Raw genomic sequence first — 53532 nt, forward strand, 5'->3', positions numbered from 1 at the left:
CCACCGGTTGTCTGGTCCGCTCTCCGGTCGGGGCTGCGCCCCTCCCTACGATCAGACCAGACAACCGATCCTACCGGCCATCATAGTCGCCGCTCAACCGGCCATCGTAGTTGTCGCCGCGCAGGAAGACCTGGCCGCACCGGCAGGAAGTGGCGATGAGCTTTGCCCATCCCGTGCTGGGGCATGCCTTTGCGACGGGCGCGTTCTCGCAGATGCAGAAGCCGTGGCCCTGAACCGGCATCGTGCCGGCCTGCGCGGCTTGTTCAACGCCCGGTTAGCTTGGCGAGGACAGCCTGGGCCGCACGGTGGAACGCTGCGCGGTCATCGTCCGGCATTCCGCCGAACAGGCTGGCGCCCACCTTTGCCAGTGCGGGTGCCGTATGGCGGAAGATGTCGGCCCCGTGCTCGGTGAGCCGGAACGGCTTGCGCCGCCGGTTGGCCGGGTCGGCACCGGGTTCCACCAGCCCACGGTCAAGAAGGCTGGCAAGCGCGCGGCTGACGTTCATGGGGGGAACTCCCATGATCTCGGAAAGATCGTGCCCCGCGAGTTCGCCTTCGCCGCCGAGGGCCAGAATAACCCGCAGGTCCGTGGGTGTGAGGCCGAGCGGTTCGGCAACGCTTTCCCGCATCGGCGCGCCGATGAACGTGGCGAGCTTCAGGAGATCGACCAGCAACGTCGCGTCGGCGTCGAAATCGACGGGTACGCGACCAGGTTGCGCCTGTGGCGCTTCGGCAATGCCAGTGGACGTAGACCCGTTTCCCATCGTTCATGAATATGAACAACCGCGCCCGAAGGGGCAAGAGGCGCGCGCCCGATGTGGTGCATTTGCATCAATTGTTAGTTTTTCCGACGCAGCGCGCGGAGAGGCTTGCCACGACGAAATTAGTATGCCTTACTAACAAACAGTGAGGCGGTCCCGGAGAGGACCCAGAAGGAGAGGGGATATGGCCATGGCCATTCTTAAAACGCAATACCTGCGTCTTTTCACTGCCGGCAGCGCATCAGCGCTTGCGCTCGGCCTTTCCATGACGGCTTTTGCACAGGAAGCTGCGCAGCAGAGTTCCGACAATTCAGCCTCGCCCCCAGAGATCGTGGTGACGGCCCAGTTCCGTGAACAGAAGCTGCAGGATACGCCTATCGCGATTACTGCCGTGACTGGGGAAATGATCGAACAGCGCAGCGCAAGCGCATTGGCGGACATCGCCAATACCGCGCCCAGCGTGGTTTTGCGGCCGGCATCGGCGGCATTCGGCAATTCGATCACTGCCAGCATCCGCGGCTTTGGCCAGATCGACTTCAACCCGGCCTATGAACCCGGGGTCGGCCTCTACATCGACGATGTCTATTACCCCCGCCTTACGGGCGCGAACTTTGACCTGATGGACGTGGAGCGCGTGGAAGTGCTGCGCGGTCCGCAGGGCACGCTGACGGGCCGCAACTCCGAAGGTGGCGCGATCAAGTTCGTTTCGCGCAAGCCGACTGGCAATGGCGGCGGCTATGTTTCGGCCACTTACGGCATCCGCAACCGCATCAACCTGCGCGCCAGCGCGGACTTCACCATCGCCAAGGACCTGTTCGCCCGCGTTTCAGGCGCGTTCGCGGACCAGGAAGGCTATGTGAATGTCATCGACTACGGCTGCGCCAAACCGGCAAGCGGCCTGCCATCCACCACCGGCGGCACCAAGTGCACCAAGTACAAGCTGGGCGATGTGGGGTACAAGGCGGTTCGCGGCATCCTGCGCTATAACCCGTCCGACCGCGTCGATGTGATGATCAGTGCTGACTACACCAAGGACAACCATAACAACGGCGCCGAGGTTCTGCTCTATGCCAACAACCCCAATCCGAACGTGCAGACAGTCAATGGATTGCCGTATGACTCGCGCTTCATTTGCGGGCGCTGGTGCAACTACACCTCCACCGGGCAGGAAGCCGGGGCGTTTGTTGCCGGGCTGATCCCGCCGCTCAACGGTTTTCCCCTTGCCGCCACCACTGGCCAGCAATCGTCCGATTATGAAGGCTGGGGCGTCTCCGGCAACATCGATCTGGGGCTGAGCGATTCGTTCAAGCTGACATCGATCACCGCCTATCGTGGCTGGAACTCCAGCTTCTCGATCGACAACGACCTTTCGCCGGCACGGGTCGGGTTCGGCAACAACCAGCTGACCCACTGGTTCTGGAGCCAGGAACTGCGCCTGAACGCCAAGCTGGGCGAGATGGCGGATGCCACCGTGGGCGGCTATTACTCGGACGAGAAGACGACCTACTACACGCTGCAGGACATCCGTTATGTTGCGGCGAATATCCCCGGTGTCGGGCTGCTGCCGATCTTCCCGCTGCAGTTCATCGGCAACGATCCGGTTCGCACCAAGTCCAAGGCCGTGTTCGGTACGGTGATCGTGCGCCCGATGGAGGCGATGACCATCACGGCAGGCGTGCGCTATACCAAGGACGAGAAGGCCTATACCTTCTACCGCTACAATCTCGACGGGACGACCATCAATCCGTTCCTCGATCCGATCGGCGCCGCCAATGGCGCGGGATACGATGGGCCGAACGGCACCGCCCTGACCGGTCGCACCGCCAAGTTCAGCGGTGACCGCGTCGACTATCGCATCTCGCTGGACTACCGCTTTTCGCCCGAGGTGCTGGCCTTTGCAACGGTAGCCACCGGCTACAAGGCAGGGGGAGTCGGTCCGCGTCCGTTCAACGCTGCCCAGGCGCGTGGCTTCGGGCCCGAAACGCTGACGTCGTATGAAATCGGCATCAAGACTGACCTGCTTGACCGCAAGGTGCGGCTGAACCTTGCCGGCTTCTACAACGATTTCAAGGACGCCCAGCTCACCCTGCTGTCCTGTCCGCAGTTTGGTGGTCCAGGCCCCTGCGCCCTGCCACAGAATGCCGGCAACGCGAAGGTCAAGGGGTTCGAGGCTGAGCTCTCGGCACGCCCGGTCAATGGCCTTCAGATCGATGGCTCGTTCAGTTATGTCGACTGGAAGTGGAAGTGTGTGAACCCGGCAGTGGTCGGCCAGGCGTCGGGCCCCTGCAATTCCGATCCGGCGATCGTGGGCCTTCTTTCCAAGAACCCGCGTGGCCTGATCAAGACCAAGTGGAGCTTCGGCATCCAGTATGACGCCGAACTGGGCAATGCCGGTTCGCTGACGCCGCGCTTCGACATCGCCTACCAGTCGGGCTTGGCAGGTGGCGACGTGGCACCTGTACCAGGTTCGCCGTCAGCGACCTTCGGCCAGGTGCCGGGCTTCACGCTCAGCAATGCACGACTGACCTGGCAGAACGAGGCGAAGGATGTGTCTGTTGCCCTTGAAGTGACGAACCTGTTCGACAAGTACTACTTCGTCAGCAAGTTCGACCTGACCGGCGCCGGCGCTGGTGCGATCACCGGACAGGTCGGCCGTCCGCGCGAATGGGCGGTCACGCTGAAGAAGAAGTTCTGACAATTCTCATTCCCGAGAAATGGAAGAGGCGGTCGGCAACGGCCGCCTCTTCTCATTTCTCCGACCTTGCATAAACGATAACAAATGTTAGAAATGCCCTGCGAGCCGAATCCGGCCGCGTCGGGAGAGATTCAGGCGATGCTCGATCGGGCCGGCTATGATCGCTATGTGGCCGCGTTCAACGCAAAGGACTATGATGCGGTGGCTGACTTCTATGTCGATCCGCCGCAGATGACGTTCTTTGGCGCAGAGATTCGCTCGCGCCAGGCGCTCAAGGATTTTTACAGCTTCCTCCACGCCCATGTGGCAGAAAGCGTGCGGGTGCTGAACTTCGCCTGTTCGGAAACACTCACCGCCATCGATGCGGTCGTGCGGGTGGAGGCCTTTGCCGACCTGTCGCGCGAGGCGCTCGATGCGCGGGGACTGCATGGCTTCTTCCCCATTCGCGCCGGCGAAGTCCAGGAGATGCGGCAGTTCATCTTCTACACCATGGCACAAGGCAAAATTGCCCGCGTAGAGTGCGCGCTGGCGCAGCCCTGAAAGGATTATTCCATGCTCCTTCCTGCAGGCGTGAACGTCCTACACCCGGACAAGCTGTTCATTGGCGGCCAGTGGGTGTCTGCGCACAGCGGTCGCACGATCGAGATCGTCTCACCCGACACGGAACAGGTGGTGGCTGCCGTTGCCGAGGCCGACGAAGTGGACATGGATGCCGCAGTCGCCGCCGCGCGCGAGGCTTTCGACCGTGGTCCGTGGCCGACCATGCCGCCGGCGGAAAGGATCGCTGCCTTCCGTCGCATGATCGCGCACTTGCGCGGCCGGCAGGACGAGCTGGCACGGGCATGGACGGCGCAGATCGGCGGGCTGGCCAGCTTTGCCGGGCCGATGCATGGCGGGGCGGTGATGACGCTGGAGGGCATCGCCGGCTTTGCCGAGAACTTCCGCTTTGTGGAACAGCGGCCCACCATCGGGGCGGCAGTGGGGCTGCTGGTTCACGAGCCGGTGGGCGTGGTGGCGGCGATCGCACCGTGGAACGGGCCGTTCGGCATCATGGCGAACAAGGTCGCCTACGCCCTCCTTACGGGATGCGCGGTGGTGATGAAGCCATCGCCCGAAACGCCGCTGGAAGCCTATATCATTGCCGAGGCGGCCGAGGCGGCGGGCCTGCCGCCGGGCGTGGTCAACCTGGTGACGGGGCACCGCGAGGCCAGCGATCACCTTGTCTGCAATCCCGGCGTGGACAAGGTGAGCTTCACCGGATCGACCGTGGCCGGCAAGCGCATCGCCAGCGTCTGCGGCGCCCGCATCGCGCGCTGCACGCTGGAACTCGGCGGCAAGAGCGCGGCGATCATCCGCGACGATTTCCCAACCGAGGCGGCGGCCAAGCTGCTGACCGGCACGATCACGGTGATGAGCGGGCAGGTCTGCGCCATGCTGAGCCGCGCGATCGTGCCCCGCAAACGGCACGACGAGCTGGCGGAGGCCATCGCGGCGGAGATGCGGACCGTTGTCATCGGACACAGCGACGATCCGGCGACGCAGCTTGGCCCGGTGGCGATGAAGCGCCAGCTTGAACGGATCGAGGGCTATATCGAGGAGGGGCGGCGCACGGCGGACCTGATTACCGGGGGCGGGCGCCCCAGCCACATCAACCGCGGGTACTTCATCGAGCCGACGCTGTTCGCCAATGTCGACAACACCAGCCGCATTGCGCAGGAGGAGATTTTCGGCCCCGTGCTCAGCCTGATACCGGCAGAGGACGAGGAAGACGCCATCCGCATCGCCAACGAAAGCGCCTTTGGCCTGAACGGTTCGGTTCTTACGCACGATGCGGAGGCGGCCTATCGCATCGGACGGCGCATCCGCACGGGCGGCTTCGGGCAGAATGGCCTGCGGATGGACTTCGGCCTGCCCTTTGGCGGGTTCAAGCAATCGGGCATCGGACGCGAAGGCGGACCGGAGGGGCTCTCGCCCTATCTGGAAGTGAAGACCATGCTGCTCGACGCGATGCCGGGCACGCCCTGACGCTAACGGGGCGAGAGCAGGAAGTTCATCCAGCAACTCGCCACCGGCTTCTGCGGATCGGATTGCCAGGCTTCCACCCGCACGTTGGCCAGGCGCCGACCGGCCCGCAACACGGTGCCGCGCGCAAAGGTGCGTTCCGCCTGCCCGCCACGCAGGAATTCGATCGACACGTTGACCGGCTTGATCCGGAGATCCAGCTCGCGCTGGGAAAGGTGCGCCCGCAGCGCGGCAAACGCCGCCATTTCCAGCATGCCTCCGATGGCGCCACCGTGCAGATATCCCGGCCTGCCGCCGACCGTAGCCGAATAGTCCATGGCGAGTACGGGGCAACCATCGTCGATGTGGTCAACGACCATGCCGAGGGCACGGGCATAGGGAGGAAGCGCGTCAATGGGCGCTGCGACGCTCACTTTTCCTCTGCCCTGATGGCCCGGTCCCTGCCGTCAGCGGCCCATTCGTCACCGTGCACGAGCATGAAGATGCCTGTCGCGTGCGCGACCGGATCGGACGGGTCGCCGTCATGCGCAAGACCGCGGACAAAGGCCATGGTCCGGCGCAGCCTGTAGCATTCGCCGCGAGCGACGATCGCCTTGCCGCGCGCTGCGGCGCGCAGATAGTCTATGCGCAGGTCCAACGTGACCTGTGGGCGGAATTCCCCCTGTGACACCCAGGCCGCCATCGAGGTTGCGTTGTCGAGCAGGCTGATGATCGGGCCCGAAGCCAGCACGCCCGTTTCGGGATCACCAACCAGATCTTCCCGCCAGGGAAGCCCGAGTTCGACCCAGTCCGGCCCGTGATCGCGATAGCTCATGCCGATGAAGCCGCTGTGGCCGTTGCTGTTCAGCAACTTGCCGAGCTTGGCCGGATCAAAGGGTACTCCGGCTCTAACCAGTCCTGTCCGGGGCAGCTGATCCGTGTCTTTTTCCACGGTGAAATCCTGCAGGCAGGCGTTGCGGAATACAATCCTTTAATTCCGGCTTTCCGCTGTCCGAAGTGCGGGCCGATGACGGTTAGAATGCCGCGCCTGCCAAGGCGTCGATGGCGCCCTGGAGAATCAGGGCAGCGGCGTGGGAATCGATCCGCTCTGCCCGCTTTGCGCGGCTGAAGTCCTGTTCGATCATGGCGCGTTCGGCAGCCTGCGTGGTCCAGCGTTCGTCCCACATCAGGATGGGCAGGGCCAGATCCTCCAGATTGCGGGCCATGGCCCGTGCGGCCTGGCTGCGCGGGCTTTCACTGCCATCCATGTTCAGCGGCAGGCCGATCACCAGCGCCTTCACGCCACGTTCGGCAATGATCGCGGCGATCTGCGCCTTGTCCTGCGCGAACTTGCGGCGCGCAATCGTCTTGCCTGCGGTGGCGAAACGCCAGCCGGCATCGCACAGCGCAATCCCGATCGTCTTGGTACCCGTGTCCAGTCCCATCAGGACGCCACCGTTGGGGACGGCGCTTCGCAGCTCCGCTGCGGAAAGGGTGATCACTTCCCGCGCGCCTTGAACCATCCCGCCTCACGCCGCGCCACGTCGGCCCGCAAGGCCTTCCAGAACAGGGGATAGTCATAAACGTGGTAGTTGTTGCCGGGCAGCACGAAGGGGCCGACATCGGGCGGGCTGCCGATCATGAGCAATCCCGTTCCGGCGTCGCAACGCGCGGGAACGGCGCCGTTCAGCATCTCTTCGTCCTTTGTGTCGGACTTCGGAACCAGCGTGCCCGGGTTGGCCTTGGCCGGGGCATCGGCTGACGCGCCTCCGGTCAGCGGGTTTGTGCAGAGCCACGGCTCGGCACCCTTGCGCTGGCCGTCGAGCCCGGGCGCGGCACGGTAGGCATCGATCATCATGCTGGCGTCCGGCGGATCGGCAAAGCTCAGATAGCTGACCACACAGCCTGCCTGATCCGGCGCGGCACAGCGGGCAAGGCCTGTTTCCGGCAGGTCATGCTGGACCGAAACCGGCCAACCGATCAGATAGGCCGCGACGATGCGATTTTGCACCGGGGCTCCCTTCACCCGCTCCTGCAACAGATGCAGAAGATGGAGCGAGCCCTGGCTGTGGCCGGCGAGCACGATGGGGGCATCCGCAGGGACCTGCTTCAGGAACGCATCGAACGCAGCCAGAACGTCTCCGTGGGCAAGCGCGATGGCCGAGCGTGATTCGGGTTGATTGACGAGGAAGCTGCCGAATGCGGCCTGCCGGTAACGCGGTGCAAAGACCGCAGCCTCGCCGTTGAACACGCTGGCCATGCCCTGCACGAACATGGCGGCGCGACGGCTGGAATCTGTATCGTTGATGGCGCCGTTCCACCGTTCGCGGGCGAGGTAGCTGGTCGGGTGGACGAAGAAGACCCAGGCCTTGCCCTGCGGTCCGCGCGCAAACCCCTTGGGCAGGTATTGTGCCGGATCATTCGGCGTACCCGGACGGGAAATCCACATCTTCGAGTCGGCGTATGCACCTGGCTGCAGGGCCGGCAACTGTTCGAAGGCGGTGCGGGGCACGAACGCGAAGCGGGTCAGCTCCTTTGACCAGATGCGCATCACCAGCAGTGCGACGAGCACCAGGACGATCAGCACGACAATGAAATACAGGAACTTGCGCGCCATGTGTCAGGCCGTCGTCTCTATTGCTTCAGAAGCTTCGGCGGCCTCGGTGGCGGCGCGGTCGTTGCGTTCGGCCTGCCGTTCCAGCGCGATCTTGAGCATCGCCACGATCGGGTCGGCCAGTGCCAGGCCGAGGATGCCGAACATCACGCCCATGATCAGCTGCGCGCCCAGCACCAACGCCGGGGCAAGGTCGGCAGTGCGCTTGGCCACCATCGGCACGATGATGTTGCCATCCACCGTCTGCACCACCAGGTACACGACCATGCAGTAGATGCCCATGTTGGTGCCGCCCGAGAAGCCGACCAGCACCATCAGGGCGCCGGAGATCGGGGCGCCGATATTGGGCAGGAACGCCAGCAGCCCCGTGAGCAGGCCGAGCAGCGCCGCCATGGGCACGCCATAGACGGCCAGCAGCGCCCAGGTGGCGATCCCTTCCACCGCCATGCCGATCAGCCGCCCGAACAGCAGCATGCGCAGGGCACGGCCCATGCGGTGTGCGGTGCCATGCCAATGCGCACGGCTCGCTTCGGGCAGCATCCAGGCCAGTCCGCGCTGGTACAGGTCCGGCTCAAGCACGAAGTAGATGCCGAGGATCATGATGAGGAAAGCGGTGGTGAAGCCGCCGAAGATGCCGCCCAGCGCCTTGGTGACCGGGCCGACGCCGCCGATCAGCTGTTCCGCCACGCGCGAGAAATCGGCCTGCTGAACGGTGATGCCACGGCTGTTGGCCCATTCGAGCAGCCGCGCGGCCTGGGTGTTGATGATGGCGGGAAGTTCAGCCGCCTGCGCCGCGATCTGGTTTCCGGCAAAGAACACCAGCCATACGAGGAAGGCGACCGCGGCCATCAGCACGATGGCGATGCGCAATCCGCGCGGGATCGGCGCGACACGTGCAAGAAGCCGCTGGCCGCCGTCGATCATGGCGGCAAAGACGATGCCGCCGAAGATCACCAGCAGGGGCTGGGCCAGGAACACGGCCAAGGCCACCAGCGCGGCGGTGCCGATCCAGACGGCCGCCTTCTTGGCTTCGGAGCGGACGACGTCGTCCTGGATGTCGGTAGGACCGGCCATCAGCGTGCCTGCACGCTGGAGGGCGGATCGGGCAAAGGCTTTGCGATCATGGGGCGCAATCTGGTCCACGCGCGCCCCGGGCGCAAGGAGTTCCACCAGTTGAGCGGATTGAGCGAGGACGATCCGTCGAGCGAGAAGGTGACGAATTCGGCGCGGCCGCCGACGCTGGAAAGCGGCACCGGCCCGCCCAGCCCCTTTTCCTCGATAGGGGCGCGGCTGTCCGCGGAATGGTCGCGGTTGTCACCCATCAGGAAGACGTGGCCCGGTGGGACGGTGACCTGCGCATAGTTGTCCAGCGGTTGAGCGGTGTGATCAATGATCCGGTAGGTGGCGCCGTTCGGCAGCGTTTCGCGGAACACGGGCAGTTCGCAATACATCTTCCCGTCCGGCGCGCGGAAGCGCAGGCCGGGAAACTCCTCGGGCTCGCACGGCTGGTTGGCATCGACCGGCAAATCGATTGGCGATTCGGAGACCTGCGGAACCGGCTTGCCGTTCAGGATGATCTGGCCGCCCACCACTGAAATGCGATCACCCGGCAGCGCCACGACGCGCTTGATGTAGTCGTCGTCGCTGTTGGGCGGCACGACGATGACGATATCGCCATATTCCGGCGTGCGCGGCAGGATCCGCGTCTGGCTGCGCGGCAGGACGTGGAACGAGGCGGAGACCCACGACCAGCCATAGGGATACTTGCTGACCACCAGCCGATCCCCAACCAGCAGGTTGGGCATCATCGAGATGCTGGGAATGTAGAACGGCTTGGCCACCAGGCTGTGAAAGCCGATCACCGCCAGCAGCATCAACGCCAGCCCCCGCAGCTCGACCCACCAGTTCGTGCCGCTGTCCTGTTCGGTTGCGGGCGATTCGGCAGGTGCCTGTTCGCCTTCGGTGTCGCTCATGCAGCCACGCCCGGCAGCGGCCGTGCTTCGATCACCACGAAGGCCTGCGCCCATGGGTGGTCATCGGTCAATGTCAGGTGGACGACTGCCTCGTGCCCTTCTGGCGTGATCGCGGCGAGTCTGGCGGCCGCGCCTCCGGTCAGCGCAAGGGTTGGCGCGCCACTGCGGGCATTGACCACGCCGATGTCCTTCATGAACACGCCGGCCTTGAACCCGGTGCCGACCGCCTTCGAAAAGGCCTCCTTGGCGGCGAAGCGCTTGGCGAGGGTGCCGGCCTTGGTGAACGGGCGGCGCTCAGCCTTGGCGCGTTCGATCTCGGTAAAGACGCGCTGTTCGAATCGCTCACCGAAACGCGCCAGCGAGTTCTGGATGCGCTCGATGTTGCACAGGTCCGAACCCATCCCGATGATCATGAAGCAGCCTTCGCCTTGCGGCTCACCGCGCCGCGTCCATCAGTTCGCGCATCCGGCGCACGCTCTGTTCAAGCCCGCAGAAGATCGCCTCGCCGATCAGGTAGTGGCCGATGTTCAGTTCGGCCAGCTGCGGAATGGCGGCAATCGGCTGGACGTTGTCATAGGTGAGGCCGTGGCCCGCATGCGGTTCGATGCCGTTGCGCGCGGCGAGTGCGGCCATGTCGGCGATTCGCTTCAGTTCGACAGCGCGCGCATCCCCTTCGGCATGGGCATATTCACCGGTGTGCAGTTCCACCACCGGCGCACCCAGCTTCATCGCCGCTTCGATCTGGCGTGGTTCCGGCGCGATGAACAGGCTGACGCGAATGCCCACGTCGGTCAGGCGCGCGACGATGGGCGCGAGCCGGTTGTGCTGGCCCGCGGCGTCGAGGCCGCCTTCGGTCGTACGCTCCTCGCGCCGTTCGGGCACGATGCAGGCGGCGTGCGGCCTGTGCCGCAGGGCGATGGCCAGCATCTCGTCGGTTGCGGCCATCTCTAGGTTAAGCGGCAGGTCCGTGGCGGCCTGGATGCGGGCAAGGTCTTCGTCACGGATGTGGCGGCGGTCCTCGCGCAGGTGCGCGGTGATGCCGTCTCCACCAACACTGGCGACGATCTCTGCCGCGCGCACGGGATCGGGATGTTCCCCACCGCGCGCGTTGCGGATGGTCGCGACATGGTCGATGTTGACGCCCAGCCGGAGCCGGCCCGGAGCCAGCACGTTCCGGGGGCTGCCCGCCGGGGGCATCATGCCTGTGCCCGGCTGCCCGGCTTGATCGCCGGCGTGGCTGCGAGTTCGGGCGGAAGCTCGTCGGGCGCGTAAGTCGGGAAATTCAGCTGCACCAGCGGGTAGAACGGCACCCCGAGGTCAACCGCGCCGGCCGAACGGTCGACCAGCGCCGCTCCCGCGATGACCTCGCCGCCCGCTTCCTCGATCGCCTTGATCGCCTCGCGGCTGGAAAGGCCGGTGGTGACGACGTCTTCTACCATCAGCACCTTCTCGCCCTGCGCCAGGGAGAATCCGCGGCGAAGCTCGAATGTGCCGGTGGGCCGTTCGACAAACAGGGCTTCCACGCCCAGTGCGCGGCCCATCTCATGGCCGATGATCACGCCGCCCATGGCGGGCGAGACGACCTTCTGTATCTGCTGGCGCACATCGCGCGGCAGCTTGGCCGCCAGCGCCGCGGCAAGGCGGGACGCGCGCATGGGGTCCATAAGGACTCGCGCGCATTGAAGGTAGTGCGCGCTGTGGCGGCCGGAGGAGAGCAGGAAGTGCCCTTCCAGCAGGGCTTGGCTCGCCCGGAATTCGGAAAGGATTTCGTCGTCCTGCATCGCGCCTGTCGTCCATCGTGGCCGGGCAATCCGGCCTTATATATACAGGCGCGCCAAATGGCCTCTGCCACGGTGCTCTGCAAGCCTTTTCGGCAGGTGGCGCAAGTGCCCGAAGGTGGCTTAAAAAATCCCCTCAGGGCGCTTGAGGACAAGGACAACCGCGCGTATAGGCCGGTCCAATCGAGGGTATTAGAGGGGTTTGCGTGCGCCGTTCGGGCGTGGCGCATACAGGGAAAGCGGAACTTTTGACGATGAGTCTTGCCGATACCGCCCGCGTCATGGGCAAAGCGATCCGGACCGTCGGCCTTGCGGCCGCGCTGGCGATCGCCCCGCAGGCCGCCATGGCCGCTCCGGCAGCCGCGCCTGCGGCAGAAGCAGCCGCTCCGGTTGCCGCCGCCGCCGCTCCGGCTGCCGAGGCGGCCGCCGCGCCTGCGGCTGACAAGTATGTTCCGATGAAGCCCGTTGCGGGCAAGGGGCAGCCGGTCGAAGGTCGCATCGGTTTCCAGGACCAGTATTCGCCCACGGGCAAGGAAGCGCTGGTCATGCACGATTACGTGCTGATGCCGATCATCACCGTGATCTCGCTGTTCGTCCTGTTTCTCCTGCTGGTCGTGATGGCGCGCTTCAACCGCCGCGCCAACCCGGTGGCGTCGAAGACCAGCCACAACACCCTGATCGAAGTGGTGTGGACGCTGGTCCCCGTGCTGATCCTGGTGGTGATCGCGGTGCCTTCGATCCGCCTGATCGCCCACCAGTACAAGCCGGCGCCCAAGGGCGCGCTGACGGTGAAGGTCACCGGTTACCAGTGGTACTGGGGCTATAGCTATCCGGACAACGGCGGGTTCGAAGTGATCTCGAACATGCTGCCCGACGAAGAGGCCCTGAAGCGTGGCGAGCAGCCGCAGCTTGGCGCCGATGCCCGCATGGTCGTTCCGGCCGGCGAGGACATCCGCATCCAGACCACCGGCGCTGACGTGATCCACGCCTTCGCCGTGCCTTCGCTGTGGTTCAAGCTCGATGCCGTTCCGGGCCGGATCAACGAGAAGGTGATCCACATCGACGAGCCCGGCGTGTACTATGGCCAGTGCTCTGAACTGTGCGGCGTCCGTCATGGCTACATGCCGATCGTGGTCGAAGCGCTGCCCCGGCCGAAGTTCGAAGCCTGGGTGAAGGAACAGGGCGGCACCGTTGGTGGCGCTGCAGCAGCCGCGCCCGCCGCGGTCACCCCGGCGGCAGCCGCCGCTCCCGCCCCGGCTCCTGCGGCAGACGCTTCTGCCGCGCCCGCCGCGTAAGAATTCCAAGGACAAGGTTCGCACGAGATGGCCACCATACCAGCCGAAGGCTTCGATGCGCACGACCATGCGCACGACCATGATCATGATCACAAGCCGGCGTTCTTCGCTCGCTGGTTCATGTCCACCAACCACAAGGACATCGGCACGATGTACCTTATCTTCGCGATCTTCGCGGGGGTCATCGGTGGCGCCGTGTCAGGCATGATGCGCGCGGAACTGGCGCAGCCGGGCATCCAGTACCTTGGCATGTTTGCCAAGTTCCTGGGCGAATCGAGCCCGAGCTTCGACCAGCAGCTTCACCTGTGGAACGTGCTGATCACCGCCCACGGCCTGATCATGGTGTTCTTCATGGTCATGCCCGCGATCATCGGCGGCTTCGGCAACTGGTTCGTGCCTCTCATGATCGGTGCGCCTGACATGGCGTTCCCGCGCATGAACAACATCTCGTTCTGGCTGACCGTCTCGGGCTTCCTGTCGCTGATGTTCTCGGCCTTCGTGCCGGGTGGCGTCGGCAATGGCGCCGGCACCGGCTGGACTGTCTATGCCCCGCTGTCCACCACCGGCTCGGTCGGTCCGGCAGTCGACTTCGCGATCTTCTCGCTCCACCTTGCGGGTGCGGGCTCGATCCTGGGTGCGATCAACTTCATCACCACCATCTTCAACATGCGCGCGCCGGGGATGACCCTGCACAAGATGCCGCTGTTCGTGTGGTCGGTGCTGGTCACCGCGTTCCTGCTGCTGCTGTCGCTGCCGGTCCTTGCCGCCGCAATCACCATGCTGCTGACCGACCGCAACTTCGGCACCACGTTCTTCGATCCCGCCGGCGGCGGCGATCCGGTCCTTTACCAGCACCTGTTCTGGTTCTTCGGCCACCCCGAAGTGTACATCATGATCCTGCCCGGCTTCGGCATGATCAGCCAGATCATCTCCACCTTCAGCCGCAAGCCGGTGTTCGGTTATCTCGGCATGGCCTACGCCATGGTGGCGATCGGTGTCGTAGGGTTCATCGTGTGGGCCCACCACATGTACACGACCGGCCTCGACGTGAACACGAAGATGTACTTCACGGCGGCGACCATGGTCATCGCGGTGCCGACCGGCATCAAGATCTTCTCGTGGATCGCCACGATGTGGGGTGGCTCGATCGAGTTCAAGTCGCCGATGGTCTGGGCGATCGGCTTCATCTTCCTGTTCACCGTGGGCGGCGTTACCGGCGTGGTGCTTTCCAACGGCGGCATCGACGACAACCTGCAGGACACCTACTACGTGGTGGCACACTTCCACTATGTGCTGTCGCTGGGTGCAGTGACCTCGCTCTTCGCCGGATTCTTCTACTGGTTCCCGAAGATGAGCGGCCGGATGCACAGCGAGTTCCTCTCGCACCTGCAGTTCTGGGTGTTCTTCGTGGGCGTGAACACGATCTTCTTCCCGATGCACTTCCTGGGCACCCAGGGCATGCCGCGCCGGTATCCGGACTATGCCCCCGCGTTTGAATACTGGAACAAGATCGCTTCGATCGGCTACGAGATCATGGCCGTGTCGATCGTGATCTTCTTCATCAACATCGCCTACGCGTTCCTTGCCGGCAAGAAGGCCGCGCCGAACTACTGGGGCGAAGGTGCGACGACGCTGGAGTGGACGCTGTCCTCGCCCCCGCCGTTCCACCAGTTCGAAACGCTGCCGGTCATCGACGATACCGCGCACGCGCACTGATCCCGACTGGCGACAGTTGGATCAAAGAAAGAGGGCCCCGGGAGACCGGGGCCCTTTTCGTTTGTCAGTCTGTCCAGCGCATTGCATGTAGACGTTCCAATCGCTGGCGTCTCGCCGCGCCAATTCGCTGGCCCGGCGAGACAGCGTATCGGCTACACCGCATCCGCTCCTTCGATCGCTTCGTCCCTGCGCATCTGCATCAGCTTGCGGCGCGCGCGGATGGCTGCCGCGTCAGAGGGCATGATCACCGGCCGCATTTCCCAGAAGTCCCGCCCCTTCATCGCCTCTTGCTGGGCGCGGATCATGGGTTCGTCTTCTTCAAGGAACACACGCCGAGCCATGGCAGCGGCCTCCTCGCCATGCCCGCGCGTGAAGAAATAGTGCGTCTCTGTAGCGGTCTTGGGCGTCAGGATATGCGGGTTGGCCATCGGCGGAACCACCAGGTCGTTCCTGTCGGTGCCGGTGCGCGCCATGCCGATGTACAGCGCCAGCGAGGCGGGCGCATGCCAGCGGATGTGAAGCCATTGGTCCACCGGGACTCCAGGCCCCACGATCGGTTCCGCCCAGACCGGCGCGCGCGAACCGACCATGTCCCACTTGTTCCAGAGGCCTCCCGAAGCATCGGTCTCGACCGTCTGCTTGCCACACTCGAACAGCGAGCCGTTCACGCCGAAGGTCTCCACGTGAAGGAATTCCGCGTGGCTGAGGTCCAGCAGATTGTCCGAGATCAGCTCGTAGTTGACGTCCATGACAAGGTGGTCGCGCGCGTCGCTGGCGTCATCGATGAACGAAAAATCGGGGATCAGGGCAGGATCGGCCCGGTCCGGGGCACCCGGCCAGAACCAAAGCGCGCCATCCTTTTCGACGATCGGGCGTGCAGCAACTTTCGTTTCAGGTGGCACTTCGCGACCGAAGGGATTGAATACGCAGGCGCCATCGGTGTCGAAGGTCAGCCCGTGATACCCGCAAGCCACGGTGTCACCTTTGCGCTTGCCCCTGCTCAAAGGGACAAACCGGTGCGGGCATCGGTCTGCCATCATCGCCCAAGAGCCATCGGACTTGCGCAGGATGAGCCAGGGCTCGTCAAGAAAGGTGCGGGCCAGGAAGCCGTCTTCGGGCACTTCGTTGGCCCAGGCCGCCATGTACCAGGTGTTGCGTACGAACTCCGACATTCATCTCTCCGTCTTCACGGGGAGCGGGCACAGCCGGTATCGTTTTGAATCTCGCATGCCCGCACCCACACGCGGGATCGTCCCGCATCAAAGTTGTGGGGCCTGCAGCTGGCGCCATGCGCCATCCCAAACCGGCGAACGCCGGTAACCAGGCTTTCCCTGCCAAGCAGGTCTCACCCCCATAAATTAGAATGTGGGTTCAAGTCAAGCTTTGTCCGGTATCGAATCACTCGGGCTTAACGATGACACCTCCTTTCATCACCATCCGTACCTTCCTCAGGGCGGCGATATTGGTGGAGGGATCGCCTTCAACGGCAATCAGGTCGGCCAGCATGCCCGGCTTCACGCTGCCCAGTCGGTCACCAATTCCGAACAGTCCTGCATTGCCAGAAGTGGCCGCCAGCAGCACCTTGCCGGCTGTCATGCCTGCCTGCTGCATCAACTCCATCTCGCGCACGTTGTCTCCGTGTGCAAACACGCCGACGTCGCCTCCCATGCAGATCGGTGTTCCAGCGGCCAGCGCAAGCCGAAACGCGCGTCGGCTGTCGGTTACCATCGCCGGTCCGGGCTCTCTGCCATTCCAGCCGCGATAACGCGCGATCGCATCGCCGGCGGCAAGCGTGGGACAGTAACCGATGCCCTTGTCCCGCATCGCCTTGAATAACGCCGGAGTGCCTTCGTCGCCGTGTTCGATTGTATCGGCACCTGCAGCAATGGCCCGTGCCATGCCCTCGGCAGTGTTGGCATGCACCGCCACGGGACGGCCCGCATCATGCGCTGTCTTGACGGCTGCGCCGATCTCGTCCGCTGACAACGTTGGCCGGCTGTTTTCGCCGCCTTGGTAATGATAGTCGGCGTAGAGCTTGATCAGGTCTGCCCCCGCAGCAATCTGCTGGCGAACGGCGCGGACCATTCCCTCTATCCCGCTGGCCTCCTGTGCGCCTTGCGGAACCGCAATGCCTGGCTCGAAGCCCTTGGGGCCATAGGCGCCCTCGGCAACAATGGCCTTTGTCGCGACGAGCATGCGCGGGCCGGGCACGATTCCCTGGGCAATCGCATCGCGCAGGCCGACATCGGCAAATCCTGCCCCCTCGGTGCCGAGGTCGCGCTCGGTTGTGAACCCTGCCATCAGAGTGGCGCGCGCCTGCGCCGTCGCCCGCGCAGTCCGCAGCGCAAGCGATTCATGCAGGACCTGGTCGTTCCAACTCGTCTCATTGTAGGGATGCAGGAAAAGGTGGCCGTGGCCCTCGATCATGCCGGGCATCAGCGTCTGCCGCGGCAGCTCGATCACCTGCGCATCGGCAGGGGCGGTCAGTGCTGGTCCCACGGCAATGATTTTCTCGCCCTCAATCAGCACCTGCCAGCCCGCATGCGTGGTTTCCCCAAGGCCATCGAACACGGCTGCCGGCCTCAACAGGATCGGAGCGGCCAGAGACGGGCTGGCAGCCGCGCCGGCCAGAAGCATCGCCAGCGCGTTACGGGTGTGCAGCAGCTTCATTTCGCTGGCCACTGCGCAAGCCAGTCTGCCAAACCCTGTGGCGACATGCTGCGGGCATCGGCCAGCGCCGTCACGCGCCCGGCATTGACCAGCTTGCCGGTGCGGGGATTGACGATCAGGAGAGCTGGCACGCCTTCCAGTCTATCGGTGATGCCATAGCGCGCGGGCACCTGCAGGTTCTTGTTGAACCGGCCCACATCGACGGTCACGATCTCGTATCGCGCGGCAACCCACTGGCGCAGTGGGGCGGTTTCCATCACGCCCGCAAGAATGCGGCAATCCAGGCACCAGTTGCCGCCCAGATCAACCAGCAGCAGCTTGCCGGCCTTCTTCGCGCGCGCCCTGGCCGCAGCGACGGCGGCATCGGTGGCTTTTGCATCGGCCGCCTCGTCATAAGGCTTGGGCAGCGGCTGGGCGAGATCGTTGAACCTGGCGATCGGCATGTGCGGGGCCTTGGCCGCCAGCGCGGGCGTCGCGGTCAGTGTGGCCAGGATGGCAAGGGAAAGCAGATGGAACTTGCGCATGTGGGCTCCGAAATGGGGCGAAAGGTTGGCAGTCTGCCGGATTGCGCGGGGAAGGCAAATGCCTTGTCTCAAAGGGAATCAAGGCGGGAACACGGCCCACCCCGTTTCGCTTTCTTTGGCGGGAAAGCGCGCGTATAGGCCCCCGATCATGCAGGCAGCCCAGACTCCTTCGACCACTGCGGTTCCGCTTCCGGCGGAATGGCGCGATTTCTTCGCCCTCACCAAGCCGCGGGTAATGACCTTGGTCATCTTCTCCGGCCTGTGCGGCCTGCTCGCCGCGCCGGGATCGCTGCATCCGGTGCTGGCCTTCACCGCCATCCTGTGCATCGCGGTGGGTGCTGGTGGCGCCGCGGCGCTGAACATGTGGTGGGAGGCTGACCTCGACGCCGGGATGAAGCGCACCGCCAAGCGGCCGCTACCCTCGGGCCGGGTCGATCGCACCTCGGCCCGCGATTTCGGCGTGGCGCTGTCGGTCGGATCTGTGCTGGTGATGGGGATCGCCATCGGCTGGCTGGCCGCAGGCATTCTCGCGTTCTCGATCTTCTATTACGCGTGGATCTACACCGTGTGGCTGAAGCCGCGCACGCCGCAGAACATCGTGATCGGTGGGGGCGCCGGCGCCTTTCCGCCGCTGATCGGCTGGGTTGCGGTGACCGGGGACATCACGCTGATGCCGGTGCTGCTGTTCCTGATCATCTTCATGTGGACGCCGCCGCACTTCTGGGCACTCGCCCTGTTCGTCCAGATCGACTACGCCAAGGTCGGAATCCCGATGATGCCCGTGGTTGCCGGAGAACGATCCACCCGCCTGCAGATCCTGGCCTATGCCGCGGTGCTGCTGCCGGTGGCGATGGCGCCCTGGTTCATCGGCGGCACGGGCATGGTCTATGGCCTTTCGGCGCTCGTGCTGGGGACGATATTCCTGGTTCTTTCGATCAAGGTTGGCCTGCGCAGGGCGGGGCCGGACGATGCAATGAAGCCGGAAAAGAGGCTGTTCGGATTCTCGATCCTGTATCTTTTCCTTCTTTTCGGAATGCTGGTGGCAGACCGCGTCGCCACCCTTCAAGGTTGGCAGGCATGATGGATGAAGAACAGACCCGCGCCTTCCGCGCGCGGCAGAAGAGCCGGTCGCGCGTGCTGGGCCTCGTGCTCGGCGCTATGGCGGTGCTCTTCTTTGCCATCTCGATCGTGAAGATCGCCAAGCAGGCGGAAAACCGCCACCCGGTCGAACGTCTTTCCCCGATCAAGCAGTCATGACCATGTCCGCCGCCGTGCAGCCCGATTCGCGCCGCAACCGCAAGGTGGCGATCATGGTCGGCTCGATCGCGCTGGCGATGCTCGGCCTTGGCTACGCCTCGGTACCGCTGTACCGCATGTTCTGCCAGGCGACCGGTTTCAACGGCACCACGCAACGCGCCACCGCGGCGCAGGCGGCGGGCGTGAAAGCCACGGCACGGCCGATCACCATCCGCTTCGACGCCAACGTGGCCCCCGGTCTGGCGTGGAAGTTCGCGCCGGAACAGGTGACGCAGGACGGCCGGATCGGCGAGCGCAAGATGGCGTTCTTCACCGCAAAGAACACCTCGAACCGCCCGATCATCGGCCGCGCCGTGTTCAACGTGACGCCCGAACAGACCGGGGCCTATTTCCACAAGATCCAGTGCTTCTGTTTCAACGAACAGAAGCTGATGCCGGGTCAGGAAGTGCGCATGCCGGTGATCTACTATGTCGATCCGGCAATGCTGCAGGACGATAACGCCAAGGACATTGGCGAAATCACGCTGTCCTACACCTTCCTTGAAGCGGCGGGCACCAGCGCGGCAGGGGCCGGGGCGCAGCCCCCGGCACAAAAGCCAGCAGAGCCGCGCGCAAAGTGACTGGACCACGCGGCCTGCTCTCGATAAAGGCCGCTGTTGAAACGCGCCCGGGGCAGCCTGGGTGCCCGGATTGACCCTGGGGGAACTGACGACCATGGCCGGCGCCAAGAACCACGATTACCACATCCTGCCGCCCGATGTGTGGCCGCTCGTCGGCGCGATGTCGGCGCTCACGATGACCAGCGGCGGCGTGCTTTACATGCACAAGCTGGCCGGTGGCCACGCGGTGTTCTTTGCGGGCCTGCTGGGCGTGATCCTCACGTTCTTCTCGTGGTTCGGGAAGATCATCAAGGAAGCGCACGCGGGCGATCACACCCCGGTGGTGCAGCTGCACCAGCGCTATGGCATGATCCTGTTCATCGCTTCGGAAGTGATGTTCTTCGTCGGCTGGTTCTGGGCCTTCTTCGATTTCTCGCTGTTCCCGTCGACGTTGAACACCGACGTGATCGGCGGCGTGTGGCCGCCCAAGGCGATCGAAGCGGTGATGGACGCGTTCGACCTGCCGCTGCTCAACACGCTGATCCTGCTCTGCTCGGGCTGCACTCTCACCTGGGCGCACCACGCCCTGATCGAAGGTGACCGTGACGGGTTGAAGAAGGGCCTTTGGGCCACCGTTCTGCTCGGCCTGCTGTTCAGCTCGATCCAGGCTTACGAATACGCGCATGCGCCGTTCGCCTTCGGCAAGAACACCTATGGCTCGGCCTTCTATATGGCCACCGGGTTCCACGGCTTCCACGTGATCGTCGGCACGATCTTCCTGATCGTGAACCTGATCCGCGCCTACAAGGGCGAGTTCACCCCGCGCCAGCACTTCGGCTTCGAAGCGGCTGCGTGGTACTGGCACTTCGTCGACGTGGTGTGGCTGTTCCTGTTCGTCGCCATCTACGTGTGGGGCAACTGGGGCGCCGTGATCGAGTGATCGATCCGGCGGACCAGAGCCACAACGGAAAGGGGCAGCCCGGGGTAACCCAGGCTGCCCTTTTCGGTATGTGCCCGTGTTGCGGAACGAAAGGGCTGTGGGCGGCACCCGGGCAGTTCACGCAGAGCTGCAAGGGCTGTGGCTTGGACTTTCGCAGGCACGAACTGAAAGGGCGGGGCGCCTACATGGTGGTCTTCCCGCTCACCCTGGTGCTGATCCTTGCGGCGCTGAAACTGGACGAGGCCGTGCGCCTGCCTGCGCTGGCGCTGGTCACGATCTGGCCGCTGCTGGTGGCAGGCACGATCGTTACCGCGCTGCGCTGGGCGAAGGCTGCGGTGCTGGTGGCGCGGGTGCGGGATTGAGGACGTTCTGATGAAGCGCATTCCGATCCCGCCAACGCTGCTGGTGCTTCTCGCCGTTGGGGTGATGGTGCGGCTGGGGTTCTGGCAGCTGGACCGGCTGGCGCAGAAGGAAGCCATGCTGGCTGACTATGCGTATGCCAATCAATCAGCGGTTCTGATTGACTATGCCCATTGGATGTCTCCAGACAATCCCACGAGCTATCACCAGGTCCGCATAGTCTGCTCGGATGTTGGGCCTGACTCACCCGTTGCGGGACGAAGCTCGACGGGCGCATCTGGCTGGGCGCATCAGTTCAGTTGCCAATTCCCGATCTGGAATCGCGGCAATGCCCGAGCTGACGTTGTGATCGGCTGGTCTGACAGCCCTGCTGCAGTCCGATGGGGTGGCGGGGAGGTCATTGGCCGCGAAGTGCCCAGCAAAGGGGCGCTGCACCGGGTCATCGCCGATCCCCCGCTCGCAGGCCTCCAGCCCAACGCAAGGCCCGATCCGCGCGACATTCCCAACAACCACCTCGCCTATGCGGTGCAGTGGTTTCTGTTCGCGGGTGTGGCGCTGGTGATCTATGCGCTGGCGCTGCGCAAGCGGATGCGGGAACGCGGCTGAAGCAGGGCGCCAGTCAAGGTATTGGTGCCATTGCATAACGTGACGGTGGATTCGGACGAATCTGCGCCTTTCAGAAGCCCGAACACTCGGAATACGACCATTTCGGGTATTCCCCCTACCCGGGATCTCCGTCATGGGTCTGATACATAGTTAAAAAAGACCGGTGTTCGCGGAGCTTGAAAGATGAACGAAACTGAGGCCCTTCATGTGGCCCATGCGCTCAACCATTTGCAGGAAGCTGCGAAGCTTGCTGCAGAGCCCAACGATCAGGCCATGTTGCTCATGATGATCGAGGGGCTTGAGAGGATCCTCCAGTCGGAAGCTGCGCTGATCATTTGAGGGCGGTGTCTGCAGACGGGAAAGGGATTCTGCCAGAATCCTTGCCACGCTGCGCCGTGCCCGCTAACCGCCCGAACCCATGAAGTACGTCAGCACCCGGGGGCAGGCACCCTCGCTCGATTTCCAGGGCGTCACGCTCGCCGGCCTTGCCAGCGATGGTGGGCTTTACGTGCCCGAAGTGTGGCCCGGCTTTACGACAGACGAGATCGCGGCGATGGCGGGGCTGCCCTATGCGCAGCTGGCGCAGCGCGTGATGCAGCCTTTCGTCGGTGACTGCCTGACGCCAGAACGCCTGCTGCAGCTGTGCGAGCAGGCCTATGGGCGGTTTGCCCATGCCGCGGTCACGCCCCTGAAGCAGCTTGACGAGCAGCAGTGGGTGCTTGAGCTGTTCCACGGGCCCACGCTGGCGTTCAAGGATGTGGCGCTGCAGCTGCTGGGTCTGCTGTTCGAGGAATTCCTTGCCCGCGGCGACGATCACCTGACCATCGTGGGCGCGACCAGCGGCGATACCGGATCGGCCGCGATCGATGCGGTGGCGGGCCGAGCCAAGGTGGACATCTTCATGCTCCACCCGCACGGTCGCGTGTCCGACGTGCAGCGCCGGCAGATGACCACGGTGCTGGCGCCCAACGTTCACAACATCGCCATCGATGGCAGCTTCGATGATGCCCAGGCGATGGTGAAGCGCATGTTCAACGATGCGGCGATGACCGGCCGGTTCGGCATTGCGGCCGTCAATTCAATCAACTGGGCGCGCCTGATGGCGCAGGTGGTCTATTACTTCGCCGCCGCGCTGCAGCTTGGCGCCCCGCAGCGCAAGGTGGCGTTCAGCGTGCCGACCGGCAACTTCGGCGATGTCTTCGCCGGCTATGTCGCGGCCAAGATGGGCCTGCCGATCGAACGGCTGATCGTGGCGACCAATGTCAACGACATCCTGCACCGCGCACTGTCCACCGGCGATTATTCCGCTGGCACGGTCACGCCCACTGCGGCACCTTCCATGGACATCCAGGTCTCGTCCAACTTCGAACGCCTGCTGTTCGATTGCGGCGGACGCGATGGTGCCGCGATGGCGGCGCAGATGCAGCAGTTTGATGCGACCAAGGCGCTGCAATTGACCAACGCCCAGCGTGAGAGCGCGGCAGCACTGTTCACCAGCGCGCGCGCCGATGCCGATGACATGGCCAATGCCATGCGCTGGGCCCACGAAGCCTGCGGAGAGGTGCTTGATCCGCACACCGCCATCGGCCTCCATGCCGCGCGCTCGGTTGTGGGCATCTCCGCCGACGTGCCGGTCGTGACGCTGGCGACCGCGCACCCGGCCAAGTTCCGCGATGCAGTGGAACGCGCCACCGGCGTTCGGCCTTCGCTGCCGGCGCGGGTGGGTGATCTGTTCACGCGCGAAGAAGCCTGCACCCGTCTGCCGGGCACGTATGATGCGGTGGCCGCCTTCGTGGCTGGTCGGGCGACGCCTCGGAACGCCCTGGGGAACGGCTGAGGGCATGGCTGACCTCGACCTCCAGCCCAAGCTGATGATCGGCGAAGGCTGGGGTGATTTTGCGCTGATCGATTCGGGCCATGGTCGCAAGCTGGAGCGCTATGGCGACTACCGCTTCATCAGGCCCGAACCACAGGCGATGTGGGCGCCCCGGCAGGATGACTGGCATGCCCATGCCGAGTTCGTTCCCGGATCTGACGAGGACGGCGGTGGGCGTTGGGCGTTTGACCGGCCAGTCCCGCGCGAAGGGTGGACCCTGGCGCGCGGTGACGTGCGCTTCACCGCAAGTTGCACGCCGTTTCGGCACCTGGGCTTCTTCCCCGACATGGCCCCCGTGTGGGACTGGATGGGAGAACAGCTGCAGCGGCACGTTGGCCCGCCTGCAGACGCCGGCGCGGGTGGAAGGTCCATCCCCCACGTCGGGCGATCGTCCGCCGCCCCGCGGCCAGAGCCCATGGCGCAGGATGAAGGTGCCTCGACCATGAACCTGTTCGGGTACACGGGCGTGGGCACCCTGTCGCTCTCGGCCTATGGGCCGGTCACGCATGTCGATGCGTCAAAGAAATCGGTGGCGCAGGCGCGCGCCAATGCTTCGCTTTCGGGCATGGAAGGCCGCCCGGTTCGCTGGATCGTCGACGATGCGGCCAAGTTCACCGCACGCGAGGTGCGGCGCGGCAGGCGCTATGACGGCATCATTCTCGATCCCCCGAAGTTCGGCCGCGGGCCAGAGGGCGAAGTGTGGCGGCTGGAAGAGAGCCTGCCCGGCCTGATCGGCGATTGCGCGCAGTTGCTTGATGCGGACAGCCGCTTCCTGTTCCTGACCGTCTATGCCGTGCGCATGTCGTCGCTCGCCATTGCGGGGCTGCTGGCCGAAGCGCTGGGCCATCTGCCGGGCACGATCGAGCACGGCGATCTGGGCCTGCGCGAGGAAGGCCCGGGCGGGCGTGTGTTGCCCACCGCGATTTTCGCACGGTGGCGCGCCGCTTGATCGCGGTGGACTCGCGGCCTGCTTGCTGGCAAGGGCCGCGTCGTGTCTGACAGCCTCATCCTTGAAGTCGCCGATATCGAAACCGACGTGCTCACCGGGATCTATTCCGAGGAGACCGGGCGACCGCAGCCGCTGCGAATCTCGATCACTGCGGCGCTGGAGCCGCAGGCCTTCTACACGCCCGACTGCCCGCTGACTGCCAGCAAGAACTACATGGACCTCAAGCAGGCCGCCACCGAGGGGCTGCCCAAGGACGTGCACTTCAAGCTGATCGAATCCGTGGCCGACCATATCTGCGAGACGCTGTTCCTGCAGGATGCGCGCGTGAAGCAGGTGACCGTGAAGATCGTGAAGCTGGCGATCAGCGAGAACGGCGAGCATATCGGCATGACGCTCACGCGCGGGCGACGCGATTGATGCCGGGGGCAAGGCCCCTTGCGTTGGTAACCGGGGGCTGGCGCCGCATTGGCGGGGCCATTGCGCGCAAGCTGGCCAGCGAAGGCTGGGACCTGGCGCTGCATGCGCATCACCCGCGGTCCTTCGATGCGGAATTCACCGGTCAGCTGCAATGGCTGGGTGCCGAAGTGCTGCCGCTGGCGGGTGATCTTGATGATCCCGCCGTGCCTGCCCGGCTTCTGGCCGAAGTGGGGGAGAAGGCCGGGCGCTCGCCCATCCTGCTGGTCAATTCGGCGTCGGCTTTCAACGACGACACCATTGCCTCGATCACGCCCGAAGCGCTTGAGCATCATTTTCGCGTCAACCTGTTCGCACCATTGCTGCTGACCCGCGCCTTTGCCGAGGCGGTGGCGGCCGAAGCGGAAGACGGCGTGGCCAGCGTGGTCAACATCGTGGACCAGCGCGTGGTCAATCCGGTGCCGGACCAGTTCAGCTATACCCTGTCGAAGCAGGCGCTGCACGCATCCGTGCGAACGCTGGCGCGGGCGCTGGCCCCGCGCGTTCGGGTCAATGCCGTCGCGCCGGGGCTCACCCTGCCGACGCAGGACTACGATGCCGAACAATGGCAGCGGCTGGAGTCGGTCATGCCGCTCAAGCGGTTGGCCGGTGCCGATGAAATTGCCGACGCAGTGCATTACCTTTCATCTGCCAGATCGGTCAGCGGGCAGACTTTGTTCGTGGATGCGGGCGCAAACCTTGAATCCTACGCCCGAGACTTCGTATATCTGGGCAAGTGAGCAGCCCGGCACCCCTGATCGACCGCTTCGCGCGGCACATCACCTACCTCCGCATGTCGGTGACCGATCGCTGCGACCTGCGCTGCGCCTATTGCATGCCCGAACGAATGGAGTTCCTGCCGCGGGCCGAAGTCCTGACGCTTGAGGAATTGCACAAGCTTGCGCTGGCGTTCATCGCGCGCGGCGTGCGCAAGCTGCGGCTGACCGGTGGCGAACCGCTGGTGCGGCGCGACATGATCGAGCTTGTCCGCGCCATCGGGCGTGAACTTGGCCATGGTCTCGATGAGCTGACCATGACAACCAATGGCACCCGGCTGGCCGAGTTTGCCGATGATCTGGCCGCAGCCGGTGTCCGCCGTATCAACGTCTCGCTCGACACGCGCGACCGGCAGGGCTTTGCCCGGCTCGCGCGGCGGGACTGCCTGCCGCAGGTGCTTGAAGGCATCGCCGCGGCAAAGGCCGCAGGCCTGAAGGTCAAGATCAACACCGTAGCGCTCAAGGGCGTGAACGAGGCCGAGATCCCGGACCTGATCGCCTGGGCCCACGCCGAAGGGCACGAACTGACCCTGATCGAGGTGATGCCGCTGGGCGAGGTGGAGGGTGACCGCTTCGATCACTACCTGCCGCTCGACGCGGTCCGTCGTGATCTCGAATCGCGCTGGACCCTGACGCCAAGCGACGCGCGCAGCGGCGGCCCCGCGCGTTATGTCGATATTGCCGAAACGGGCGGACGGCTCGGCCTGATCACGCCGCTCACCGGCAACTTCTGCGAAGGCTGCAATCGCGTGCGTGTGACAGCGACCGGGCAGTTGTTCATGTGCCTGGGCGGGGAAGGCAAGGTGGACTTGCGCGCTGCCCTGCGCAGCGACGATGCCGATAGCGCCCTGGCCAATGCTTTCGCCCGCGCCATGGGGGAAAAGCCGGAGCGCCACGGCTTCGTGATCGACCGGCCGGGGGCGGCCCCGGCGCTGGCCCGCCACATGTCGATGACCGGCGGCTGAGCCATGGCGGCACGGCTGGTGTTTCTCGGGCGGCTGGAAGATGCCGCCGGCATGCCCGAAATGGCGATCGAACCCGGCGCTTTGGAGCAGGTCCTGGCGCGACTCGATCCCGCGCTTGCTGTCGAACTGCTGGGCGAGCGTGTCCGGCTTGCGCTGAACGGCGCGCTGCTGCCCGAAACAGGCGGCGTGATTCTGGCGGATGGCGACGAGCTCGCCTTCCTGCCCCCGGTGAGTGGCGGTTGATGCCCCCTGCAGACGTCAGGCTGCTCGGCGATCCGTTCGATCCCGCTGCGGAACTGGCCGCCTTCACGGCGCGGCATCCGCAGGCGGGGGGAGTCGTCAGCTTCCTCGGCCAGGTTCGTGAAGGCGATGGTGTGGAGGCCCTGGAACTGCGCCAGTATGGTCCGCTGACCCTGCCCGGCATGCAGCGACTGGCCGAAGCGACGCTGGCCCGCTGGGCACTGGAAGGGCTGATGATCCTGCATCGCCACGGCAGGATGCATCCGGCCGATCCGATCGTGCTTGTCGCGGCGTCGGCCCGCCATCGCCGCGATGCCTTTGCCGCGGCCGATTTCGCGATGGATCACCTCAAGAGCGATTCGTGGTTCTGGAAGCGCGAGAAGGCCGATGGCCAGTGGCGCTGGATCGAGCCGCGCGAACAGGACTACGCCGACCGCGCCCGCTGGTAGGCCTCAGCCCGCGACCTGGCCACGCAGCGCGGCGATGGCCGCGTCCTCGTCGGCAATCTGGCTGTTCACGTCTGCCTGCGCCGCCTGCACCAGCCTGAGGTCCGAATCGGAACCCTCCACCGCCGCCTGCGCCGACACCACCAGCAAGCGATCAAGGTCCGCCATCGCCAACATCGCCTGGCTGCGCGCCGAATCGAGCTTGGCCAGCGCCACCTGCGCCACCGACCAGGCCTCGCTGCCCGGCGCCGCACCGCGCGCTGCCGCGGCCAGGCGCGCTGCTTGGGGGCGGGCGGCATCGAACGTGCGGCGCGCATCGGCTGCCTGATCCTTCAGCGCGGCAACGCGTTGCACCACGCTCGCCGAGGCGGGCAGGGGCTGCGCCGCATCGGGCACTGGCGCCGCATCCGCAGGCTGCGCACTGCCGAACGCGCGTTCCGCCGGGCGCACTGCCAGCGATGGAAAGCGATCGCGCCCGCCCGCGCAACCGGCAAGAAGAAGCGCGGCCAGCAAGGCGGCGCAGCGGGGGGATTGGTTGGACAGGAATGCCATGCCCGCGCCATAGCACGGGATGCGCCCCGTGCCAGTGCCGCTGGGCGTCATGACCGGCGGAGCCCGCAATTTCCGCGCCCCCGGCGTTGACACGCAGGCCCTGTTCGACTATCCGCGCCCCTCTCTCCGGGGCTCCGCAATCCAGCGGGGAACCGGCTTTTGCCCGCTGTCCGCGATTCGCTCTCTGCGAATCAAGGTGCTTGGTGGGCCAGGCATTTGAAACGGATAGCAGATACCATGTTCGCAATCGTGCGCACGGGCGGCAAGCAGTACCGGGTTGCCGCCGGAGACAAGATCGCGGTCGAGAAGCTGGCTGGTGAAGCCGGTGAAACGATCACCCTCGGTGACGTCCTGCTCGCGGGCAACGACGGCGAACTGGCCGACGCCTCGAAGGTCACGGTCTCGGCCGAGATCATCGCCCAGGCAAAGTCGGAGAAGGTCGTGGTGTTCAAGAAGCGCCGCCGCCACAATTATCGCCGCAAGAACGGCCACCGCCAGCAGATGACCCTGCTGCGCATCGTGTCGGTCGCCTGAGCGCAGAATCGGAGTAGTCTGAGATGGCACACAAGAAAGCAGGCGGCTCGTCGCGCAACGGTCGTGATTCGGCCGGTCGTCGCCTTGGCGTGAAGAAGTTCGGCGGTCAGGAAGTGATCGGCGGCAACATTATCATCCGCCAGCGCGGTACCCGCGTGTACCCCGGCGCCAACGTCGGCATGGGCAAGGATCACACCCTGTTCGCGCTCGCCGAAGGTCGCGTACGCTTCCATGCTGGCAAGCTTGGCCGCAAGTACGTTTCGGTCGACGCCATGGCGGAAGCCGCCGAGTAAATCGGATGGTCGATAACGGGCCGTCCTGACGGGATGGCCCCGCCGGTCTTGAAAGACCGGCTGACAGAGGGAGAGGGCCCCGCCCGTCTCCCTCTTTTCGTGTCTCCCTCACCCGCCATTGCACTTGGCTACGCCCCGGAACCACTCGCCGCAAAGCGCAGTGCTTCCGCGCACAGCCGAAATATCCCTGTCATGCCAAACGCCTAGAGGCGCCAAGGCAAGCGGGGCGGATGAGGAGAGAACCGATGTTCATTCGCAGTGAAAGGCTGTTCCTGCGGCCGGGCTGGCCCGAGGACTGGGCCGAACTGCTGGCGCTGATCGACGACGAACAGGTCGTGCGCAATCTGGTGCAGGCGCCCTGGCCCTATCGCCCTGAGGACGCGCGCGCCTTCGCCGGGCGTGCCCAGGCGGACCGGCATCCGCATTTCTTCATCACGCTGCCCGGCGCGCATGGGTCGAAGCTGATCGGCACGGTCGCTCTGGCGCAGTTTGATGGCGAGACCGAGCTTGGCTTCTGGATCGCACGCAGCCAGTGGAACCGTGGTTATGCCACCGAGGCGGCACGCGCTGTCCTCGCCTTGGCGCGTACGCTGGGCCACCGTCGCATCGCCGGCTGCCACTTCATCGACAATCCCGCCTGCGCACGGGTGTTCGCAAAGCTGGGTTTCGAGCCCACCGGCGAGACGCGCCCCCGGCACAGCCCCGCGCGGACAGGCGCGGAACCGGCCCTGATCTATGCGCTCGACGTGGCGGCTGCGGGCAATTGCACGCTGGCCGGTGGCGATGACGATGAAACGGTGATGCGCGCGGCCTGATCCGTCGGGTCAGGCCGCCAGCCTCAATCTTCCGTGCCCAGCCGCGCTTCCGCCTCGGCGATCAGGGCGCGATCATCATGGTTCCAGGGGTGGAAGCCCGGCAGGAAATAGCCCACCCACAGCGGGAAGATGCGGCTGACCAAGCCGGGTCGGACGAGCAGGAAGGCGGCCAGTCGCGCCTTTACCCGCCAACCCGTCAGCCCATCCTGCGCCAGCAGTTCCAGCGTGTCTTTCCATCGTTCGCCGATGAATTCACGCGTCACCAGCAGCATCAGCAGCGATTTGACCTTCCAGCGTTCCCACCGGCTCCAGTCTCGCGTGGCGTGAAGCCAGGTGTCATAGGCGACGCCCTTGTGCTCGATCTCCTCGATCGAATGCCAGCGCCACAGGTTCGCGGTCTGCTCTTCCCCGTCCTTCAGGTGCGCCGGCGTGCGCAGCAGTTCCAGCGCCAGGATTGCGGTGAAATGCTCCAGCGCCATCGTCGCGGCCAGGTTGGCGATGGGCGGGCGATCCTTTGTCTCTTCCAGATCCGCCGCCAGCCGCGCATCGATGGCTGCCGTGTGATAGCCCAGCTCTTCGGCCGCGCGGTTGAAGGCGAGGTGCTCGCGCGTGTGATTGATTTCCTGCTTGATGAAGTCGCGGATCTCCGCCTCCAGCCGAGGCGGCACACCTTCGCGGAAGGCCTTCACCGATTCGATGAAGAACGTTTCGCCGCGCGGGAAGGTCAGCGAAAGGGCGTTGTACCAGTTGCTCGCCACCGGATCGCCCGCCAGCCACCACCGGCCCGGCTTGCGGTTGCGGCCAAAGCGGCGGTCGCGCACTGTCAGCGTCAAATCGGCCGGGGTCGCGGTGCGCGCCTTGCCCAGCGCTCCTTGCAGGTCTACGTCTCGCGATTGAACTGCAGCGGTCATCGGGATCTCCACCGTTGCTGACATGAATGTTAGTAGTGCTAGAGATAGAGTAGTTTACATTGATGTCAACACGGAAGAGGTTGCCGCCCGAGGAGAGCCGCATTGCCGCGCTTGAAGCGGCACGGGCCCTGCTGATCGAGGCTGGTCCGCAGGCGGTCACGCTGAAGGCCGTGGCGGGGCGAATCGGCCGCACCCACGCGAACCTGCTTCACCATTTCGGCTCGGCCGCCGGCCTGCAGAAGGAACTGGCACGCCATCTCGCTGAAACGATCTGTGCCACCATCCACGATGCGGTGATCGCCAGCCGCTCCGGCATCGGATCCCCGCGCGACGTGGTGGACTTGACGTTCGACGCCTTCGACCGCGAAGGGGCAGGGGCCCTGGCATCGTGGATGCTGCTTTCCGGCAACGAGGATGCGCTCGATCCCATCGTTGACCGCATTCACGATCTGGTGGTCGAACTGGGTGAATACGAATCGCAGGCGGAGCGGTCGACCACGCTGGCGCTGGTGCTGATGGCGCTGGGCGATGCGCTGATGGGCGGGCCGCTCAGCATTGCGCTGGAACTGCCCCGTACCGCCGCGCGAGACCGCGCGGAACAGATGCTGGTAGACAACCTGAGCCTTGCCCGACCGGCCCAGCACTGCTGACCGGCCGCGCTGCGGGGATCACTCCTCGGCGCGTTCACCCTGCGGCATCCAGTCGGGCGCCAGGTCCGCAGGAATGTCGTCGACCCGAAGATGGTCAACCGCCAAGCCCAGTTCCGGATAGGCCGCGCGCTGCCGGTCGGGGTTCGATCGCTCGATGGGCACCACCACCAGCCGCCGGTTCACCTTCTGCCGCCAGTTCATCCGCGCGGTGTTTTCCTGCCCGACATAGCACCCCTTGGTGAAGCTCACGCCGTTCAGCTCCACCGCGTTCGCTTCCAGCCACAGTGTCTTGTCGCTGCCCAGTTCAGCCTGCCCTTCGGCCACGCCCAGTTTCAGCCGGTGCGCCAGCCATTCGGCGTCCACGGCCACATCGTCTGCGGCCACCGGTCCGGTCCATCGCTGGCCCAGCGCGCGCAGCCGGGGATCGTCGGCCCCGCCATCGCCCGGATGCCCTTCCCAGAACACGCCCAGCCCATCGGCCCGCTCGATGCGGATCTTGCGACGCAGGCGGTAAAGCGAAAGCCGCTTGGCCAGTGCCTCAGCCGCCGCCGCCTCGCAGTCCAGCAGCAAGCCGTTCGCGCCTTCGGGCCAGACGATGAAATCGAACAGCACCTTGCCCTGCGCCGTCAGCAGCGCCGCCCAGGCAGGCAGCGCACCCTTCACATCGTTGGTCACCAACCCTTGCAGAAATCCGGCAACGTCCTCGGCCGGATCATCGGCAGCAAGGCGGACAAGGGCGCGATCGAACAAGCGTGGATTGGGCATGGGTGACAGATAGGCACCATGGCGACTAAGGGGAAGGGCATGACGACGACTCTCACGATCCGCCGCCCCGACGACTGGCACGTTCACCTGCGCGATGGCGCCATGCTGAAGGGCGTTGCGCCCTACACCGCGCGCCAGTTCGCCCGCGCGATCGTGATGCCCAACCTCTCGCCGCCGATGACCGACACGGCCGGCGTCGCCGCCTATCGGGATCGCATCCTCGCCGCCCTGCCGGAAGGCAGCGATTTCACCCCGTTGATGACGCTCTATCTCACCGACCATACCGACCCTGACGAGGTCGCGCGCGGCCACGGCGAAGGCGTGTTCGTCGCGGCCAAGCTCTATCCGGCGCATGCCACCACCGGCAGCGCCCACGGCGTGACCGACATCGCCAACATCATGCCCGTGCTCGAACGGATGGAGCGGATCGGCATGCCGCTGCTGATCCATGGTGAAGTGACCGATGCCCACGTCGATATCTTTGATCGCGAGGCGGTGTTCATCGAACGCACGCTGACCCCGCTGGTAAAGGCGCTGCCGGGCCTGCGGATCGTGTTCGAACACATCACGACCGAGGATGCGGCCCAGTTCGTGGGTGAGGCGGGCGAGAACATCGCCGCCACGATCACGCCGCAGCACCTGCACATCAACCGCAACGCCATGCTGGTGGGTGGCATCCGCCCCCACGCCTATTGCCTGCCCGTGGCCAAGCGCGAAAAGCACCGGCTGGCGCTGCGCAAGGCGGCAACGTCGGGCAGCCCCAAGTTCTTCCTCGGCACGGACACGGCCCCTCATGCCCAGCACCTGAAGGAGGCGGCCTGTGGCTGCGCCGGCATCTTCAACGCGCCCTATGCGCTGGAAAGCTATGTCACCGTGTTCGACGATGAAGGCGCGCTCGATCGGTTCGAGGCCTTCGCCTCGCTCAATGGCCCTGCGTTCTATCGGCTGCCGGTGAACGAAGGCACGGTCTCGCTGGAAAAGGCACCCGTGCTGGTCCCGGATTCGGTCGATGCCAACGGCACCACCGTGGTCCCCTTTCACGCCGGAGAAACGCTGCGCTGGCGCCTGCGAGGTTGATTGCTAACCAAGGTTGTGAACCTGGATAGCCTTGGGTCTGTTTCGTCCTGACCTTCGATAAATAGGATTCGGTCAGGCAAACCGCCACTCTCGCGCCTCTCATCGATGGCGCCAAGGGGCGGGGTTTGCAGCGGGGCACGGGCATTCGCGAAGACGGTTACGTCTGGATGGACGCGCTGCGCCTCGTGGCCGCGCTCCAGGTCGTGCTGTATCACGTGGTCCACTGCGGGCTTCGCGAAGGCGGTCTTGCCGTCTCCAGTCCGATCCTGCGCGCCGTCCTGTTTCACCTAACCGCCTATGGCGAACAGGCGGTAATGGTCTTCTTCGTGCTTTCCGGCTTCTGGATTGCGTCTACGGTAGACCGGCTCAAGCACAGCGATCGCTTCTGGCCCCAATACCTGGCCCGCCGCCTGTCGCGCCTGCTGGCGGTGCTGGTGCCGGCGCTGCTGATCGGTGGCGCGTTCGATCTGATCGGTGCGCAAGTTCTCCATGCGCCGGTCTATGCCAGCGCCAGCGCGGCCGCATGGGGCGCATGGCCGCAGATGGGGGAGACGCTCAAGCCCACGGTTCTCGTCGCCAACCTGCTGTTCCTGCAGGATATCGTCGCTCCGCCGCTCGGCTCGAATGCCGCGCTCTGGAGCCTGTCCTGCGAATTCTGGTACTACCTCGCCTGGCCCGCGCTGGTCCTGCTCGCGCATCGCAGGCCCGGCCTTGCGCTCGGTGCGGTTCTCCTGCTCGCCGCGCAACCTGCTCTGCTGGAAACATTTCCGGTCTGGCTCATCGGCGTGGCGCTGTTCCATGGCGAGCGTCGCCTGTCCTCATCCTGGACGCCACCCCGCTGGCTGCTGCCCTTGGCACTGATAGCGCTGGCCGGTGCGCTGGCGCTTGCCCGCTTCGCTCCGGTCGATCCGCTGGCGGGCCAAGGGCTGCTCGGTCTCGCCACAGCGCTCCTGCTTTTCGCCCTGCTGCGCGCCGCGCCGCGCCCCGGCATGCTTGCCCGCCGGCTTGCCGCCATGGGCTCGGCAGGCTCCTATTCGCTTTACCTTGCGCACATGCCGTTGGCGGTGCTGCTCGGTGCGCTGGCATGGAGCCAGGGCGTTGCTGACTCACTCCTCCTTCGCCTCGGCATCGTGCCGGTGGTGCTGGCGTGGGGCTGGCTCATCGCCCGCCTGTTCGAATCGCGCACCCAGTTCCTGCGCCGGCTGGCGCTCAGCGTGGGGGCCGCCGGCGCAACATATCGCCGGTGAACAGCGCGATCGCCACCCAGATCAGCACGAAGCACACCAGCTTCACCGGGGCCAATGGTTCGTCAAACGCCAGCAGCCCCAGCACGAAGGCAATCGTCGGGCTCATGAACTGGACAAAGCCCAGCGTCGAAAGGTCCAGCCGCCGTGCCGCCACCGCAAACATCAGCAACGGCACCGCTGTCAGCACCCCGCTTCCCACCAGCAGCAGCGCGGTTCCGATCCCGTGCATCAGCGCAGATCCCGCGGGCGCGGCGCCATACCACGCAGCCACCGCGCCCGCTGCCGGCAGCAGCAGGATCGTCTCGGTTGCCAGTCCCGGCACCGCACCCACCGGCGTCAGCTTGCGCACCAGGCCATAGAGCGCGAAACTCACCGCCAGCGTCAACGCCAGCGCCAGCATCTCCACCGCGCCCCACAGCAGCAGGGCAATGCCGCATGCCGCTATCGCCACCGCCGCCCAGCGCGCGCGGTTCAGCCGCTCGCTCAGGAATACTGTGCCCAGCAGGATGTTGAGCAGCGGGTTGATGTAGTAGCCGAGGCTCGCCGCGAGCACGTGGCCCTGTTGCACCGCCGCCACATAGATGACCCAGTTGGCCGCAACCAGCACGGCGCTCAGCGCCAGCCTCGCCAGCGTGCGGGGCGACGTGAAGATCGCGCGCATCTCTGGCCATTGCCCGCGCATGGTCACGATGGCCAGGCACAATGGCAGCGTGAACAGCACGCGCCATGCCACCACTTCAAGCGGCGGCACATCGTGCAGCAGCTTGAAGTACAGTGGCAGGAAGCCCCAGATCAGATAGGCACCCAGCGCAAAGGGCATGCCCCCGCGCTGCGCTTCGCCTTGGTTGGTGCCAGACATGTGACGTTCCTTGGCAGGGTGGCGGCGGCTGCGTAACCCCCCAATGCCAACCTTTTCACCGCGATGCGCCATCGCCTCGTCGCATTCCGCAAATCTGACAGCGGCGTTGCATCGGGTTCAGATTCCGCAGGTTAGCGTGTTTCCAAGATACGAGAACAGGAGACCTGCGATGAACCCGTTCAAGACCGCCGCCCTTTCGCTCGCTGCCGCCGGCACCCTCGCCGGGGCGGCAACGCCCGCTCTCGCGCTGTCGGCCCTGCATCCCGCCCCGGCAAGCGCCACGGTTGCCCATGATGCCGATGATGGCTGGAACCATGGCCGCGATCATTGGCGCGATCGCCGCTATCGTGGCGATTACGGCCGCCGCTATTATGCCGACGACTATCGTCGTGATTACTACCGCGGTCCGTCATGGCGCGGTCGCGACGGTCGGTATTACTGCAAGCGGTCTGATGGCACCACCGGCCTGCTCATCGGCGGCGCCGCCGGCGCGCTGATCGGCCACGGCATTGCCGGCGATCGCACGCTTGGCGCCATCCTCGGCGGTGCAGGCGGCGCGCTGCTGGGTCGCGAGATCGAGCGCAGCGGTTCGCGCTGCCGCTAAGTCACCCAGCCCTACGGCTCGTACCAAGGGCATCGGCAGGGGCGCCGTGGCATCGGGCCGCAGCGCCCCTTCGCTTACCCCGCCTTAACCACGCCGGGCGCATGGGCGTTGCTCGATGTCGCGCGCCCGCCACCTTGCCCTGCTGCTCGTCCTTCCGCTCTGCGCCTGCGGATCGGAAACGCAGCGCGCCGTCGTCACCAACGATGATCCGGTCATGGCAGAAGCGCTGGAAGGCCAATTGATGGTCGATCCGGACCTGTCTCAGCAGAACATGCGCAATTATGCCGTCGTGCCATCCGGCCCGGCCGATCACGCGCTGCCCGTGCCCGACAGCGTGCCCGGCAAGTAACCCTCAGGTGTCGCGCAGGCCCACGCCGATGCTGGCGCGCGGCTGCTCCATCTCGGTCGAGGCGACCGGATAGGCGCAGTAATCCGCCGCGTAATAGGCGCTGGGGCGATGGTTGCCGGAAAGGCCCACGCCGCCAAACGGCGCGGCGCTCGATGCGCCATTGGTCGGGCGGTTCCAGTTGACCACCCCTGCGCGGATGTTGGCCCAGAACCGGTTGTATTCCTGGGGGCTGCCGCCCACCAGCGAGGCAGAAAGGCCAAAACGCGTGTTGTTCGCCTCGGCAATCGCCTCGTCGAACTCGCCTACCTTCACCACCTGCAGCAGCGGGCCGAACAGCTCCACGTCGGGCCGCTCCTTCATCGCGGTCACGTCGATGATCGCGGGCGAAAGGAAGGGCAGGTCCTCGCGCAGGCGGATCATGTGCTTGATCGGCCGCCCGCCGTTGGACAGCAGGTAGACGAAGCTCTCGGTCAGGCCATCCGCCGTGCGATTGTCGATCACCGGGCCCATGAACGGCGCCGGCTCGTCAAACGGCGCGCCCACGATGATCCGGTCGGCCAGCCGCTTCACCTCGTCCAGCAGCGCGTCATACATCGTGTCCTTCACGATCAGCCGCCGCCCGGCGGTGCAGCGCTGGCCCGCGCTGGTAAAGGCGGATTGCACCACCAGGATCGCCGCGTCGCTGATCTTGGGCGTGTCCCACACCACGATCGGGTTGTTACCGCCCATTTCCAGCGCCACGATCTTGCCGGGGTTCGGGGCCAGCTTGCGGTTGATGGCGATGCCGGCATGGGCCGATCCGGTGAACAGCACGCCGTCGATGCCGTCATGCGCCACCAGCGCCTGCCCCTCTTCCGGCCCGCCGATCAGCACCTGCACCACCGCGGCGGAAATGCCTGCGCGGTGGAAGCACTGCGCCAGCGCCTCGCCCACCGCGGGCGTCTTCTCGCTCGGCTTGAACACCACCACGTTGCCCGCGATCAGCGCGGGCACGATGTGGCCGTTGGGCAGGTGCGCGGGGAAGTTGTAGGGGCCCAGCACCGCCAGCACGCCGTGCGGCTTGTGCCGCAGCGCGGCCGTGCCCTGCAGCGCGTTGTCCAGCTTGCGCTGGCTGGTCCGCTCGGCATAGGCGCGGACCGAAATCTCCACCTTGTTGATCACCGATTCCACTTCGGTGCGCGCTTCCCACAGCGGTTTTCCGGTTTCGCGGGCGATCAGCTCGGCCAGCTTGTCGGAATCCTTGCGCACTTCGTTGGCAAAGCGGCGGACCAGTTCGATGCGGGTGGACAGCGGCTGCGCGGCCCAGGCCGGCCAGGCGCGGCGGGCGCGGCCGACAACATCGTCGACGTCGCCCACGCGTCCGCGCCACATCTCCACACCGGTTGCAGGCTCGAACGAAACGATTTCGCGGGCTGACACGATCCCTCAGTCCATTTCAATTGCGGGCGTTGCGCCAACGCCATCCTGTCGACAAGCCTGTTAACTGGTAACGAAAGAAACGCAATCAAGCCAGCAACAATGCTGCGCGGTTCAGGCCGCTTCCTCGGCGGCTGCGCGGTGCCCTGCCGCCACGGGCGCGGCCCCATGCGCCTCGCCCATCCGGCGCAGCGCCGCCACCTTGGCGTGGAACGCGCTCCAGTCGTCATCGTCGGCAATCGGGCTCCAGATCGCCTCCACTTCCTCGATCAGCATCGCCTGTGGTGCGGCGTCCAACCAATAGGGATGATCGGATGCGGTTGCGGCATAGGGCCTCAGCGCCTCAGTCAGCGGACCTTGGGCATTCGCACCGCCGCGATGGCGGAAGAAGAAGGCGTCGGGGCCGATGCCTTCGTCCACCATCGCCTGCTCGCACAGCGCGATCATCGCCGAATCCTCTTCCACCCCGCGCGGGCTCACGCCCAGCCGCCAGCACCAGCGCCGCGCCATCGCCTCGCGATAGAGGTCGGGAAAGCGGTTCAGCGCCTCGATCAGCGGCGGCGCTTCTTCCAGCAGGCGCAGCGCCACGGCCAGCTGGCCGCAGTTCCAGTGCAGCGCCTCGGGCTGGCGGCCAAAGGCATAAAGGCCGGAATGGTCGAAGTAGGCTGCGGTAAAGCCGCCATCCCAGCGCGGCAGCCAGCGCCACGGGCCGTAATCGAAGCTTTCGCCCGTGATGTTCATGTTGTCGGTGTTCAGCACGCCGTGGACAAAGCCCGCCACCATCCAGCTCGCGGCCAGGTCGGCCAGCCGCTCCACCACCTGGTGCATCAGCCGCGCTGCCGGGCTCGCGCCTTCCGGGCCCGCCGCTCCGGGATAGTTGGCCAGGCAATAGGCCACCAGCTGCGCCATCTCGTCCGGCTTGTCGAGCGCCAGCAGCCGCTGGAACGTGCCGATGCGGATATGCCCGTGGCTCAGCCGCACCAGCACCGCCGCGCGCGTCGGGCTGGGCTCGTCGTCGCGCCACAGCCGCTCGCCGGTTTCCACCACGCTGAAGGTGCGGCTGGTGTTCACGCCCAGCGCCTCCAGCATTTCGGTGGCCAGCACCTCGCGCACCGCGCCTTTCAGCGTCAGCCGCCCGTCGCCGCGCCGGCTCCACGGTGTCTGGCCCGATCCCTTGGTGCCCAGGTCCATCAGCCGGTCGCGCCCGTCCAGCATCTGGGAATAAAGGAACCCGCGCCCGTCACCCAGTTCGGGGTTGTACACGCGGAACTGGTGGCCATGATATCGCAGTGCCAGCGGCTGTGGCAGGTTGCCCTCCAGCGGGCGGAACCGCCCCATATGCTTCACCCAGTCCGCGTCGTTCAGCCCGTCCAGCCCCACCTGCGCGGCGGCGCGGTCGTTGCGAAAGCGCAGGATCGTTTCGGGGAAGTCGGATGGCGAAACCGGATCGCCCAGCCACTCGGCAAGCGAAAGGATGCGCGGGGCGGGGCGGTAGGTGGTGCTGTCCATCCTGCCGTTGTGGTGCCCCTGCGATTGGTTCGCAAGGCGAGCGCCCTTGCGAATCACCGCTTTTCGCCCCACCGCATCGCCTGTTGCGACCAATCACGGGATTTCACGGGTCATGGCGGATTACGAACTGCGCAGCTGGACCAGCCGCGACGGGTTGCGCCTGTGCTATCGCGATTATGTCGGCCCGGATGATCGCCCGCCGCTGCTGTGCCTTCACGGCCTCACCCGCAATGCCCGCGATTTCGCCGGGCTGGCCGATCGGTTGGGCGGAAAATGGCGGTTGATCGTGCCGGAAATGCGCGGGCGCGGGGACAGCGACTATGCGCGCGATCCGATGACCTACAATCCTGCCCAGTATGCCGATGATCTTGAAGTGCTGCTGGCGGACCTGGCGTTCGATCGCTTCGTCACGATCGGCACCTCGATGGGCGGCCTGCTTTCGATGATGCTGGCTGCCGCCAATCCCGCGCGCATTGCCGGGGCTCTGCTCAACGATATCGGTCCGGTGATTGATCCGGTCGGCCTGGCGCGCATCCGGGATTACGTGGGGCAGGGGCGCAGCTTCGAAACCTGGATGCACGCCGCCCGCGCGCTGCAGGAAAGCCAGCGTGATGCCTATCCTGACTACGGGATTTCCGATTGGCTGGCCATGGCCAAGCGGCTGATGGTGCTGGGCAGCGGCGGGCGCATCGCTTTCGATTATGACATGAAGATCGGCGTCCCGTTCGAACAGCCCGCCGGCGCCGCGCCCGAAGTTGACCTGTGGCCGCTGTTCGATGCGCTGGCGCAGGCGCCCATGCTCATCGTGCGGGGAGAACGCTCGGACATCCTCTCCGCAGAAACGGCGGGCCAGATGGCGGCGCGCGCCTCCGGGGCCGAACTCCTCGTCCTGCCGCGCACCGGCCATGCGCCCACGCTGGATGAACCTGATTGCGTCGCGGCGATCGATCGCCTGCTGTCGCGGGTGGGCTGAACCTTCGCCTCCATGCGTATCCTGCACCTTCATTCCACGTTCAACGCCGGGGGCAAGGAGCGGCGCTGCGCAGCGCTGATCAACCGCTTCGGGCCGGGCGTGTCGCACACCATCGTATCGGCCATGCCCGATGCGCTGGGCGCACGCACGCTGATCGATCCGGCCGTTCCGGTGGAATTTCCCGCCGATTTCCCGTCGCTTGCTGGCCCGCTGCGGGTGCGGCGGCTGCGCGCACTGGCGCGGGCGATGCAGGGTTTTGATCTCGTCCTGACCTACAACTGGGGGGCGATGGATGCGGCCATGGCCCATGCCGTGTTCGCCCCGATCCTGCGCCTGCCGCCGCTGGTCCACCACGAAGACGGCTTCCATGTTGATGAGGCGCAGCGCCGCAATCCGCGCCGCAACTGGTATCGCCGCATCGCGCTGGCGCGCGCTTCGGCGCTGGTGGTCTGCTCGGCTGCGCTGGAACAGGTGGCGCTTACCGATTGGGCGCAGCCGCGCGGCCGCATCCGCCGCATCCCCAACGGCATCCGCACGGCCGATTATGGCCGCAAGGTGCGGCCCGACGCGCTGCCCCGCATCGTCAAGCGCAAGGGCGAACGCTGGCTCGGCACGCTGGCCAACCTGCGCCAGGTGAAGAACCTGCCCCGCCTTGTCCGCGCCTTTGCCGCCATGCCGCCCGAATGGCAGCTGGTGATCCTGGGGGAAGGGCCGGAACGCCAGACCATCCTGGCCGAAGCGATGAAGCACCGGCTCGAAGACCGCGTCCACCTGCCCGGTCACGTCCCTGATCCCGCCGCGGCCATCGGCCTGTTCGATCTCTTCGCCCTCTCGTCAGACAGCGAACAGGCCCCGCTCTCGGTGATCGAGGCGATGGCGGCAGGTCTTGCAGTCGCCAGCCCGGCGGTGGGGGACGTGGCGGAAATGGTCGCGGCAGAGAACGCGCCCTATGTCGTTCCGGCCGGAGACGAGGCCGCGCTGGGCCAAGCGCTCGCCACGCTCGGCATGGACGAACCGCTGCGGCGCGTGGTGGGGGAGGCCAATCGCAAACGGGCGCAGCGCGAGTTTGACGAGGCGGCGATGGCGGAGCGCTATGGGGCGGTCTATGCCGCCGCGATGGGGCGTGTCAGCTTCCCCTGAACCGGCCTTGACCGGGTCTCAGTCGATCTCAACCCCGCGTCAGTCGTTTTCAACCCCCTCTCAAATCACGCCGATCGGCTTCAGCCAGCGTTCAGCGGGGGAAATCCACCTTTCAGCCGCTTGTCATTCCGGTTGAAAAGGCGTTCCCATCCGCTAAACACCCCCAAACCTCCGTTAACCGCCTTTTTCTGAAAGCCCTCCCTTGGCGCTCTTTTCCCCCACCCCCTCCAATTCGGCCGCCAGCAAGGCCGCAGAGCGCGACGCGGCGCAGCAGCATGTGCTGATGCGCGAGATCGACGACGCCCTGCGCGAGGACGAGGCGCGCGCCATGTTCTCCCGCTATGCCAGGCCGGTGGGCGCGCTGGTGGTTGCCGGGCTGGTCGCGCTGGCCGGATATCTGTGGTATGACAACCACTTGCAGGAAAAGAACGGTGAGACGGGCGAAGCCATGACGCTGGCGCTCGATCAGGTTGAAGGCGGCAACCTGCCCAAGGGCAATGCCGATCTGGCCGCGTTGCTGAAGGACGCCGGCCCCGGCTATGCCGGCGCCGCCCGCATGATGCAGGCCGGCATTGCCGAGGAACAGGGCAAGGGCGCCGACGCTGCCCGCATGTTCAACGAAGTGGCCGCCGATACCAAGGCGCCGCAGGCCTACCGCGATCTCGCCACCATCCGCGCCACCGCCGCGCAGTTTGACAGCCTGCCGCCGCAGCAGGTGATCGACCGGCTGAAGGGCCTGGCAGTACCCGGAAATGCGTGGTTCGGCAGCGCCGGCGAACTGGTGGGCATGGCCTACGTGAAGCAGGGCCGCGCCGATCTGGCAGGCCCGCTGTTCGCCGCCATCGCCAAGGACAAGTCCACCCCGGAATCGCTGCGCCGCCGCATCCGCCAGGTGGCGGGCCAGCTGGGCGTTGACGCGGTGGAAGATCCCGAAACGGCCGCCAAGGTGGGCGAGCAATAACCATTTCACGTGCAGAGGACGCCGTAAGCCTGATGAACAACGCCAAGTCCAACACCCGTCGCATCCGCCAGGCGGGCGTCGCCGGGGTCATGATCCTCGCCTTGGCGCTGGGCGGCTGCGGCATCGGCAAGAGCAAGACCAAGTCCACCCCCACGGTGGGCCAGCGCGTGCCGATCCTTTCACGGATCGAGGCGGGCACCAAGGTGGACACCGCGATTTCCGGCATCGACGTGGTCCTGCCCCCGGCCGAGGCCAACCCCGATTGGGCGCAGGCCGGCGGCACGGCGTCAAAGTCCTATGGCCACCTCGCCATCGGCGATGCGCCGCAGCGCCTGTGGACCGCCAACATCGCCGGTTCGTCGAAGAAGCAGCGCCTGGCCGCCGCGCCGGTGGTGGGCGATGGGCACCTGTTCGTGATGGACACCGAAGGCGAAGTCCACGCCTATGACGCCAACACCGGGAAGCAGGTCTGGTCCGCCGGTTTCCGCCTGCCCGACAGTGGCAGCTCGGTTTTCGGCGGCGGCGTCGCCTATGACGATGGCGTGGTCTATGTGACCACCGGGCTTGGCGAAGTGGCCGCGATCAACGCCAAGGACGGCACCAGCAAGTGGCGGGTGAAGCCGGCCGGTCCCGATCGTGGCGCGCCGACCATCGGCTTTGGCCAGGTCTTCGTGATGACGCAGGACAACCAGATCGTGGCGCTGAACAGCGACGATGGCAGCCTGCTGTGGAACGAATCCGCATCGGTGGCGCAGACCGGCGTGTTCGGCGTGGCTGCGCCTGCCGCCGGGCAGGGCACGATCGTGGCGGGCTACAGCTCGGGCGAACTGGTCGCCTATCGCTATGAAAACGGGCGCCAGCTGTGGTCCGATGCGCTGGCGCGTACCTCCATCGCCACCTCGGTTTCCACGCTGACCGACATCGACGCGGACCCGATCATCGAACGTGGCCGCGTCTATGCGCTGGGCCAGGGCGGGCGCATGGCCGCCTATGAACTGGTGACCGGGCAGCGCATCTGGGAACTGAACCTGGCCGGTATTTCGACTCCGGCGGTGGCGGGTGAATGGATCTTCACCCTGACCGACGAAGCGAAGCTGCTGTGCATTTCCAAGAACAACGGCAAGGTGCGCTGGATGCAGCAACTGCCGCGCTGGGAAAACGTGAGGAAGAAGAAGAACCCGATCTTCTGGACCGGCCCGGTGCTGGCGGGCAACCGCCTGTGGGTGGCCAATTCCAAGGGCCAGATCCAGACCGCGTCGGTAACCGACGGCACGGTGACCACGTTCGCCAAAGTGGGCGCACCGGTCTCGCTGGCGCCGGTGGTGGCCAACCAGACGCTCTATGTGCTGGACGACAGCGGCCGGATCACCGCGTTCCGTTGATCGGCCGGTTGCGCGGGCATCCTTCGACAGGCTCAGGATGAGCGGGTTTAGTTTGGGTCGGATTTGCGGAAGTCAGCTCCTCCCCAATTCCAATTCCTGACCGTTCGTGGTGAGCTTGTCGAACCACAGCAGCGCAACGCCCGGCTAAGGCGCGGCCCCTACTTCCCCGGAAGCCCCGCCACATAGGCTGAAAGATCGGCGATGTCCTGATCCTGCATCGTCGTTGCCACCGCCTGCATCTGCGCGGCGTTTGCGCCGGTGGCGGTGCCGGTGCGATAGGCATTCAGGCGTTCGGCAAGATAAGCCGCGGTGCGGCCCGCCAGCGCAGGCGCCACGTCGCTGCCGCGCAGGCCTTCGCCATGGCAGCCGGCGCAGGCATAGCCGCCATATTCGCCCCAGTCCTGCGCCAGCTGCGCGCCGCGCGCGGCGTCACCAGCGGGTGCTGCGGCCAGGGCCACGGCAGGCACGGCGAGAACGGTCAGGGCAAGGCTGCGGCTGCGCAATGGGTGGGGCATCCCTGCAATGTGCCGCAAACCTGCCCCGTGCGGTAGCCCTTTCACCATTTGCTCACCCCTTCGCGCTATCGCGACAGACCATGAGCACCGATCCGTCCGCCGCGGCCCCGCGCCAGCGCCCTGAAAGCGATGTGTCCGCTGCGGTGGGCCTTTCCGGCCTGGCCGGCCTGCTGGTGTGGCTGCTGGTCTGTCGCAACTGGCCGGCGATTTCCGATGCGCTGGCACTGCCGGGGCCGCACGAGCGGCTGAACGGCGCCAATGCCGCGCTGGCCGCGCTGCTCTTTTCCGGCACGCCGATGGTGCTGTGGTCGCTGTTGGTGGACAAGGTGCATCGCCGCCCCTCCACCGGGATCGATTGGGACAATCCGCGCCCCCTGCGCAACGTGATGGACGTTTCGATCACCAAGATTGCCGGCCTGTGGGCCACGTGGTCGATCATCGGCTTCGTCTATTGCCTGGGCCGCTGGTACTGGCGCGGCGGATACCTGTTCGCGATGGATATCCTGACGACCATCGCCCCGCTGATGTTCCTGGGCGCCATTCCCTATGTGCTGTGGCTGGATCGCGTGCTGGTGAACCCGCGCGATGGCGCCTGGCATTTCGGCGCGCTGCTGATCGGGCGCGAGCCTTACGACATCGAGCAGGTGTGGCACCACCTGCGCGCCTGGGCGGTGAAGGGCTTTTTCTGCGCCTTCATGATCATGATCCTGCCCGGCGGTTTCCTGGCCATGGTCAACATGGATTGGAGCCAGGTGCCGTTTCATCCGGTGGCGATCGGCGATGCGACGATCCAGTTCATGTTCATGGTCGACGTGCAGATCGCCATGGTCGGCTACCTGCTGACGATGAAGCCGCTGGATGCGCAAATCCGCACCGCCAATCCCTTTCTGGGCGGGTGGGTCTCGGCGCTGATCTGCTATCCCCCGTTCATTCTGATGGGCGATGGCGCGGTGCTGGATTATCACCAGAACACCGCCGAATGGAACGTGTGGCTGCAGGATTACACGCCGCTGCTGTGGGTCTGGGCGGTGCTGCTGGTGGTGCTGACCGGCATCTATGCCTGGGCCACGGTGGCGTTCGGCCTGCGCTTTTCCAACCTTACCTATCGCGGCGTGCTGACCAACGGGCCCTATGCCTATACCCGGCACCCGGCCTATCTTTCCAAGAACACCTACTGGTGGCTGGCGACCATGCCGTTCCTGGCGACGAGCGGATCACTGGTGGACGTGGTGCGCAACACGGTGACGCTGGGGCTGGTGAGCGCGGTCTATTACTGGCGCGCGCGCACCGAGGAAAAGCACCTGCTGGGCGAGGATGCGAAGTACCGCGCCTATCACGCGTGGATGAACGAACATGGCCTGATCACATCGCGCCTGTACCGGCTGGGCCGGTTGGTGACGGCGCGGCATCGGCGCAGCGCGGCGGCCTTGCAGCCCGCGGAGTGAAAGGGGCGGGCGTCGCCCGGTGGTGGTTCGACAGGCTCACCACGAGCGGTTTGAGGGTGACGGCCCAATCTAACTATCCGCTTTACCCAACGCCGCTCACCCTGAGCCTGTCGAAGGGTGCTGGCGCAACCGATCAGACCGGGGTGCCGTCGTCGGTTTCGAATATCTTGATATCGCGGTCGAACATGCCGAGGCCGGCGCGTTCCTGCGCCCAGACGGCCATGTGCTCGGTCTTGAAATGGGCGTCGAGCGCGGCGCGGTCGCGCCACTTTTCGGTAATGCGGAACAGGTCGGGCTCGATCAGGTCTCGCGAATAGGCATAGAGGATGCAGCCATCCTCTGCACGGGTGGCGGCGACGACCTTTTCCATCATCGGCAGGATCGGTTCGACGTTTTCCAGCGGCACGCGCACGCTGCCGATCACCATGATCATCGCCTTGTTCCCTTCCAGTGCGGGCAGGATCAGAAGCTTTTGGCTTCGTAGATCTTCGAAAGATCGCCGCCCCATTCGCCGTGATAAAGGTCAAGCAGCCGCTCGGCCGGTGTCTTGCCCTGCGCCACGATCTCGTCAAGCGGCAGGAGATAGCCGGTTTCGTTGTCGCCCGCCGCGTTCAGCCGGGCGCGGGCGGACAGGCCGCCGCGTGCGATGGCCAGCGCCTGGCCCGCGATGTCGCGCAGCGTGCCGCCGCCGGGGATCGGCGCATCAAGGCCAAGCCGGGGCACTTCGGCGCGCAGCCGTTCGCGCCCGTCCATGTCCCAGTCCTTGACCAGGTCCCACGCCGCATCAAGCGCGCCCTGATCATAAAGCAGGCCGACCCACAGCGCCGGCAGCGCGCAGATGCGGCTCCACGGGCCGCCATCGGCGCCACGCATTTCCAGGAAGGACTTCAGCCGCACTTCGGGGAAGGCGGTGGACAGGTGGTCGATCCAGTCGGATTCGCGCGGCAGTTCGCCGGGCAGGGCGGGCAGTTCGCCCTTCAGGAAATCGCGGAACGACTGGCCGGAGGCATCGATGTATTTCCCGTCACGGAAGACGAAGTACATCGGCACGTCGAGCATGTAGTCGACATAGCGTTCATAGCCGAAGCCCTCTTCGAACACGAAGCCGAGCATGCCGGTGCGCGCCGGATCGGTATCGGTCCAGATGTGGCTGCGATAGGAGAGGAAGCCGTTGGGCTTGCCTTCCAGGAAAGGCGAATTGGCGAAGAGCGCGGTGGCGAGCGGCTGCAGCGCAAGGCTCACGCGGAATTTCTGCGCCATGTCCGCCTCGCTCGAATAATCGAGGTTGGTCTGGATGGTGCAGGTGCGCAGCATCATGTCCAGCCCCATCGAGCCGACGCGCGGCATGTGGCGCAGCATGATGTCATAGCGGCCCTTGGGCATGATCGGCAGCTCGGCCCGGGTCTTGTCGGGCCACAGGCCAAGGCCGAGATAGCCGAGACCCAGCCTGTCGCCGATGGTCTTCACCTGGGCGAGGTGACGCCCGGTTTCCTGGCAGGTCTCGTGCAGGTTTTCCAGCGGGGCGCCTGAAAGCTCCAGCTGGCCTGCCGGTTCAAGGCTGACCGCGCCGTCGGGGCCGGACATGGCGATCACGTTTTCGCCTTCCATCACCGGCTCCCAGCCATATTCGGTCAGGGCCATCAGCAGGTCACGGATGCCGCCGGGCTCACCATAGGACGGCGCGCGGTGGTCGGCAGTGCGATAGACGAACTTCTCGTGCTCGGTGCCGATGCGCCAGCGCTCGCGCGGCTTCTCGCCCTTCTGCATGGGCGTGATGAGCTGGTCCCGGCTCTCGATCACCGGTTCGTTGCTGTCTGAAACCTGTCGCGTGCTCATGCGCGTGCCGTTAATGGGTGGAGAGCGTTAACGCCAGCGTGAAATCTGAAACGCAGCAATCCAGAAAACGGACGGATCACGCCTTCCAGTCGCCGGAAAGGCCCATCCACAGCGCCGTTGCGGCGATGGCGGCGGTCTCTCCGCGCAGGATCCGCGGGCCAAGCGCAATCGGCACGGCGGCGGGATGGGCGCGGATTGCGGTGCGCTCGGCATCGTCGAAGCCGCCTTCGGGGCCGATCAGCAGGCCGGCAGGGCCGGGATGCGCGGCAAAGGCGGCGGCGGCCGGCTGCCCGCCGTTCTCGTCGGCGAAGAACAGCGTGCGCCCATCTGGCCAGTCGCGCAGCAGCGCGTCCAGCTTTACCGGATCGGCCAGCACGGGCAGGGCGGTGCGGGCGCATTGCTCCGCCGCCTCGGTCACGATGGTGCGGGCGCGGTCGGGGTTCAGCCTGTCGGCCACGCAGCGGCGGGTGATCACGGGCTGGATCGCGGCGACGCCCAGTTCGGTCGCCTTTTCCAGCACCAGGTCAAAGCGGTCCTTCTTCAGCAGCGCCGGGCACAGCCGGAAATCGGGCACCGCCTCGCGCGGGCGGAGCAGGCGTTCGACGGACAGCGCCACGTCCCGCTTGCCCGCGTGCGCCACGCTGGCGAGCCATTCGCCGGTTGCGTCATCGCACAGGATCACCGCATCGCCGGGCGCGGCCCGCATCACCTTGCCCAGGTAATGCGCCTGCTGGCCCTCAAGCGCGACGGACGCGCCTTCGGCCAGCGGGCCGGGCACGAACAGGCGCGGCGCGGACTTCGGCGGCCAGGCCGGCGTGGCGGGATTGTGCGTGGTCATCCTCGCGGATTAGCGTGCGGGGGCGGGCTGCGCCAGCAGGCTCAAAGGCCCAGCTGGTCCAGCGTCAGCTGCACGCCTAGCACCTTGCGCCAGTCGGCCAGCGGGTGGCCCTGCTTGCGGCACTGCGCGATCTGGATCTTCGCGGCGTCGGCGAGATAGGCGTCCACGGCAGCGGGCGAGGGGGCATAGCCGATGTCGCGGATCGCCGCCGCCACCTGCGCCGCAGAACCCGCCATGGAAAACCGCGCGCGGCGGTTGGCCTCGATATCCGACAGCAGCGCCTGCCGCGTGGCCGGATCGAGCGGCATGGGATACCGCAGCTTCGAAAGCGGAGGCGAACCGCGCAGCATCGTTTCGTTGATCTCCATCTGACGATAGATGATGGCGAGGCGGCGCTGCTCGCGCACAGGCATGTGAACCGTGGTGCCGTCGGCTTTGAGCGATTCCCAGACCGGGCCGGACAGCAGGCGGATCGTGCCGTTGAAGACATTGCCGCCATCGCCGATGAAGGCGGTCCGCGGGCTCAAGGCCTCGGTCGGGGCGGGATCGAGCGTTGCGCCGCTCCTGAGCACGCGATCGGCCAGGACATCGAATTCGGCGGACTTGCAGGGCGCGAGCACCACCTGGAAGATCGCGGACTTGAATGCACCGTCGAGCTCGACCTTCAGCCGCTCCTCGCCCTCATGCACCTTGTGCCGCCAGTGCAGTTCTTCGACGATCTGTTCGAACCCCAGCGCGATCAGCACGCCGACGACAATCACGAAGATCTCGTTGAGGAACTCCTTCCAGCCATGGAGCGGCTTGGGTGGGTGTACGTGCATGTCAGGGCCTCCGCGGTGAAGGGGCGGCGGGCAGGGCGGCGACCCGCTGGCGCCAGTCATCCAGCGGCAGGCCTCCGGCCTTGCAATAGTCCACAGTCTGCGCGGTGCCCGTGTGCAGCCGGCGCAGGCGGTCATTGATTTCCGCATCCGACGGGGCGAATTCGAGCCGGCGAATGCGCGCCAGCATCTGCAGGGCGATCAGGCTGCCGGCGCGCGTGCGGACCTGCTGCGCCCAGATGTCCCGCAGGAGGTCGGCGCGCAGCTCCGGGGACAGCGCGACTGGGTAGGCGGCCAGCCGCAGACGGCTCCAGCCTTCCAGCGATGCAATGTTGAAGCGCTGAATGGAATCGAGCTGCTGGTAGGTGATGTTGAGGTTGTTCTGCTGATCGTTGGTCAGGTGGTTGGCGGTTCCGTCCTGCTGCAGGGTTTGCCAAGTCTGCGCGGACCAGACCCGCATTGGCATCCGCACCACGGTTTCCGGCAATCCGGGCGACCGGACGAGCGGCACGGGATCAATGTGCCCGCCGGCAGCCAGCGTCTTCGCCTCGATCCGGCCCAACTGCGCCTCCACGCAGGGCGCGGTCTCGACATATTCGGCGAGATTGGCGGAAAGGGTGAGCAGCTCGACTTTCAGCCGCTCCTCCCCGTCATGCACCTTGTGCCGCCAGTGCAGTTCCTCCACCACCTGCTCGAACCCCAGCGCGATCAGGACGCCGACCACGATCACGAAGATCTCGTTCGCGAATTCCTTCCAGCCGTGCAGCGGCTTTGGCGGATGTACGTGCATCGGTGTCGTTCCCCCCGGTACGACGGCTGAGCCATGCACGATATCGCCGGGTTCCCGCTCGGCAAGCGGTTGCGCCACCCTTTTTGCGTCCGTTTTGTCGAGCATCCGTCTTGCTCGTGCCGCCAATCCGGAGCAGGGAACGCCGATGGACCCTGCCGCGCAGATCGTACCCGACAGCGAACATCGCGGGCTGGTGGCGCGGTTGCCGGCCACGATGCGCAACTATGCGCTGCTGGCGCGGTTCGACCGGCCGATCGGCTGGTGGCTGCTGTTCTGGCCCTGCGCCTGGGGCCTGTTCCTGGGTGGCGGCGCGGCGCGGTGGGACGTGCTGCTGTGGATGCTGCTGGGCGCGATCGCCATGCGCGGGGCGGGCTGCGTCTATAACGATATCGTCGATGCCGATCTCGATGCCCGCGTGGCGCGCACCGCGGCGCGGCCGGTGGCGAGCGGCGCGGTTTCCAGGAAGCAGGCATGGGCCTGGCTGCTCTCGCTCTGCGCGGTGGGGCTGGTGGTCCTGCTGCAGCTGCGCTGGCAGGCGCAGGTGGTGGCGCTGGGCAGCCTGGCGCTGGTGGCGGCCTATCCCTTCATGAAGCGCATCACCGGCTGGCCGCAGGCGTGGCTGGGCCTGGTCTTCACCTGGGGCGCGCCCGTCGGCTGGATCGAGGCGCGCGGGTTCGAAGGCCTTGGCCCCCTGGCGCTGCTCTATGCCGGGTGCTGGGGCTGGTGCATGGCCTATGACACGATCTACGCGCTGCAGGACCGCGAGGACGATGCGCTGGTCGGCATCGGATCGTCCGCGCTTTCGTTCGGCAAGCATGTGAAGGCGGGCGTGGGCGGGCTCTATGCGCTGGCGCTGGCCTGCTGGGCAGGGGCGCTGTGGCTGGTGCGGCCCGATCCGCTGGCGCTGCTGGCGCTGGCGCCGATGGCGGCGCACCTCGGCTGGCAGGTGCTGACCCTGCGCGAAGACGGCGCGGACCCGCTCACCAAGTTCCGTTCCAACCGCTTCGCCGGGCTGCTGATGGCGCTGGCCTGCCTGACTGTGGGTCTGGCAGCGGGTTGAGTTCGCTCACCCATAGCTGACAAGTTCGAACTCGATCCCGTCGTGATCGTAGAAATAGAACCTGCGCCCCGGCGCATAGTCTGCGTGGCTGAACGGTTCGTAGCCATGGGCGATCACCACCTGCTCGGCGGCGTCCAGATCGTCCACCACGATGCCCACGTGTTGCAGCGGGTTGCCCTTGGGAAAGGGGCCGGGCACGCCTTCCTTGGGCGTGTAGAGCGCGATGTAATCAAATTCCGCGCCGAGGTGGATGGTCCAGCCATCGTCGATGGCGGGGCCGCGCCAGCGTTCTGTCCATCCTGTCAGCTTAGCCAGGAAGGCGGCGGTCCGGTCCGGATCGCTGACCCGGATGTTCACGTGTTCAAGCCGTGCGACGGGCATCTACTTGAGTCCTTTCCCTTATCTGGCGCGAATCGCCGCACCGGTTTATGCAACCTCAAGCGAACTTGAGGTCAAGTGCCCAAGGGGATTGGCGAGGGGAACCTGATGAACCGCAACGATCTGATCCCCATCGGCACGCTGGCGCGGCGCACTGGCCTCGCCGTTTCGGCCATCCGTTACTACGAGGAGCGCGGGCTGGTGCAATCCGTCCGCACGGGCGGAAACCAGCGCCGGTTCCTGCGCGCCGACATCCGCCGGTTGAGCTTCGTGCTGATCGCCCAGAAGCTGGGGCTTGGCCTCAACGAGATCGAGCGTGAGCTGGCGGCGCTGCCGCAGGGGCGCACGCCCACGGTGATGGACTGGCAGCGCATCAGCCGCTCGCTGCGCAAGGAGATCGACAGCCGGATCCAGCTGCTCACCCGCACGCGCAACAAGCTGGACGAATGCATCGGCTGCGGCTGCCTCAGCCTTGAACGCTGCGCGCTCACCAACAAGGAAGACCGGGCGGGCGCCGCAGGCCCGGGGCCGCGCTATGTGCTCGATCAGGTCTAGGCGGTTGCCAGCAGGTCCACCGCACCACCAAGGTCCACGCTGACGAGGCGGGAGACGCCCTGTTCCACCATGGTCACGCCGAACAGGCGGTGCATCCGGCTCATCGTCACGGCGTTGTGCGTCACGATCAGGTAGCGGGTCCTGGTTTCGCCCACCATGGCGTCCAGCATGTCGCAGAAGCGTTCGACGTTGGCATCGTCGAGCGGGGCGTCCACTTCGTCGAGCACGCAGATCGGCGCGGGGTTGGTGAGGAACAGCGCGAAGATCAGCGCCACCGCGGTCAGCGCCTGCTCCCCGCCCGACAGCAGAGTGAGCGACTGCAGCCGCTTGCCCGGCGGCTGGGCGAAGATTTCGAGGCCGGCCTCCAGCGGATCATCGCTGTCCACCAGCGCCAGGTGCGCTTCGCCGCCGCCGAACAGGCGGGTGAACAGGCGGCGGAAATGGCCGTCCACCGCTTCGAACGCGGCGCGCAGCCGTTCGCGCCCCTCGCGGTTGAGGTTGCCGATCGAACCGCGCAGGCGATGCACCGCCTCGGTCAGCTCGGCCTGCTCGGCCACGCTGGTGCCATGGCGCGCCTCGGCCTCGGCCAGCTCTTCCGCCGCGACAAGGTTGACCGGCCCGATCCGTTCGCGCTCGGCCACCAGCCGGTCATGCTCGGCGCTTTCCGCGCCTGCCGCACCCACTTCGGCCGAGGCGAAGGCGAAGCGTTCGGGCAGCAGAGGCGGCGGGCACTGGAAGCGTTCGCCGGAAATGCCCGCCATTTCCTGCCGCCGCTGGTCCTCGGCCTCTGCCCGGGCGGCCGATCCGGCGCGGCTTTCGCGTGCGCTGGCGAGGCTCTCGTTCGCGGCGGCGAGCGCGGCATCGGCCCGGCGCGCCGCATCCTCTCCTGCGGCCAGCGCGGCTTCGGCGCTGGCCAGTTCCTGCAGCAGGCGGTTGCGGATCGCCTCGCCGCTCTCGATCTCGCGCATCAGCCCGGCGGGCTTGGCGGCAATCACCTCGCGGTCCTGCGCCAGTTCTTCGGCGCGGCTCGCCATATCGGCCAGCCGCCGTGCGGCATCCCCGGCGCGGCCCTGCCAGTTGCGGATGTCAGCCTTCAGCGCGGCCTGCCGCTCCCGTCCCACGGCCACGGCCTGTTCCAGCGCGGCGAGCGCCGCGGTCGCTGATTGCAGCGTTGCGCGCGCAGCCTCGTGCCGGGCGCGCGCTGCGTCCACCTCGGCACGGCCCAGCGCCGGATCGGGCAGGGCCGCGCGCCGCGCCTCGGCGGCCTGAACTTCGGCACCGGCGGCGCTGCGCTGATCGGCAAGGTCCGCCAGCACGCGGTCGAGTTCCGCCTTGCGCGCGGCCATGCGCGCCTGTGCCGCCTCGGCAGCATCGAGCGCGCGCAGCGCGGCGCGTTCGGCATCGGCGGCGCTGGTCAGCGTGCGTTCCACGATCGCCAGTTCCGCCTGCACCGTGTTCAGCCCGCTGCGCGCCGCTTCATGCGCCCGATCGGCGTCGGTCACCGCCTCCCGCAGCGCGGGCAGGCGTGCCTGAAGCTCCTCCAGCCGGTTTTCCGCTTCCAGCGCCGCCGCTTCCGCCGCGCCTTCGCCGCGCGCCACGAAGCCGTCCCAGCGCCGCAAGTGTCCGGCACGGGTCACCAGCCATTCGCCGGTCTTCAGCGGCTGACCTTCGTCGGCATCGGCCACCCGCACCAGCGCAAGGCGCGCTGCCAGTTCGGGCGGGCAGGCGGGCACGTGATGCAGCAGCGCATCGGGCAGCGCCTCGGC

The 53532-nt window shown here is 66.1% G+C and carries 62 protein-coding genes (1 of these 62 only partly in view); 35 read left to right on the forward strand and 27 right to left on the reverse strand.

Annotation, left to right across the window (positions count from 1 at the left end; genetic code table 11):
• Positions 1-110 precede the first annotated feature (110 nt).
• Positions 111-233, forward strand: coding sequence for a hypothetical protein (locus POM99_RS04775; protein WP_277275711.1), 123 nt, complete (start codon positions 111-113; stop codon positions 231-233).
• A gap of 30 nt (positions 234-263) precedes the next feature.
• On the opposite strand, the gene POM99_RS04780 is transcribed toward POM99_RS04775, so the two are convergent.
• Entirely contained in the window at positions 264-764 is a 501-nt protein-coding gene (locus tag POM99_RS04780; protein WP_277275712.1) for a MarR family winged helix-turn-helix transcriptional regulator, read from the reverse strand.
• Positions 765-951: 187 nt separating this feature from the next.
• Here POM99_RS04780 and POM99_RS04785 point away from each other — a divergent pair, with 187 nt between their 5' ends.
• The 3 genes from POM99_RS04785 (at position 952) to POM99_RS04795 (ending at position 5481) form a co-directional block, all read left to right on the forward strand.
• Positions 952-3456, forward strand: a complete 2505-nt coding sequence (locus POM99_RS04785; protein ID WP_277275714.1) for a TonB-dependent receptor — start codon at positions 952-954, stop codon at positions 3454-3456.
• Positions 3457-3594: 138 nt separating this feature from the next.
• Entirely contained in the window at positions 3595-3996 is a 402-nt protein-coding gene (locus tag POM99_RS04790) for a nuclear transport factor 2 family protein (RefSeq protein ID WP_277275715.1), read from the forward strand.
• A 12-nt stretch (positions 3997-4008) separates the two neighbouring features.
• A complete protein-coding gene (locus POM99_RS04795; RefSeq protein WP_277275717.1) occupies positions 4009-5481 on the forward strand; it encodes an aldehyde dehydrogenase in 1473 nt (490 codons plus the stop codon).
• 2 nt (positions 5482-5483) lie between these two features.
• On the opposite strand, the gene POM99_RS04800 is transcribed toward POM99_RS04795, so the two are convergent.
• The 9 genes from POM99_RS04800 to pyrE form a co-directional block, all read right to left on the reverse strand.
• Complete coding sequence (locus POM99_RS04800) at positions 5484-5837, reverse strand: PaaI family thioesterase (RefSeq protein WP_277275718.1); 354 nt, start codon at positions 5835-5837, stop codon at positions 5484-5486.
• Between the two features lie 50 nt (positions 5838-5887).
• Positions 5888-6409 carry a PaaI family thioesterase gene (locus POM99_RS04805; RefSeq protein ID WP_438822987.1) on the reverse strand — a complete coding sequence of 174 codons (522 nt, stop codon included), beginning with the start codon at positions 6407-6409 and terminating at the stop codon, positions 5888-5890.
• An 82-nt stretch (positions 6410-6491) separates the two neighbouring features.
• Entirely contained in the window at positions 6492-6980 is a 489-nt protein-coding gene (gene ruvX / locus POM99_RS04810) for a Holliday junction resolvase RuvX (protein ID WP_279644439.1), read from the reverse strand.
• On the reverse strand, positions 6956-8074 hold the full coding sequence (locus POM99_RS04815; RefSeq protein WP_277275721.1) for a DUF3089 domain-containing protein: 1119 nt from the start codon (positions 8072-8074) through the stop codon (positions 6956-6958). Before POM99_RS04815 ends, ruvX begins: the two co-directional genes overlap by 25 nt.
• A gap of 3 nt (positions 8075-8077) precedes the next feature.
• Positions 8078-9145: an AI-2E family transporter gene (locus POM99_RS04820; protein ID WP_277275722.1), complete on the reverse strand. Its 1068-nt coding sequence runs from the start codon at positions 9143-9145 to the stop codon at positions 8078-8080.
• A complete protein-coding gene (lepB, locus tag POM99_RS04825) occupies positions 9145-10044 on the reverse strand; it encodes a signal peptidase I (protein ID WP_277275724.1) in 900 nt (299 codons plus the stop codon). The genes POM99_RS04820 and lepB overlap by 1 nt, the downstream gene beginning before the upstream one ends.
• On the reverse strand, positions 10041-10457 hold the full coding sequence (gene acpS / locus POM99_RS04830) for a holo-ACP synthase (RefSeq protein WP_277275725.1): 417 nt from the start codon (positions 10455-10457) through the stop codon (positions 10041-10043). The genes lepB and acpS overlap by 4 nt, the downstream gene beginning before the upstream one ends.
• Before the next feature lie 22 nt (positions 10458-10479).
• Entirely contained in the window at positions 10480-11244 is a 765-nt protein-coding gene (locus POM99_RS04835; RefSeq protein WP_277275726.1) for a pyridoxine 5'-phosphate synthase, read from the reverse strand.
• Positions 11241-11825, reverse strand: a complete 585-nt coding sequence (pyrE, locus tag POM99_RS04840) for an orotate phosphoribosyltransferase (protein WP_277275727.1) — start codon at positions 11823-11825, stop codon at positions 11241-11243. The genes POM99_RS04835 and pyrE overlap by 4 nt, the downstream gene beginning before the upstream one ends.
• Before the next feature lie 278 nt (positions 11826-12103).
• On the opposite strand from pyrE, the gene coxB reads away from it, so the two are divergent.
• A complete protein-coding gene (gene coxB, locus POM99_RS04845; protein WP_277275728.1) occupies positions 12104-13117 on the forward strand; it encodes a cytochrome c oxidase subunit II in 1014 nt (337 codons plus the stop codon).
• Between the two features lie 27 nt (positions 13118-13144).
• Positions 13145-14833: a cytochrome c oxidase subunit I gene (gene ctaD, locus POM99_RS04850; protein ID WP_277275729.1), complete on the forward strand. Its 1689-nt coding sequence runs from the start codon at positions 13145-13147 to the stop codon at positions 14831-14833.
• A 152-nt stretch (positions 14834-14985) separates the two neighbouring features.
• Here the strand turns inward: ctaD and POM99_RS04855 are convergent, their stop codons facing one another.
• From POM99_RS04855 to POM99_RS04865, 3 genes are all read right to left on the reverse strand, one after another.
• The gene (locus tag POM99_RS04855; protein ID WP_277275730.1) at positions 14986-16005 is read right to left on the reverse strand and encodes a Rieske 2Fe-2S domain-containing protein; all 1020 of its coding nucleotides are present in this window, start codon (positions 16003-16005) and stop codon (positions 14986-14988) included.
• Positions 16006-16231: 226 nt separating this feature from the next.
• Complete coding sequence (locus tag POM99_RS04860) at positions 16232-17503, reverse strand: metal-dependent hydrolase family protein (RefSeq protein WP_438822989.1); 1272 nt, start codon at positions 17501-17503, stop codon at positions 16232-16234.
• Positions 17500-18027, reverse strand: a complete 528-nt coding sequence (locus tag POM99_RS04865; RefSeq protein ID WP_277275731.1) for a thioredoxin family protein — start codon at positions 18025-18027, stop codon at positions 17500-17502. Before POM99_RS04865 ends, POM99_RS04860 begins: the two co-directional genes overlap by 4 nt.
• Positions 18028-18175: 148 nt before the next feature.
• On the opposite strand from POM99_RS04865, the gene POM99_RS04870 reads away from it, so the two are divergent.
• The 14 genes from POM99_RS04870 to POM99_RS04935 all read left to right on the forward strand — a co-directional run bounded on the left by POM99_RS04870 (position 18176) and on the right by POM99_RS04935 (position 27497).
• A complete protein-coding gene (locus POM99_RS04870; RefSeq protein WP_277275732.1) occupies positions 18176-19108 on the forward strand; it encodes a heme o synthase in 933 nt (310 codons plus the stop codon).
• A complete protein-coding gene (locus POM99_RS04875) occupies positions 19105-19284 on the forward strand; it encodes a cytochrome c oxidase system small membrane protein (RefSeq protein WP_277275734.1) in 180 nt (59 codons plus the stop codon). The genes POM99_RS04870 and POM99_RS04875 overlap by 4 nt, the downstream gene beginning before the upstream one ends.
• A gap of 2 nt (positions 19285-19286) precedes the next feature.
• Positions 19287-19904, forward strand: a complete 618-nt coding sequence (locus POM99_RS04880) for a cytochrome c oxidase assembly protein (RefSeq protein ID WP_277275988.1) — start codon at positions 19287-19289, stop codon at positions 19902-19904.
• 94 nt (positions 19905-19998) lie between these two features.
• The gene (locus tag POM99_RS04885; protein ID WP_277275989.1) at positions 19999-20823 is read left to right on the forward strand and encodes a cytochrome c oxidase subunit 3; all 825 of its coding nucleotides are present in this window, start codon (positions 19999-20001) and stop codon (positions 20821-20823) included.
• Between the two features lie 68 nt (positions 20824-20891).
• Positions 20892-21185: a DUF983 domain-containing protein gene (locus tag POM99_RS04890; protein WP_277275990.1), complete on the forward strand. Its 294-nt coding sequence runs from the start codon at positions 20892-20894 to the stop codon at positions 21183-21185.
• Between the two features lie 10 nt (positions 21186-21195).
• Entirely contained in the window at positions 21196-21789 is a 594-nt protein-coding gene (locus POM99_RS04895; RefSeq protein ID WP_277275735.1) for an SURF1 family cytochrome oxidase biogenesis protein, read from the forward strand.
• Positions 21790-21972: 183 nt separating this feature from the next.
• Positions 21973-22128, forward strand: coding sequence for a hypothetical protein (locus tag POM99_RS04900; RefSeq protein ID WP_277275736.1), 156 nt, complete (start codon positions 21973-21975; stop codon positions 22126-22128).
• A 79-nt stretch (positions 22129-22207) separates the two neighbouring features.
• Positions 22208-23626, forward strand: coding sequence for a threonine synthase (gene thrC / locus POM99_RS04905; RefSeq protein ID WP_277275738.1), 1419 nt, complete (start codon positions 22208-22210; stop codon positions 23624-23626).
• A gap of 4 nt (positions 23627-23630) precedes the next feature.
• Positions 23631-24614 (forward strand): class I SAM-dependent rRNA methyltransferase, encoded by a 984-nt coding sequence (locus tag POM99_RS04910; RefSeq protein ID WP_277275740.1) that lies wholly within the window; start codon positions 23631-23633, stop codon positions 24612-24614.
• Between the two features lie 42 nt (positions 24615-24656).
• The gene (locus tag POM99_RS04915) at positions 24657-25031 is read left to right on the forward strand and encodes a dihydroneopterin aldolase (protein WP_277275741.1); all 375 of its coding nucleotides are present in this window, start codon (positions 24657-24659) and stop codon (positions 25029-25031) included.
• A 23-nt stretch (positions 25032-25054) separates the two neighbouring features.
• Complete coding sequence (locus tag POM99_RS04920) at positions 25055-25807, forward strand: SDR family oxidoreductase (RefSeq protein ID WP_277275743.1); 753 nt, start codon at positions 25055-25057, stop codon at positions 25805-25807.
• On the forward strand, positions 25804-26808 hold the full coding sequence (gene moaA, locus POM99_RS04925; RefSeq protein WP_277275745.1) for a GTP 3',8-cyclase MoaA: 1005 nt from the start codon (positions 25804-25806) through the stop codon (positions 26806-26808). The genes POM99_RS04920 and moaA overlap by 4 nt, the downstream gene beginning before the upstream one ends.
• Before the next feature lie 3 nt (positions 26809-26811).
• Positions 26812-27051, forward strand: coding sequence for a MoaD/ThiS family protein (locus tag POM99_RS04930; protein ID WP_277275746.1), 240 nt, complete (start codon positions 26812-26814; stop codon positions 27049-27051).
• Complete coding sequence (locus tag POM99_RS04935; RefSeq protein ID WP_277275748.1) at positions 27051-27497, forward strand: molybdenum cofactor biosynthesis protein MoaE; 447 nt, start codon at positions 27051-27053, stop codon at positions 27495-27497. Before POM99_RS04930 ends, POM99_RS04935 begins: the two co-directional genes overlap by 1 nt.
• Positions 27498-27500: 3 nt before the next feature.
• Here the strand turns inward: POM99_RS04935 and POM99_RS04940 are convergent, their stop codons facing one another.
• A complete protein-coding gene (locus POM99_RS04940) occupies positions 27501-28097 on the reverse strand; it encodes a hypothetical protein (RefSeq protein ID WP_277275749.1) in 597 nt (198 codons plus the stop codon).
• Positions 28098-28283: 186 nt separating this feature from the next.
• Between POM99_RS04940 and rplU the strand changes: the two genes are divergently transcribed.
• The 3 genes from rplU (at position 28284) to POM99_RS04955 (ending at position 29688) form a co-directional block, all read left to right on the forward strand.
• Positions 28284-28580 carry a 50S ribosomal protein L21 gene (gene rplU / locus POM99_RS04945; protein WP_277275751.1) on the forward strand — a complete coding sequence of 99 codons (297 nt, stop codon included), beginning with the start codon at positions 28284-28286 and terminating at the stop codon, positions 28578-28580.
• 23 nt (positions 28581-28603) lie between these two features.
• Positions 28604-28873 (forward strand): 50S ribosomal protein L27, encoded by a 270-nt coding sequence (gene rpmA / locus POM99_RS04950; protein WP_225009059.1) that lies wholly within the window; start codon positions 28604-28606, stop codon positions 28871-28873.
• A 245-nt stretch (positions 28874-29118) separates the two neighbouring features.
• Positions 29119-29688 carry a GNAT family N-acetyltransferase gene (locus POM99_RS04955; RefSeq protein ID WP_277275752.1) on the forward strand — a complete coding sequence of 190 codons (570 nt, stop codon included), beginning with the start codon at positions 29119-29121 and terminating at the stop codon, positions 29686-29688.
• 23 nt (positions 29689-29711) lie between these two features.
• On the opposite strand, the gene POM99_RS04960 is transcribed toward POM99_RS04955, so the two are convergent.
• Positions 29712-30599, reverse strand: coding sequence for a metal-dependent hydrolase (locus POM99_RS04960; RefSeq protein ID WP_277275753.1), 888 nt, complete (start codon positions 30597-30599; stop codon positions 29712-29714).
• 62 nt (positions 30600-30661) lie between these two features.
• On the opposite strand from POM99_RS04960, the gene POM99_RS04965 reads away from it, so the two are divergent.
• A complete protein-coding gene (locus POM99_RS04965) occupies positions 30662-31249 on the forward strand; it encodes a TetR/AcrR family transcriptional regulator (RefSeq protein WP_277275754.1) in 588 nt (195 codons plus the stop codon).
• A gap of 18 nt (positions 31250-31267) precedes the next feature.
• On the opposite strand, the gene ygfZ is transcribed toward POM99_RS04965, so the two are convergent.
• On the reverse strand, positions 31268-32014 hold the full coding sequence (gene ygfZ, locus POM99_RS04970; protein WP_277275755.1) for a CAF17-like 4Fe-4S cluster assembly/insertion protein YgfZ: 747 nt from the start codon (positions 32012-32014) through the stop codon (positions 31268-31270).
• Positions 32015-32053: 39 nt separating this feature from the next.
• On the opposite strand from ygfZ, the gene pyrC reads away from it, so the two are divergent.
• Positions 32054-33091 carry a dihydroorotase gene (gene pyrC / locus POM99_RS04975; protein ID WP_277275756.1) on the forward strand — a complete coding sequence of 346 codons (1038 nt, stop codon included), beginning with the start codon at positions 32054-32056 and terminating at the stop codon, positions 33089-33091.
• A 125-nt stretch (positions 33092-33216) separates the two neighbouring features.
• Positions 33217-34338, forward strand: a complete 1122-nt coding sequence (locus tag POM99_RS04980) for an acyltransferase family protein (RefSeq protein ID WP_277275757.1) — start codon at positions 33217-33219, stop codon at positions 34336-34338.
• Here the strand turns inward: POM99_RS04980 and rarD are convergent.
• The gene (rarD, locus tag POM99_RS04985; RefSeq protein ID WP_277275758.1) at positions 34301-35197 is read right to left on the reverse strand and encodes an EamA family transporter RarD; all 897 of its coding nucleotides are present in this window, start codon (positions 35195-35197) and stop codon (positions 34301-34303) included. The genes POM99_RS04980 and rarD overlap by 38 nt on opposite strands.
• 169 nt (positions 35198-35366) lie before the next feature.
• On the opposite strand from rarD, the gene POM99_RS04990 reads away from it, so the two are divergent.
• On the forward strand, positions 35367-35801 hold the full coding sequence (locus POM99_RS04990; RefSeq protein ID WP_277275759.1) for a glycine zipper 2TM domain-containing protein: 435 nt from the start codon (positions 35367-35369) through the stop codon (positions 35799-35801).
• 115 nt (positions 35802-35916) lie between these two features.
• Entirely contained in the window at positions 35917-36150 is a 234-nt protein-coding gene (locus POM99_RS04995; RefSeq protein ID WP_277275760.1) for a hypothetical protein, read from the forward strand.
• A 3-nt stretch (positions 36151-36153) separates the two neighbouring features.
• Here the strand turns inward: POM99_RS04995 and astD are convergent, their stop codons facing one another.
• Together astD and POM99_RS05005 are read right to left on the reverse strand one after the other, a co-directional pair.
• Positions 36154-37569: a succinylglutamate-semialdehyde dehydrogenase gene (astD, locus tag POM99_RS05000; RefSeq protein ID WP_277275761.1), complete on the reverse strand. Its 1416-nt coding sequence runs from the start codon at positions 37567-37569 to the stop codon at positions 36154-36156.
• A 111-nt stretch (positions 37570-37680) separates the two neighbouring features.
• Entirely contained in the window at positions 37681-39075 is a 1395-nt protein-coding gene (locus POM99_RS05005; RefSeq protein ID WP_277275762.1) for a protein adenylyltransferase SelO family protein, read from the reverse strand.
• Between the two features lie 112 nt (positions 39076-39187).
• Between POM99_RS05005 and POM99_RS05010 the strand changes: the two genes are divergently transcribed.
• The 4 genes from POM99_RS05010 (at position 39188) to POM99_RS05025 (ending at position 43531) form a co-directional block, all read left to right on the forward strand.
• Positions 39188-40048: an alpha/beta fold hydrolase gene (locus tag POM99_RS05010; protein WP_277275763.1), complete on the forward strand. Its 861-nt coding sequence runs from the start codon at positions 39188-39190 to the stop codon at positions 40046-40048.
• 12 nt (positions 40049-40060) lie between these two features.
• The gene (locus POM99_RS05015) at positions 40061-41188 is read left to right on the forward strand and encodes a glycosyltransferase family 4 protein (protein WP_277275764.1); all 1128 of its coding nucleotides are present in this window, start codon (positions 40061-40063) and stop codon (positions 41186-41188) included.
• Between the two features lie 202 nt (positions 41189-41390).
• Entirely contained in the window at positions 41391-42149 is a 759-nt protein-coding gene (locus POM99_RS05020; protein ID WP_277275765.1) for a tetratricopeptide repeat protein, read from the forward strand.
• 32 nt (positions 42150-42181) lie between these two features.
• Positions 42182-43531, forward strand: a complete 1350-nt coding sequence (locus POM99_RS05025; RefSeq protein WP_277275766.1) for an outer membrane protein assembly factor BamB family protein — start codon at positions 42182-42184, stop codon at positions 43529-43531.
• A 158-nt stretch (positions 43532-43689) separates the two neighbouring features.
• On the opposite strand, the gene POM99_RS05030 is transcribed toward POM99_RS05025, so the two are convergent.
• Positions 43690-44046, reverse strand: coding sequence for a c-type cytochrome (locus tag POM99_RS05030; protein WP_277275767.1), 357 nt, complete (start codon positions 44044-44046; stop codon positions 43690-43692).
• Positions 44047-44126: 80 nt separating this feature from the next.
• Here POM99_RS05030 and POM99_RS05035 point away from each other — a divergent pair, with 80 nt between their 5' ends.
• On the forward strand, positions 44127-45491 hold the full coding sequence (locus POM99_RS05035; RefSeq protein WP_277275768.1) for a methyltransferase family protein: 1365 nt from the start codon (positions 44127-44129) through the stop codon (positions 45489-45491).
• A 133-nt stretch (positions 45492-45624) separates the two neighbouring features.
• On the opposite strand, the gene POM99_RS05040 is transcribed toward POM99_RS05035, so the two are convergent.
• The 5 genes from POM99_RS05040 to POM99_RS05060 form a co-directional block, all read right to left on the reverse strand.
• A complete protein-coding gene (locus POM99_RS05040; RefSeq protein WP_277275769.1) occupies positions 45625-45924 on the reverse strand; it encodes a putative quinol monooxygenase in 300 nt (99 codons plus the stop codon).
• Between the two features lie 29 nt (positions 45925-45953).
• Positions 45954-47327, reverse strand: coding sequence for a glutamate--cysteine ligase (locus POM99_RS05045; RefSeq protein ID WP_277275770.1), 1374 nt, complete (start codon positions 47325-47327; stop codon positions 45954-45956).
• A 76-nt stretch (positions 47328-47403) separates the two neighbouring features.
• Positions 47404-48165, reverse strand: coding sequence for a 16S rRNA (uracil(1498)-N(3))-methyltransferase (locus POM99_RS05050; protein WP_277275771.1), 762 nt, complete (start codon positions 48163-48165; stop codon positions 47404-47406).
• A 41-nt stretch (positions 48166-48206) separates the two neighbouring features.
• Positions 48207-48986 carry a hypothetical protein gene (locus tag POM99_RS05055; RefSeq protein WP_277275772.1) on the reverse strand — a complete coding sequence of 260 codons (780 nt, stop codon included), beginning with the start codon at positions 48984-48986 and terminating at the stop codon, positions 48207-48209.
• Position 48987: 1 nt separating this feature from the next.
• On the reverse strand, positions 48988-49878 hold the full coding sequence (locus tag POM99_RS05060) for a hypothetical protein (protein WP_277275773.1): 891 nt from the start codon (positions 49876-49878) through the stop codon (positions 48988-48990).
• A gap of 40 nt (positions 49879-49918) precedes the next feature.
• On the opposite strand from POM99_RS05060, the gene ubiA reads away from it, so the two are divergent.
• Positions 49919-50833, forward strand: a complete 915-nt coding sequence (gene ubiA, locus POM99_RS05065; protein WP_277275774.1) for a 4-hydroxybenzoate octaprenyltransferase — start codon at positions 49919-49921, stop codon at positions 50831-50833.
• A gap of 6 nt (positions 50834-50839) precedes the next feature.
• Here the strand turns inward: ubiA and POM99_RS05070 are convergent, their stop codons facing one another.
• Positions 50840-51214 (reverse strand): VOC family protein, encoded by a 375-nt coding sequence (locus POM99_RS05070; RefSeq protein ID WP_277275775.1) that lies wholly within the window; start codon positions 51212-51214, stop codon positions 50840-50842.
• Positions 51215-51319: 105 nt separating this feature from the next.
• Between POM99_RS05070 and soxR the strand changes: the two genes are divergently transcribed.
• On the forward strand, positions 51320-51766 hold the full coding sequence (gene soxR, locus POM99_RS05075; protein ID WP_277275776.1) for a redox-sensitive transcriptional activator SoxR: 447 nt from the start codon (positions 51320-51322) through the stop codon (positions 51764-51766).
• On the opposite strand, the gene smc is transcribed toward soxR, so the two are convergent.
• Positions 51763-53532, reverse strand: the 3' portion of a protein-coding gene (smc, locus tag POM99_RS05080) for a chromosome segregation protein SMC (RefSeq protein WP_277275777.1). The gene runs 1668 nt beyond the window's last position; only the last 1770 of its 3438 coding nucleotides appear in the window; its start codon lies off the right edge, out of view; its stop codon occupies positions 51763-51765. The genes soxR and smc overlap by 4 nt on opposite strands.

The organism is Novosphingobium cyanobacteriorum, from assembly GCF_029436685.1.
In the GTDB taxonomy this organism is placed as follows: domain Bacteria; phylum Pseudomonadota; class Alphaproteobacteria; order Sphingomonadales; family Sphingomonadaceae; genus Novosphingobium; species Novosphingobium cyanobacteriorum.

Excerpts from the sequence above, each read along its gene's own strand:
- lepB (WP_277275724.1), bottom strand. The coding sequence starts at position 10,044 with ATGAGCGACACCGAAGGCGAACAGGCACCTGCCGAATCGCCCGCAACC.
- POM99_RS04875 (WP_277275734.1), top strand. The coding sequence starts at position 19,105 with ATGATGGATGAAGAACAGACCCGCGCCTTCCGCGCGCGGCAGAAGAGC.
- POM99_RS04815 (WP_277275721.1), bottom strand. The coding sequence starts at position 8,074 with ATGGCGCGCAAGTTCCTGTATTTCATTGTCGTGCTGATCGTCCTGGTG.
- POM99_RS04960 (WP_277275753.1), bottom strand. The coding sequence starts at position 30,599 with ATGACCGCTGCAGTTCAATCGCGAGACGTAGACCTGCAAGGAGCGCTG.
- POM99_RS04790 (WP_277275715.1), top strand. The coding sequence starts at position 3,595 with ATGCTCGATCGGGCCGGCTATGATCGCTATGTGGCCGCGTTCAACGCA.
- POM99_RS04820 (WP_277275722.1), bottom strand. The coding sequence starts at position 9,145 with ATGGCCGGTCCTACCGACATCCAGGACGACGTCGTCCGCTCCGAAGCC.
- POM99_RS04940 (WP_277275749.1), bottom strand. The coding sequence starts at position 28,097 with ATGACGCCCAGCGGCACTGGCACGGGGCGCATCCCGTGCTATGGCGCG.
- acpS (WP_277275725.1), bottom strand. The coding sequence starts at position 10,457 with ATGATCATCGGGATGGGTTCGGACCTGTGCAACATCGAGCGCATCCAG.
- POM99_RS04995 (WP_277275760.1), top strand. The coding sequence starts at position 35,917 with ATGTCGCGCGCCCGCCACCTTGCCCTGCTGCTCGTCCTTCCGCTCTGC.
- thrC (WP_277275738.1), top strand. The coding sequence starts at position 22,208 with ATGAAGTACGTCAGCACCCGGGGGCAGGCACCCTCGCTCGATTTCCAG.
- POM99_RS05030 (WP_277275767.1), bottom strand. The coding sequence starts at position 44,046 with ATGCCCCACCCATTGCGCAGCCGCAGCCTTGCCCTGACCGTTCTCGCC.
- POM99_RS04885 (WP_277275989.1), top strand. The coding sequence starts at position 19,999 with ATGGCCGGCGCCAAGAACCACGATTACCACATCCTGCCGCCCGATGTG.
- POM99_RS05025 (WP_277275766.1), top strand. The coding sequence starts at position 42,182 with ATGAACAACGCCAAGTCCAACACCCGTCGCATCCGCCAGGCGGGCGTC.
- POM99_RS05045 (WP_277275770.1), bottom strand. The coding sequence starts at position 47,327 with ATGAGCACGCGACAGGTTTCAGACAGCAACGAACCGGTGATCGAGAGC.
- POM99_RS05005 (WP_277275762.1), bottom strand. The coding sequence starts at position 39,075 with ATGGACAGCACCACCTACCGCCCCGCCCCGCGCATCCTTTCGCTTGCC.
- POM99_RS04860 (WP_438822989.1), bottom strand. The coding sequence starts at position 17,503 with ATGAAGCTGCTGCACACCCGTAACGCGCTGGCGATGCTTCTGGCCGGC.
- POM99_RS05070 (WP_277275775.1), bottom strand. The coding sequence starts at position 51,214 with ATGCCCGTCGCACGGCTTGAACACGTGAACATCCGGGTCAGCGATCCG.
- rarD (WP_277275758.1), bottom strand. The coding sequence starts at position 35,197 with ATGTCTGGCACCAACCAAGGCGAAGCGCAGCGCGGGGGCATGCCCTTT.
- POM99_RS04890 (WP_277275990.1), top strand. The coding sequence starts at position 20,892 with ATGTGCCCGTGTTGCGGAACGAAAGGGCTGTGGGCGGCACCCGGGCAG.
- POM99_RS04785 (WP_277275714.1), top strand. The coding sequence starts at position 952 with ATGGCCATTCTTAAAACGCAATACCTGCGTCTTTTCACTGCCGGCAGC.
- POM99_RS05055 (WP_277275772.1), bottom strand. The coding sequence starts at position 48,986 with ATGCACGTACACCCACCCAAGCCGCTCCATGGCTGGAAGGAGTTCCTC.
- POM99_RS04855 (WP_277275730.1), bottom strand. The coding sequence starts at position 16,005 with ATGTCGGAGTTCGTACGCAACACCTGGTACATGGCGGCCTGGGCCAAC.
- POM99_RS04965 (WP_277275754.1), top strand. The coding sequence starts at position 30,662 with ATGTCAACACGGAAGAGGTTGCCGCCCGAGGAGAGCCGCATTGCCGCG.
- POM99_RS04930 (WP_277275746.1), top strand. The coding sequence starts at position 26,812 with ATGGCGGCACGGCTGGTGTTTCTCGGGCGGCTGGAAGATGCCGCCGGC.
- POM99_RS04835 (WP_277275726.1), bottom strand. The coding sequence starts at position 11,244 with ATGATGCCCCCGGCGGGCAGCCCCCGGAACGTGCTGGCTCCGGGCCGG.
- POM99_RS05040 (WP_277275769.1), bottom strand. The coding sequence starts at position 45,924 with ATGATCATGGTGATCGGCAGCGTGCGCGTGCCGCTGGAAAACGTCGAA.
- ctaD (WP_277275729.1), top strand. The coding sequence starts at position 13,145 with ATGGCCACCATACCAGCCGAAGGCTTCGATGCGCACGACCATGCGCAC.
- POM99_RS04935 (WP_277275748.1), top strand. The coding sequence starts at position 27,051 with ATGCCCCCTGCAGACGTCAGGCTGCTCGGCGATCCGTTCGATCCCGCT.
- POM99_RS05010 (WP_277275763.1), top strand. The coding sequence starts at position 39,188 with ATGGCGGATTACGAACTGCGCAGCTGGACCAGCCGCGACGGGTTGCGC.
- POM99_RS04880 (WP_277275988.1), top strand. The coding sequence starts at position 19,287 with ATGTCCGCCGCCGTGCAGCCCGATTCGCGCCGCAACCGCAAGGTGGCG.
- POM99_RS05015 (WP_277275764.1), top strand. The coding sequence starts at position 40,061 with ATGCGTATCCTGCACCTTCATTCCACGTTCAACGCCGGGGGCAAGGAG.
- POM99_RS04900 (WP_277275736.1), top strand. The coding sequence starts at position 21,973 with ATGAACGAAACTGAGGCCCTTCATGTGGCCCATGCGCTCAACCATTTG.
- POM99_RS04795 (WP_277275717.1), top strand. The coding sequence starts at position 4,009 with ATGCTCCTTCCTGCAGGCGTGAACGTCCTACACCCGGACAAGCTGTTC.
- pyrE (WP_277275727.1), bottom strand. The coding sequence starts at position 11,825 with ATGCAGGACGACGAAATCCTTTCCGAATTCCGGGCGAGCCAAGCCCTG.
- ruvX (WP_279644439.1), bottom strand. The coding sequence starts at position 6,980 with ATGGTTCAAGGCGCGCGGGAAGTGATCACCCTTTCCGCAGCGGAGCTG.
- POM99_RS04990 (WP_277275759.1), top strand. The coding sequence starts at position 35,367 with ATGAACCCGTTCAAGACCGCCGCCCTTTCGCTCGCTGCCGCCGGCACC.
- soxR (WP_277275776.1), top strand. The coding sequence starts at position 51,320 with ATGAACCGCAACGATCTGATCCCCATCGGCACGCTGGCGCGGCGCACT.
- pyrC (WP_277275756.1), top strand. The coding sequence starts at position 32,054 with ATGACGACGACTCTCACGATCCGCCGCCCCGACGACTGGCACGTTCAC.
- POM99_RS04800 (WP_277275718.1), bottom strand. The coding sequence starts at position 5,837 with ATGGTCGTTGACCACATCGACGATGGTTGCCCCGTACTCGCCATGGAC.
- rpmA (WP_225009059.1), top strand. The coding sequence starts at position 28,604 with ATGGCACACAAGAAAGCAGGCGGCTCGTCGCGCAACGGTCGTGATTCG.
- POM99_RS05050 (WP_277275771.1), bottom strand. The coding sequence starts at position 48,165 with ATGACCACGCACAATCCCGCCACGCCGGCCTGGCCGCCGAAGTCCGCG.
- POM99_RS04955 (WP_277275752.1), top strand. The coding sequence starts at position 29,119 with ATGTTCATTCGCAGTGAAAGGCTGTTCCTGCGGCCGGGCTGGCCCGAG.
- POM99_RS04910 (WP_277275740.1), top strand. The coding sequence starts at position 23,631 with ATGGCTGACCTCGACCTCCAGCCCAAGCTGATGATCGGCGAAGGCTGG.
- POM99_RS04865 (WP_277275731.1), bottom strand. The coding sequence starts at position 18,027 with ATGCGCAAGTTCCATCTGCTTTCCCTTGCCATCCTGGCCACACTGACC.
- POM99_RS05060 (WP_277275773.1), bottom strand. The coding sequence starts at position 49,878 with ATGCTCGACAAAACGGACGCAAAAAGGGTGGCGCAACCGCTTGCCGAG.
- POM99_RS04895 (WP_277275735.1), top strand. The coding sequence starts at position 21,196 with ATGAAGCGCATTCCGATCCCGCCAACGCTGCTGGTGCTTCTCGCCGTT.
- POM99_RS05035 (WP_277275768.1), top strand. The coding sequence starts at position 44,127 with ATGAGCACCGATCCGTCCGCCGCGGCCCCGCGCCAGCGCCCTGAAAGC.
- ygfZ (WP_277275755.1), bottom strand. The coding sequence starts at position 32,014 with ATGCCCAATCCACGCTTGTTCGATCGCGCCCTTGTCCGCCTTGCTGCC.
- coxB (WP_277275728.1), top strand. The coding sequence starts at position 12,104 with ATGGGCAAAGCGATCCGGACCGTCGGCCTTGCGGCCGCGCTGGCGATC.
- POM99_RS04870 (WP_277275732.1), top strand. The coding sequence starts at position 18,176 with ATGCAGGCAGCCCAGACTCCTTCGACCACTGCGGTTCCGCTTCCGGCG.
- rplU (WP_277275751.1), top strand. The coding sequence starts at position 28,284 with ATGTTCGCAATCGTGCGCACGGGCGGCAAGCAGTACCGGGTTGCCGCC.
- ubiA (WP_277275774.1), top strand. The coding sequence starts at position 49,919 with ATGGACCCTGCCGCGCAGATCGTACCCGACAGCGAACATCGCGGGCTG.
- POM99_RS04780 (WP_277275712.1), bottom strand. The coding sequence starts at position 764 with ATGGGAAACGGGTCTACGTCCACTGGCATTGCCGAAGCGCCACAGGCG.